This is a genomic window from Martelella limonii (genome assembly GCF_013344475.1).
GTDB classification, from domain to species: domain Bacteria; phylum Pseudomonadota; class Alphaproteobacteria; order Rhizobiales; family Rhizobiaceae; genus Martelella; species Martelella limonii.
This window is the reverse complement of the sequence record NZ_JABUOU010000008.1, coordinates 115344-173014: the sequence shown is the minus strand read 5'-3', so window position 1 is coordinate 173014 and position 57671 is coordinate 115344. Positions and strand designations below refer to the sequence as shown.

Genomic DNA, 57671 nt, shown 5'->3' with positions numbered 1-57671 from the left:
TCGAGGAGGCCGCGCGTGCCCATCTGGGACTTTCGAAACGGGAGGCCCGCGCCCGCGCGATCGAACTCCTGGGCGTGGTCGGCATCGCCGATCCGGAGGATTGCTACGGCTATTTTCCGCATCATTTCTCCGGCGGCATGAAGCAGCGCATCATGATCGCCGCAGCCCTTGCCTGCAAACCCGACCTCCTGATCGCCGACGAGGCGACGACGGCACTGGACGTGACGGTGCAGAAGGAAGTCCTCGATCTTCTCCAGGCGCTGCAGCGCGAGCGTCAGATGTCGATGATCATCGTGTCCCACAATCTGGCGATCGTGGCCGGCCGAACCGACGAACTCCTGGTGCTCTATGGCGGCCATATCGTCGAATATGGCAGGACCGACGCTGTGTTCCGCAATCCGCGCCACCATTACACGGCGGCGCTGCTTTCGGCGATGCCGCGAATGGACCAGCCGGCCCACACGAAACTTGCCACCATTCCGGGCGCCCCGCCATCGCTCTCGGCCGAGCGGAAGGGCTGTCCATTCGCCCCGCGCTGCGGCGCCGCTGAGACGGTTTGCCATGAAGACATGCCGGCCATGACGGAGGGCGAGGAGAGCGGGCATCGGTTCGCCTGCCACTTCCCCGTCGGAGCTGAGGATGGCCTGGCGGTGTCGCATGCCAGAGCAGAAAGGGCCGAGTAGATGAGCAATCAACCCGTGGCCGATACGCTGCGCGACGATGCGCTTTTGAAGGTCAGCAACCTCGCGGTCCGCTTTACCCGTTCGGGCAAGACGATGGTCGCTGTCGATGATGTCTCCATCGATGTCGCCGCCGGGGAGACATTGGGGCTGGTCGGCGAATCCGGGTCCGGCAAGACGACGATCGGGCGCGCCGTGCTGCGGCTCCTCGGCGCCTCCAACACCAGCACCGAAGGCGCGGTCACCTTCGCGGGCCAGGATATAAACGGCTTGTCCGCCGGCGACATGCGTCGCATGCGCCGCCACCTGCAGATGATCTTTCAGGACCCGGTCTCCTCCTTCAACCCGCGCCGCAAGGTCGAGGATATCGTTGCCGAGGGGCTCGAGATCCAGGGCGTGCCGCGGGCCGAGCGCGACCGGCGCGTCGACGCCGCGCTTGCCGCCGTCGGCTTCACCCGCAACGAGGTGGCCGGGCGCAAGCCGCATCAGTTTTCCGGCGGCCAGTGCCAGCGCCTTGCGATCGCCCGCGCGCTCGCCGTCGAGCCGCAGCTGATCGTCTGCGACGAGCCGGTCGCATCGCTCGATGTCTCGGTACAGGCCCATATCATCAATCTGTTGCAGGACATCCGCGAACAGCGTCAGCTCGCGCTGATCTTCATCTCTCACGATCTCGCGGTGGTGAAGAATGTCTCGGACCGCGTCTGCGTGCTCTATATGGGCCGCATCGTCGAGCTGGGCGACGCGGAAGCGATTTACGACCGTCCGGCCCATCCCTATACGCGCACGCTGCTGGACGCCGTGCCGGTGATCGATCTTGACCAGAAGGTCACGCCCGGCGAAGCCCGTGCCGCTGTTCCCTCGCGCATCCGCCCGCCGGAAGGCTGTGCCTTCAGGCTGAGATGCCCGCGCGCTGAGGCGATCTGCGCAAGCGTGACGCCGAGGCTCGAGCGGGCTCCGGGCGGGCAGCGCGCGGCCTGCCATTTTCCCCATGACGAGCCGGCCCCGGGCCTAAAGACGGCCTGAGCGGAAGCAGGATCAGAAAAGGATCAGATGATGAGTGATTTCGATACCGTGATAACGGGCACGCTGGTGACGGAAGAGGGCGTCAGCGAAGGCGGCCATGTCGCCATCCGCGACGGCAGGATCGCCCGTATCGGTACGGGCGTGCCGCCTGCCGCGCGCGAAACCCACGATTTCGGGGCGGCGCTCGTTCTTCCCGGCGCGATCGACCCGCAGGTGCATTCGCGCTCGCAGAAGGACCAGGAGGATTTCATCTGGTCGACGCGCTCTGCCGCAGCCGGCGGCGTCACCACCATTGTCGACATGCCCTATGATGCCGGCAAGCTGATTTCGACCGGCGCGATGATCGCCGAAAAGGCCGAGAGCGCCGGCGCGCAGGCCCGCGTCGACTTCGCGCTCTACGGCACGATCAACCCACAGCATGGCGCCGCCCATATCGCCGAAATGGCGGAAGCGGGGGCGGCGGCCTTCAAGTTCTCGACCTTCGACACCGACCCGAACCGGTTTCCGCGCATCACCACGCCGATGCTGCATGATGCCTTCGCCGAAGTGGCGAAAACCGGCCTTGCCGCCGGCGTCCACAACGAGAACGACGAATGCGTGAAGACCTGGCTCAAGGCCATGAAGGACGCCGGGCGGACCGATTACGCCGCCCATTCCGCATCCCGCCCGATCGTGGCCGAAATGCTTGCGACGGCGGAGGTCTACGAGCTTGGCGCCGCGACCGGGTGTCCGGCGCATATCGTCCATTGCTCGGCGAGCCGCGGCTACGACATGGCCGCAGCCTATCGCGCGCAGGGCTTCGAGGCGACCATCGAGGCCTGCATCCACTATCTGGTGCTCTCGGAGGAGGAGGACGTCTCCCGCCTTCTGGGGCGCGCCAAATGCAACCCGCCGATCCGCACCATGAAGGAGCGCGAGGCGCTCTGGAAACAGGTGGCGGCCGGCAATGTCACGGTGATCTCGACCGACCACGTTGCCTGGAGCCTTCAGGCGAAATCCTCCGACAACATGCTGGAAAACGCCTCCGGCATGCCCGGCCTCGAGGTCATGGCAAGCCTTTTCCTCGACGGGCTCACCGCCCGCGGCCTGCCGCTCCCGATTGCCGCGAGGCTGATGGCAGGCAATCCGGCGCGGCTCTTCAGGATCGCCGATCAAAAGGGCGGCCTGAAGGTCGGTCTTGACGCCGATATCGCAGTCTTCGCCGAGCGCCCGCGCATCTACGATGCCGGCGCAAGCGGACACAATGTCGTCGGCTGGAGCCCCTATGAGGGCATGCGGATACGGCATGCACCGGTCGCGACCTTCCAGCGTGGCGCGGCGATCTTCGACGGCACCAATGTGCTGGCGGCGCTTGGGGCAGGGCGCTTCGTGCGGCCGTCCCGCCCGCTTCCGGGACAGGCGCGATGAGCGGGCGGATCAACCTCGCCGCCGTCGAGGCGGCGCCGCTGCAGGCCGATTTCGACAATCTTGCGGCGATCACGGAGCCTGACAGGCCGTGGACGCGGCGGTCGTTCACGCCGACGTTTCTCAAGGGGCGTGACTACCTGAAGGCACGCTTCGAAGAGGAAGGCCTGTCCGTTCGGCTGGATCCTGCGGGCAATCTGATAGGACGGCTGGAGGGGTCGGAGCCCGGCGTGATCATGACCGGTTCCCACTCCGACACGGTTCCGTCCGGCGGACGGTTCGACGGCATTGCCGGCATCGTCTGCGGCCTTGCCGCCATCCGGGCGCTGAAGACGAGCGGGTACAAGCCGCGGCATACGATCGAGCTGGTGGATTTCCTCGCCGAGGAGCCGAGCGAATGGGGTCTTTCCTGCGTCGGCAGTCGCGGGATGGCGGGCGCGCTCGGCCCGACCGAGCTTGCCCTTCCGGGGCCGGATCAGGAGCGGCTTGATGCAGCGATCGACCGCATCGGCGGTGACACGTCAGCGCTCGGCAGGCCCTTGCGTGACGATATCCGTGCCTTCGTCGAAATCCATATCGAACAGGGTCCGGTGCTGGAGGCGGAAGATGTGCCCATCGGCATCGTCACCGGCATTGCCGGCATCGGCCGGCTCAAGGTGCGGTTCCAAGGCATCGCCGCTCATGCAGGCACGGCGCCCATGCCCATGCGCCAGGATGCGGGCCTCTCGGCCGCACGGTTCATGCTTGCCATCCGCGATGGCGCGCAAACGCTCGCCAATGCCGGTCGCGGCCATTTCACCGCGACCACCGGCGTGGTCCATGTCGAACCGAACGGCGCCAACGTCGTGCCGGGTAGCGCGGAGGTTATTGTCGATATCCGCGCCGAGGACGATGGCGCCATGGACACGTTCATGGCGGACGCCGAGGACATGGCACGCGCGGCGGCGGATGCCGAAGGCTGCACCGTTTCGGTGACGCAGCTCAGCCGGACCTTCGCCGTACCCTGCGACCCGCGTCTTCAGGCAACGATCGCCGATGCCGCAGATCATCTTGGCCTGACCTCCCGCCCGCTCGCTTCGGGCGCCGGTCACGATGCGGCATTCGTCGCCCGGCTCGCGCCAGCCGCGATGATCTTCGTCCCGTCGAAGGACGGGCGCAGCCATTGTCCGGAGGAATGGACCGATACGGCCGACTTCGTCTCAGCCGCAAATCTTCTCGCCGAGACGCTGATGCGTCTCGACCAATCGTGACAAGCCGGCGTGACCGGCCCGGATCAAATCTTTCAAAGGAAGAAACATGAGCACTATCATTCTGGACGGCGACAGCCTGACCATCGAGCAGGTCGTCGCGGTTGCCCGCGAGGGCGCGAAGGTTGAAATTTCCGAAGCCGCGCGTGCGGAGATCATCAAGAAGCGCGCCTATATCGAAGAAAACTGGCTGACGGAAAACGCGCCTGCCACCTATGGCTTCAACACCGGCGTCGGCAAGCTGAAGGATTACCCGATCAGCCAGGCCGACAACGAGACGTTCCAGAGGAATATCGTGCTGTCGCATTCGTCCGGCGTTGGCGAACCTGTGTCGGAGGAAATGGTCCGCGCCATGATGACCGTGCGCATCAATGCCTTCTGCGTCGGCGTCTCGGGCCTGCGTATCGAGGTTGTCGATCGCCTGCTCGACATGCTGAACCGCGGCGTTCATCCGGTCGTGCCGATCCAGGGGTCGGTCGGCGCCTGTGGCGACCTGGCGCCGCTTGCCCACATGGTCTCGGTGATGATCGGCTACGAGGAGGCCGAGGCCTATTTCGAAGGCGTTCGCATGAGCGCGCCGGAAGCGTTGGAAAAGGCCGGCATCACGCCGATCGAATTCGTGCTGCAGGCCAAGGACTGCCTGGCGCTGATCAACGGCAACAGTCTCTGCGCCGGCATGGCCGCGCTGACGCTTTACGATGCCGAGAAGATGATGAAGATGGCCGATGCCATCGCGGCCCTCAGCCTCGAGGCGATCCGCGGCGAGCAGGCGGCCTTCGATGCGCGCATCCATGCCGTGCGCAAGCAGGTTGGCCAGATCAACGCCGCGGAAAACGTCCGCCGCCTGATCGAGGGCTCGCGCCGCACCTCGGAGGCATCGCGCGCCGTTCATCTCGATGACGACATCCTGCATCCGGTCCATCACGCCCGCGTCCAGGACCAGTATTCTTTCCGCTGCATGCCGCAGGTGCATGGCTCCTGCCGCGACCAGCTCGATCATGCCCGCAATCTTGTCACCCGCGACCTGAATGCCGCCACCGACAACCCGCTGGTCTTCTGGAACGAAGCAGGTGCGCTGGAATTCCTCTCCGGCGGCAACTTTCACTGCGAGCCGATTGCCTTCGCCATGGATATCCTGTCGATCGCGCTGGTCGAGATCGGCAATATCTCCGAGCGGCGGCTCTTCGCGCTCTGCGACACCACGCTGAATTACGGTCTGCCGCCGAACCTTGCCGGCCGGCCGATCGGTCTGAACTACGGCTACGGCATCATCGCCACCGCGGCCACCGCCGTGGCGTCGGAAAACAAGACGCTCGCCTTTCCCTCGGTCGCCGATTCGATCTCGACCAAGAGCAGCCAGGAAGACCATGTTTCGATGGCGCCCTGGTCGTGCCGCAAGGCCCAGCAGATCCTCGACAACATGCACAAGATCATCGGCGTCGAGACCCTGCTCGCCACCCGCGCGATCTTCCTGACGCAGGACAAGCTCGGCGGGTTTGCGCTCGGCAAGGGCACATCCGCCCTCTACAAGGCGCTGACCGATGTCATTCCGCTGGTCGAGGAAGACAGCTACATGCAGCGGCAGATCCGCCCGGCCTTCGAGATGGTCACGTCGGCGAAGATCCTCACCGTTGCCGAGGGTGCCGTCGGCGCGCTCAATTGAGCTTTCACGCATCGCGCCGCCTCCCGTCAAAGGAGGCGGCCCTTCCGGTGGGACGATATTGAAAAGCCGCAACGCCGCAAGTACACTTGCCGGAATGGAAAGCGTCACCAAGTTCAGATTGCTGGCGAAGTTTGTTCTGGCTTGCCAGAACCTCAAGATTTCCGAAGCGGCGGCTGGACACGGTCTTGGAACCTCCACATTCAGCACAGCGCTGAAGACGCTCGAAACGCGCATCGGAATGCGCCTGTTCTCGCGTCAGGGCGGACATCTGCGGATGATGCCCTCTGCTTTCTGGCTTTACAGGGATGCCTGCCGTATCCTTCAGCTGGAACATCAGGCCCGGCACTATGCCGGTCAGGTCGAGGCCGGGCCGCTGGAAAGGCTTGTCGTCGATATCGATCTTTCCTTTGCGATCGGCCGGCTGTCGAAAGCCGTCGACAGGGCGATCCATCGCATGGGCACCCTTGCGCCGCAGACGCTGATCGAATGCCGTTTTGCCGATTTCCGGACGCCTGAGGCCGCGCAGGAAGGCGGTCTTGGCGCGCGCATACCGCGCGAATTGAGTGCGCGGATCGATATCTTTTCCTTTCCCGAGATAGAGCTGAGCGGCCCCATCGTTTCCGATGAACTCTACCAGGACCCCTGGGTTTCGGTCAGTGCCAGCGCCGGCGAGGCACCGCTCAATATCGTGACCGACAAGCTTGCCGTGACCCGGATGCGTCCCGCGCTTGCCAATGCGATCGCCCGCTATGTGGAGGTGAACGGCCTCGGCAACCCGCTTCTTCACATCGATGCGGACCCCTATGATCTCGGGGATCTCGTGCTCAAGAAGCCGCATCTGCGGTTTCTGATGCCCGCCTCCATGCTCTCTGCGCGCATGGGCTTGCATCATGTGGAGGCGACGCCGCTCAGTCCGCCGCTCACATCGACGATCGGAGCGCGGATCAGCGGCGCACTTGCCGGGCGTGGCGAAACCTTTCTTGCGCTCGTGAAGGAGAACCTCGCCGCGCCGGAAGACAATATCGTCTTCGAGCCCGAAGCAACGATGCGGCAGATACAGCTCTTCAATCTCGCCTGCCGCAGCGGCGGGATTTCGGCTGCGGCACGGGTTGCAAACCTCTCCCAGCCCTCCGTTTCGGTCCAGTTGAACAAACTGGAGAAAAGCATCGGAAGCGCGCTTTTCAACCGGCGCAGCGATGGCAGCGCGATCGCGCAGACAGGCGACCGGCTGCTGCCCTTCACGCTGGAAATCGAGGCGCGGGAAGCGGCGATGCTCAGGCTGTCGCACGATATCGCGGCCCATACTCAGGCAATCGTATCCATCGGGACGCTGCCAAGCTCCGGTCACGACAGTGCGCTGACCGCCCGCGTGGCCGCGATGGCGACGCGGGTGCACGCCAGCAATCCCGACTGGCGCCTTGAAATCACAGAGGCGTCCAACGCCGTGCTCAACGATCTGGTCCACTCGGGAGCGCTCAATCTCGCCATCGTCGGCGTTGCAGGCACCAAGGTTGGCAAGATCGCCCTGGGGCCGGGCGAGCCGCTTTCAGTCGTCGCCAATCCGGCGATCGTTCTCGGCGACAAGGAGGCGTTGACGCTTGAGGATGTCTGCCAGTTGCCGCTCGTCATGGGCAGCCGGCACCTGAGTATCCACCAGAGCATCATGGCGGCCGCAAGAGCGCGAAATCTCAGGCTTCAGCCGGTGGTCGAGGCCGGTTCATTGCCGCTGGCGATTGCCATGGCAAGACGCGCGCCGCTCTGCACCATCCTGCCCGCCTCCTCGGTACGCCGCGATGTGGCCGAGGGGCGGCTTAAAACCGTGCCGATTGCAGCGGAAGACATTTCCGGTCAGCTTTCGGTCATCTTTTCCATGGACCGGGCGCTCTCGGCGGCGGAGCGCGCGATCATTCAGGTGCTCGTTGCCGCCTTTGCCCATTCCCCCAAAGAACTGGATGTGCCCGCGGATGACGATCGCCTTTTCACGAACGATTGATGCTTTTCTCCTCGACCACCACGTCATGTCGGTCGCGACGTCAGATGCGGATGGACTGTGGGCTGCAAGCGTCTTCTATGTGGCAGATCGCGCGGCGCGCCGGCTGCTGTTCTTCACATCGGCTTCGACGCGTCATGGTGCCGCCTTGTTGCTGCACGGTGCTGCGGCGGTAACCATCGCCGGCCAGGACCGCGATATCAGCCGGCTCTGCGGCCTGCAGGCAAGCGGCAGGACGGCCATGCTGGACGGTGAGGAGGCAAGGAAAGGCGAAGCGATTTTCAAGGCCGCCTTTCCGGAAGCATCCGGCGCAAGCGCGCAGCTCTGGTCGTTCTCTCCTGCCATGATCAAGCTCACGGACAATGGCAGGGGCTTCGGTCACAAGGAGCGCTGGAGCGCCGGCGATTGAGTGTCGCGAGCGCACGCATTCCCGTCCCGCAGGGTCTCAGCCTGACGCTCCTGCGGCCGCTGCCGGCTTTTGTTCTTGACGCTGCGCCTGTCTTCACAACACCGGTGTCGGCAGCGGCTTGCCGGAGAAATGGGCATCGAGATTGTCGAAGACCAGTTTTCCCATCGCCTTGCGCGTTTCGTAGGTCCCCGAAGCATGGTGCGGCTGCAGGAGGACGTTATCAAGCGCGAGGAAGCGCGGGTTGAGGTTCGGTTCCCCTTCGAAGACATCCAATGCCGCCGAACCCAGCTTGCCGCTTTCAAGGGCGTCAAGCAGTGCGTCTTCATCGATATTGGACGCGCGCGAAATATTGATCAGCATGCCTTCCGGACCCAAGGCCTCGATCACCTGCTTGCCGACGATATGGCGGGTCGCGGCCGATGCCGCGAGCGTCACGAACAGGAAGTCGCAGCTCTCTGCAAGCTTTTCTGCGCCCTCGACGAAGGTCCAGTCGGGTGCATAGTCCTTAGCCGCGACATCGCTGTAAAGGATATCCATGTCGAAGCCTGAAAGCCGTCGACCCACCTCGTAGCCGATGCGGCCAAGGCCCAGAATGCCGGCACGCTTGCCATGGACGCGATGCTTGAGGGGATAGAGCCCTTTCGATGCCCAGTTGCCGCTCTTCACCCAGGCTTCCGCACCGATCATGCCGCGCGAAAGACACATCATCATTGCGACGCCGAGGTCCGCAACGTCCTTGGTCAGCACATCGGGCGTATTGGTGACGCGTATGTTGCGCGCGCGGGCGGCATCGAGATCGACTGCGTCATAGCCGACGCCATAAACGCTGATGATCTCGAGCGCCGGCAGCGCCTCGATCATGGCCCGGCTCGCTCCCAGTTCGCCGCGGGTGGCGATGCCGCGGATCTTCTGCGCATGCTCCTTCAGGAAAGCCTGCTTGTCCTCCGCCTCGAAATAGCGGTGCATGGTGAAGCGTGCATTGAGGCGTTCATCATCCCAGATCGGATATGGACCGACCTGCAGGATCTCGACTTTCGACATGGGTGTTCTCCAATTTTGTTATCGATATCATATTGTTCTAAGAAAAGAGCCGCCTGCGTGTGCGCCGGCGGCCCGAAAGTTCAGCTCAGGTGATTTCGGTCGAGCAGTTCCAGAAACAATGCGGAATGATCGAGGTCGCCGCCGTCGAGACGGCTCACCAGGTCGGCAAACCGGTCACGCTGCAACGTCGTCAACGGAAGGGAAAGGCCCATGTTCCGGCACTCTGCAAGCACATTGTCGAGATCCTTCAGCTGAAAGGCCGAGCGGCCGCCGGGCGTGAAATCGGAAGATTGCATGCGTTCGCCATGCTGCTGAAGAATGACCGAGTCTGCAAAGCCGCCCTTGAGCACGGCCCGAAAGCGCGCCGGGTCGATGCCGCCTTCACGCACCAGCAGCGTTGCCTCGGCGACTGCGCCGATGGTGATGGCAACGATTGCCTGATTGGCGAGTTTCGCAAGCTGGCCGCTGCCGGAGGGGCCGAGAAGGATCGCCCTGCCCATCGGTTCGAAAACCTTCGCTGCACGCGCGAAAGCCTGTTCCTCGCCACCGGCCATGATGGCAAGCGTGCCATTCTGCGCGCCACGGGTGCCGCCGCTGACGGGGGCATCGAGATGGCTCACGCCCAGATCGGCCAGCCGGCGGGCATGCGCGCGCGCCTCTTCAGGCTTGATCGAGCTCATGTCGATGACGATCGCGCCTTCGAGGATCCGCTCTGCGGCGCCGCTGCCGAACAGCAGATCTTCGACCGCCGAACCATCGGACACCATGGTGATCACGATATCCGCCCCGGAGACGGCATCTGCCGGCGTGTCCGCAACCAGAGCGCCTGCCTCTCGAACCGTGCCGGTCTTACCGTTGCTCCGGTTCCACACGGTGATCGGGAAGCCTGCCTTGAGAAGGTTGAGGGCCATTGGCGCCCCCATCAGTCCAATGCCCAGAAAGGCGATTTTCATCGTCATCTCACCCCAGTTTGCAGCCATTGGCGGTGACATAAACCGCATAAAGCGAGCTGGACGCGGTGATGAACAGACGGTTCCGCTTTTCACCCCCGAATGTCAGGTTGGAAACCAGCTCCGGCAGATGGATCTTGCCGATCAGGGTTCCGTCGGGATCGTAGCAGTGAACGCCATCTGCCGCGCTGGTCCAGATGCGGCCGCAGCGATCAACCCGGAAGCCGTCAAACAATCCGTTTGTGCAGGTGGCAAAGACGCCGCGGTCTTCCAGCGCATTGTCCGCGCCGACCCAGAATTTTCTGATATGGCGCGGTCCGCCATCCTTGTGCGTCGCGCCGGTATCGGCGATGTAGAGCAGGCTTTCGTCGGGCGAAAAGGCGAGGCCATTCGGTTTTTCGAAATCGTCAGCGACGCGGGCGATCCTGCCAGTTTCGGGGTCGATGCAATAGACATGGCAGCCCGCGATCTCCTGTTCGGCGTAGTCGCCCTCGTAATCATGCATGATCCCGTAGGAGGGGTCGGTGAACCACACCGTACCATCGGATTTCACCACAACATCATTGGGCGAATTCAGCCTTTTGCCCTCGAAACGGTCAGCCAGCACCCGGGTCTGACCGTTAAAGTCGGTGCGCGTAACACGTCTGGCACCATGTTCGCAGGTGACCAGGCGCCCCTGATTGTCGACGGTATTGCCGTTGCTGTTGTTCGAAGGCTGACGGAAAACGCAGGTCTGGCCGCTCGCCTCGTCGTAGCGCATCATGCGGTTGTTTGGGATGTCGGAGAACAGCACAAACCGGCCCGGCGCAAACCATGCAGGCCCTTCCAGCCAGCGCCCTCCGGTCCAGAGGCGCTCGACCCGCGCATGCCCCACAAAGCACGCTTCAAACCTGGGATCGAGCACTTCAAACCCGGTTCCTTCCAAGATGCCGTACATCACTCCCCCCTTGTCACCTGTGCTGGCCGGCCAAGCCCAAGAAATCTCTATGATATCGATAACAGATATGCTATCTGCGTCAAGTGAAAGCCCGGAACAAGTTGGATTTCGGCCGTGCCATTTGCGCCAACTCCGGCGGTTGCGTCCGTGCAACATTGACACCTGTCCGGTACTCGGACCAGAAGAAATCGTATCGAAGAGGGCCGTGGATCTTACGCTCCACGGCGAGGTTGGGTTCTACGGGGACTTAGATTGGCAGCAGGTAGCAGGAATAGTGGCCAACGAGGCGGGCAGCGACCGCAGGCTGCGCCGACAATGGCTGACGTCGCGCAACGGGCGGGCGTATCGACGATGACGGTGTCGCGGGCCTTGAAGAAGGACAGCCACGTCTCCGACGAAACGCGGAAGCGGATTCTGTCTGCTGTCGACGAGCTTGGCTATGTGCTCGACCAGTCTGCCGGCTCGCTTTCCTCGCGCAAGACGGGCTTCGTGGCGGCGCTCGTGCCGTCCATCAACAACTCCAATTTCTCCGAAACGGCACGCGGCATCACCGAGGCGCTCGAAGGGTCGGGCCTCCAACTGCTTCTTGGCTATACCGACTATTCCAGGGAGAAGGAGGAGCAGCTCATCCAGTCGATGCTGCAGCGGCGGCCGGAAGGGATCATTCTGACCGGCAGCGCGCATACCCCGAGCGCGCGGCGGATGCTCGTCAATTCCGGCATTCCCGTTATCGAGACCTGGGAGATCCCCGAGGATCCGATCGATAGCGTGGTCGGGTTCTCCAACAGTGCCGTGACGCGCGACATGGTCAAGGCACTGGCCGCGAAGGGCTACAGGAAATTCGGCTATATCGGCGGCACCACGACGCGGGACACCCGCGGCAACATGCGCCGGACCGGCTTTCTCGATGCGATCAGGGAACTGGATCTGGAGCCCGGCAGGCTCATCTCCTTCGGCGTTCCGCCGATCTCGATAGAGCAGGGCGCGCAGGCCATCGTTTCGATGCTCGAGCGCTGGCCGGACACGGAAGCGGTGATTTGCGTATCCGACCTCTCGGCCTTCGGCGCCATCATGGAGTGCCACAGGCGCGGCATCAAGGTGCCGGATGACATCGCGATTGCGGGTTTCGGAGACTACGAAATTTCGGCCTTCTGCCATCCCCGCATTTCCACGGTGAATGTCGGCTGTCTTGAAATCGGCCGTCTTGCCGCCGAAAAGCTGCTGCGGGTGCTGGCAGGTGAGGAGGCCGGCGGCGACGAACTGATACTGACGCCTTACAAGGTCATTCTGCGCGAAAGCACCTGACCATCTGCCCTTGCCGCAGGCTGTGACGGCAGGACACAAGATGCGGCAGGCTCTGCCGGTTTTGCCGGTTTTGTCGGGTCTGCCATTGAACATATTCGAAGAGGAAAACGATTTGTCCCACACCCGCCCCGCCACCGCCCTCAGCCACAACGGCGTCATGACGGCTCTTGCCGCCGCTGTCGCCAAGGCCGAGGAAATCAACGTGCCGCAGAACGTCGTGATCGTCGATCAAAGCGGCGTGACGCTGGCGATCTTCCGCATGGACGGCGCCAAGTTCACGTCGATGAAGACTGCTCGGGCGAAAGCCATCACGGCGGCATCCCTGAATACAGCGACGGGACAGATGGCGCCTGAATTCGCTGTTGCGGCCGCGATCGCAACCGATGGCGAGGTCATTAACCTCAAAGGCGGCCTTCCGATCCGCTTCGGCGGGCTGCTCGCCGGCGCGATCGGTATCGGTTCCGGCACGGGCGATCAGGATGTCGTCGTTGCGACGGCGGCACTTGAGGCGATCGGCGCCGATACGGTCTGATCCTGCTCACAAGCGAAAGTGGTCGCGCAGCCGGTCTGCGCATTTTCAACTTGACACTCTGAAATGTTATCGATAACATAAAATCATATTCGAGAATTCGGGAGGAGTGCTCGATGGTTGACGCAAATCTCGTGGAGTTTCGCGCGATCACCAAGATATTCGGTGGAACGCGCGCGCTGTCGGAGGTCACGCTTGCTTTGCGGCCAGGGGAAATCCTCGCCCTTCTCGGGGAAAACGGCGCCGGCAAATCGACACTCATCAAGACCCTGGCGGGCATCCACAAGCCGGACAGCGGCGAAATCCACTTTCGCGGCGAGCCCTATGTGCATCGCCCGCCCAGGCCGCTTCAGCGTCAACCGGTCGCCTTCATCCATCAGGACATGGGGCTCATCGAATGGATGACCGTCGGCGAAAATGTCGGCCTCGCCCAGGGGTTTTCGCTCCGTTCCGGACTGATCGACTGGTCCTCGACCGATGACCGCGCTGCTGAGGCCCTGAAGCTCGTCGGCTGCGATTTCGATCCCCAGACCCGGATCTCGAGCCTCACCAGAACAGAAAAGGCGCTCGTGGCAATTGCACGGGCGCTTGCGACGGACGCCGATGTTCTGGTTCTCGATGAGCCGACCGCCAGCCTTCCCGCAGACGAGGTGGAGCGGCTCTTCGATGCCATTCGTCCGCTCAAGGAGCGCGGCGTCGGGATGATTTATGTTTCTCACCGCCTTGATGAGATCTTCCGCATCGCCGACCGCGTCGCGGTCCTGCGCGACGGCAAGCTTGTCGGCGAGAAGCCCGTGGCGGATACCACGCCGGGCGAGCTCGTCGAACTGATCGTCGGGCGCAAGACGGAAGAGCTTTTCTTCCGGGCAAAGCTGAAGCAGGGCGGGGTTGTCGCGCGTGTCAATGATCTCACCTCCGACGGAGTCGGCCCGGTCAGCTTTGACATTCACAGAGGCGAGCTTCTCGGCCTCGTCGGCCTGCGCGGCGCGGGCCAAGAGGCTGTCGGCAGGGCGCTTTTCGGAGCGGTCGAATTCGGTGGCGAGATAACGCTCAACGGAGAGGTGCCGGACCTGTCCTCGCCCCGCAGCGCAATGAAGGCCGGGATCGGCCTGATTGCCCGTGACCGTGCCGAGGAATCGGTCGCGATGCCGCTTTCGGTGCGGGAAAACATGTTCATGAACCCGGGCGCTGTCGGGCGAAGCCTGTTCAAGTTCCTCAGCCATGGCAGCGAGGCCGCCCTGACCGCCACCATTGGCGAAAGCGTCGGCCTGCGCCCGAATGATCCGGAGATCGCGGTCGAAGCGCTTTCGGGCGGCAACCAGCAGAAGGTTGTCGTCGGTCGCTGGCTTGCCACCGGCCGCAAGCTTCTGATTGCAGAAGATCCGACAGCCGGCGTCGATGTCGGCGCCAAGGCGGAAATCTACAGGCTGATTGCGCGCGCGGTGGAGGCCGGGCTCGCCGTCGTCGTCGTGTCCACGGATTTTGAAGAGGTCGCCAATATCTGCAACCGCGCGCTTGTGTTTTCGCGCGGCCAAATCGTGCGCGCCCTGGAGGGCGATGAATTGACGACACAGGCGCTGATCACAGCGGCCTCCGCTTCCGAAGCGGCCTGAACGGGAGGATAAAATGCAATCACTGGAATCAACCGCCCTGGAACCCACCAGAGCGGAACTCAAGGGTCTTTCGGCGGCACAGCGGATCGGGCGTTTTCTGCCTGTCTATGGTCTGGTCATTCTCACGGCGCTGTTGATCATCCTGTTCTCGATCATGCTGCCGAATACCTTTCCGACGCTGCTGAATGTCCGCTCCATCATCTCGGACAAGGCCATCATCGCGATCCTGTCGCTGGCGGCGATGATCCCGATGGCGGCAGGGCGGATCGACCTGACGGTCGGCTACGGTATCGTTCTCTGGCACATTCTGGCCATCAGCCTGCAGACCGTCTTTGGGATTCCCTGGCCGGCTGCCGTCCTCATCGTGCTCGCGCTCGGCAGCCTGACCGGCCTCATCAACGGCTTTCTCGTTGAAGTCGCAAAGATCGATTCCTTCATCGCCACGCTCGGCACCGGCACGGTGCTCTATGCGATCGCGCTGTGGCACACCGGTGGACGGCAGGTCGTGGGCGTCCTTCCGCAGGGGTTCTACGACCTCAACGGCACCATGATATTCGGTCTGCCGATCACCGGCTTCTATGTGCTCGGCATAGCGCTGCTGATGTGGATCGCGCTCGAATATCTGCCGATCGGCCGTTACCTCTATGCCATCGGGGCCAATCCCAAGGCCGCCGCCCTGAACGGTATTCCGGTCCGCAAATTCGTCATCGGCGCATTCATCAGCTCGGGCTTCCTGTCAGCGCTGGCAGGGGTCCTCCTGGCCTCCAAGCTCCGGATCGGACAGGCGAGCGTCGGGCTTGAATATCTCTTGCCGGCTCTCGTGGGCGCGTTTCTCGGGTCCACAACCATCAAGCCCGGCCGCGTCAACGTCTGGGGCACGGTGGTTGGCGTGATCATCCTGGCCGTGGGTATCTCCGGCATCCAGCAATTCGGTGGTTCTTTCTTCGTCGAGCCGCTGTTCAACGGTGTGACGCTTCTGGTCGCCATCGGCATCGCGGGTTACGCCCAGCGTAAACGCGGCGCCAGCACCAAACGCGCCGCGCCAAAATAGGCTTCACGGGAGCGGAAGTCCTTTTTCAAACGGGAGGAATACATGAAACGCAGAACTTTTATTCAGATGATGGCGGGAACGGCTGCCATGCTCGCGCTGGCAGGGCCGGCCCTGGCGGATGCGATGTCGGATGCCAAGAGCTTCGTCGACAGCTATGCCACCCAGGTCACGACCTGGGACGGCCCGACCAGCGGCCCGAAGGCCGAAAGCGGCAAGACCATCGTGGTGCTGGCCGCAGACATGAAAAATGGCGGCATCCTGAAAGTGGTAGATGGTATTGGTGAAGCAGCCGACTCTGTCGGCTGGAAGGTGACGACGCTCGACGGCGCCGGCTCGATTGCCGGCCGAACCGCCGCCTTCGGGCAGGCCATGGCGCTGAAGCCCGATGGCATCATCATCAATGGTTTTGATGCCGTCGAACAAGGCCCCGCCATGGAGCAGGCCAAGGCTGCCGGCATTCCGATGGTCGCATGGCATGCAGCGCCTGCCGCTGGCCCCGATGCCGATCTCGGCATCTTCACCAATGTCACCACCGATCCGATGAATGTTTCCAAGGCGGCTGCCGACTGGGCCTTCGTTGATGCCGACGGCAAGCCGGGCGTGATCATCTTTACCGACTCGACCTATGCCATCGCCATCGCCAAAGCCGATGAGATGAAAAAGCAGATCGAGGATCTCGGCGGCACGGTGCTCGAATATGTCGATACGCCAATTGCTGAGACGTCCCAGCGCATGCCGCAGCTTACCACCTCGCTCCTGCAGAAATACGGAGACAAGTGGACGCATTCGCTGGCGATCAACGACCTATATTTCGACTTCATGGGGCCGTCGCTTGCAGCAGCAGGCCTGCCGGGCGATGGCGCTCCGGTCAATGTCGCTGCCGGCGACGGTTCGGAAAGCGCCTATCAGCGCATCCGCGCCGGGCAGTATCAGGCCGTCACCGTGGCGGAACCGCTTTACCTGCAGGGCTGGCAGCTCGTCGATGAGTTGAACCGGGCCTTCGCGGGCCAGGACTGGTCCGGCTATATTGCGCCATTCCACGTGGTGACCAAGGACAATGTCGAATATGACGGCGGACCGGAAAACACATTCGATCCGGGCAATGGCTATCGCGACGAATACAAGAAAATCTGGGGCGTCCAGTAAGCCTCAGGCGGGTCCTCCCCCGCAGATGAAACGCCCCGGTCTTGCGGCCGGGGCGTTTTCAATGGGATGCACTTCAGCAGGTGGCCGGCGCCAGGCCGGCGTTATTCGAAAGCCAGCTGCACCTTCATTGATCGCGCGCGGTCGCTGGCGGTCTCGAAGGCATTGACGGCATCGGAGAGCGGATAGGTTTCGGAAATGAGCGGCTTGACGTCGACCAGCCCCTGATTGAGGAGATCGACCGCGAGGCCATATTCCTCATGGAAGCGGAATGATCCTCGGATATCGATCTCCTTCGACACCACCATGTTTTGCGGCAGGCCGACTTCACCGCCAAGGCCGAGTTGCACCAGCACGCTGCGCGGGGCAAGCGCCTGCAGGCCGCTGGCAAGCGCGCGGGCGTTGCCGGAGGCCTCGAACATGACATCGAAATAGCCCTTGCCCGCCGCATAGGCCGCGAGATCCTCAGGCTTGTTCGCAACATTGATGACGCGGTTGGCGCCGACAGCCTGGGCATAGGGCAGAACCTCATCCAGAACATCGGTCACGACAATCTCCCGCGCGCCATGGGCGCGGGCGGAGACGATGCACAGCGCGCCGATGGGCCCGCAGCCGGACACCAGAACGCGCTTGCCCAGAAGCGAACCCGCACGCGAAACGGCATGCAGCGTCACCGCCAGCGGCTCTGCCATCGCGGCCTCGCCAAGGGAAACATGGTCGGCGACCTTGTGGCATTGCCAGGCTTCGGCCACCAGAGTTTCACGGAACGCGCCCTGGATGTGCGGCATCGGCATGGCGCTGCCATAAAAACGCATGTTCATGCAGTGGTTCTGCAACCCCTTCAGGCAATATTTGCAGGCATTGCAGGGACGGGAAGGGGAGATCGCGACACGATCGCCGACAGCGAACTGGCTCACGCCCCGGCCAAGGGCGGTAATCGTGCCGGCGACCTCATGGCCGAGGATCATGGGGTGGCGGATGCGCACATCGCCGAAACCGCCGTGATTGTAATAGTGCAGATCCGAGCCGCATATGCCGCCCGCGCCGATGCGGATTTCCACCTGACCGGGACCGGCGGCCTCCGGTTCCATGTCTTCAATGCGCAAGTCCTTTGCAGCATGAATAATCGCAGCTTTCATCACGACCTCCCATTGTGAGCATTGCCCGGCCTCACGGCGATGACCGGCTTTCCTGAGCCCTGAGGTCATCGTCCGATTGCGAGGGCGGACGCTTCCGCGCTGATTTTAGCCTTGATTATGTTATCGATAACAGTTAAGTCAAGATCAATCGGAAAAGGCGCTGATACTGCCGTTCATCCGGACAAAAAATGCCCGATCGCGCCGGCCAAAGGGAAGAGGAAACCATGTCCGACATCTTCAGACTCGATGGAAAGCTTGCCCTTGTAACGGGTTCAAGCCAGGGCATCGGCCACGCGCTGTTGTCGGGGCTTGCAGCCCAGGGGGCGATCCCGGTCGTCAACAACAGAAATGCCGAGCGCACGGCAGCGGCCGTCAAGGCTTTCGAGGAACAGGGCATCAAGGCCTATGCCGCCCCTTTCGATGTTACCGATAAGCACGCGGTTGAAGATGGCATCAACGCCATCGAGGAGACGGTCGGCCCGATCGAGATCCTGATCAACAATGCCGGCATCCAGTATCGCTCGCCTCTCGAAGATTTCCCGGAAGAGCAATGGCACCGGCTGCTGGATACCAATATCACCGGCGTTTTCCTCACCGCTCAGGCTGTCGCACGCCACATGATCAAGCGCGGCAGCGGCAAGATCATCAATATCTGCTCGGTCCAGAGCGAGCTGGCGCGTCCCGGCATCGCGCCCTACACGGCCACCAAGGGCGCTGTACGCAACCTGACCCGCGGCATGTGCACGGACTGGGCCAAATACGGACTGCAGATCAATGGCATTGCGCCCGGATACTTCAAGACGCCGCTCAACCAGGCGCTGGTCGACAATCCCGAATTTTCGGCCTGGCTCGAAAACCGCACCCCCGCGCGCCGCTGGGGCAATGTCGAAGAACTTGTCGGCGCGGCCGTCTTCCTCGCATCGCCGGCCTCTTCATTCGTGAACGGTCATGTGCTCGCCGTCGATGGCGGCATCACGGTGAGCGTCTGACATGAAAAGCGTCGTCGTCGTCATGGGCGTGAGCGGCTGCGGAAAGTCATCCGCCGGCAGCCTGCTTGCGCAGCGCCTCGGCGTCCGTTTCGTCGAAGGCGACAGCCTCCACCCGCAAGCCAATGTGGACAAGATGCGCGCCGGGAGCCCGCTCGATGATGATGACCGCAAACCCTGGCTGGAAAAGATTGGCAAGGCGCTTGCGGACGCGGGCGAAGACGGTGGCGTCGTCATTGCCTGTTCCGCGCTGAAAAAGCGCTACCGCGACCTGTTGCGCGATCGCGCCGGGCCGGAACTCCGCTTCATCCACCTGACCGGGGATCGTGCGGTGCTTGCCGCGCGCATGGTCAACCGGCCGGGACATTGCATGCCGGTCTCGCTGCTTGACAGCCAGCTTGCGACACTCGAAGCCACCTATGGCGAGCAAGACGTTCTAGAGGTTGATTGCGCCATGGAACAAGGTCTCATCATCGAGACGTCGCTTGCATTCTTGAATGCAACGGAGGGAGCAGACAATGAGTGAGAAAATCGCCGTCATCGGCGCAGGCATCATGGGCACGGCGATTGCCACGCGTCTTCTCGAGAAGGCGCACACGGTCTTCATCTCCGATCTGGATGCTGCCAAGGTCGAGAGGCTTGTCGCGCTCGGCGCCCGCGCCGCCGCAAATCCGAAAGAGGCCGCGAGCGCTGCCGACTTCATCATCATGAGCCTGAACCATGCCGATATCGTCAAGGCCGTGGTCTTCGGCGCAAATGGCGTTGCCGAAGCGGCAAGTTCCGGCAAGCTCCTGATCGACATGTCATCGATCGATCCGAAGGTGACAGCCGAAATGTCGGAAAAGCTCCTTGCTGAAACCGGCATGGGATGGGTCGATTGCCCGCTTTCCGGCGGCGCGCCGGGCGCGCTTTCCGGCCGGTTGACGGTGATGGCAGGCGGCACGCGCGATGATTTCGAGAAGGCCCGCGCGGTGATGGCGGACCTTTGCGCCAATTACACGCTGATGGGCCCGAGCGGGGCAGGGCAGACGACAAAGCTGATCAACCAGCTGTTCTGCGCTGTCCAGTTTCAGGCCGTCGCCGAAGCCGTCAAGCTTGCCGAAGCCGGCGGCGTCGATGCTGCCGCAATCCCGCAGGCACTCGCCGGCGGCCGTGCCGACAGCAGCATCATGCAGGAGTTCATGGCCAAGTTTGCGGCGCGCGATTACACCCCGACGGGCCGGATCGACAACATGCTGAAGGACCTCGACAGCCTGCAGGCCTTCGCGCTGAAGACCCGTACGCCGCTGCCGATGACCGGTCAGGTTACGGAGATTCACCGGCTGCTCGTTGCCGCCGGGCTCGGGTCGAAGGATTCGGCCGAAATGATGCGGCTGCTCGACGGCGACACCGCGCCGGGCTGATCCGGCAGATCGCACCGGGGGCAGGGTAAAGCCTCGATCTTCAACAGGGTTCCTTCCGTTCATGGAAGGTCCAGGAAGGACACGCACATGATCATCCGTTATGCCCTTTTCGAAGGCACGATCCATGAGGGCCGTGAGGCCGAGTTCAAGGCTTATGTCCACGACAATCTCATTCCGATATGGCGGCAATTTCCCGGCGCGCAGGACCTCCAGGTCTATTTCGGCGTAGAGCGCGATGAGGGCGCTCCCGAATATGCCCTCGTCATGGGCGTTCGCTACGACAATCTCGATGCTGTGGCGAAGGCGCTGGAATCCGACGTCCGCTCAAGAGGTCGCGAAGTCACCAAGGGCCTTCTGGAAATGTTCACCGGCCGTGTCCACCATCATGTCCTCGACGGCGACCAGTACGCCCCGGCCTGAGAGGCTCAGGCGGATTTGCTGGAAGACGACGAAGGTCTGTCTGGTTCTGCGGAGAGGCGGTGAAACGAACGCCAGGGCGATCTCCTCAGCTTGCCTGTTTTCGCCTCACGGCAACCGTTGACCAGCCTCCTCCCGCCGCGCTGTGCCGAAAGGTGCAGAGAAATGCCATCTTCTTCAGGTACCAAGATCGCGCGGGAAGCGATTTTCGCGCGGGTTCCGTGCATGAATTCCGATGCCGGTCGCGGCGAAAGCAATTCGAAAATCGGGTTCCTGCCGTGGTGCTGATTGATCTGAATGCTTTCGGGCAGGTTCGCCCTCCGGTATGAGGTGGGATGCACTGTTCAGCGCCGCCGCTGCCAACCGAAGGTCCGAAGATGAAATCCCGCACAATCGCAACCACCGCTTTTGCTCTTATTGTTCTGGGCGGGGCGGGGTATTGGTTGTGGAGCCGTTACGAAAAACCGAAGGGAGATCTGCCGGCGACGGCGGTTGTCACACGCGGCGATATCGAGGAAACCGTGCTCGCCACCGGCATCGTGAAGCCTGTCGGTCTTGTTGCCGTCGGGGCCCAGGCTTCCGGCCGCATCACCTCCGTCGCCGTGAAGCTCGGCGACAAGGTCAGGCAGGGCGATCTGATCGCCGAGATCGATTCCGGCACCCAGGAAAACGCACTTCGTACCGCCAATGCAGCGCTCGACAACGCCAAGGCGCAGCTTCAGGAGAAACAGGCGACGCTGACGCTCAACAGGCAGAAGCTTGAGCGCTACACCGAACTGCTCAGGAAGAACACGGGAAGCCGCGCCGATTATGAGAGCGCGCTTGCCGAGGTCGGCGTCACCACCGCCCAGATCGCGGCGATCCAGGCGGCGATCGTCGAGGCAGAGGTCGCGGTCGACACGGCCAAGGTCAATCTCGGCTATACCAGGATCACCGCGCCCAGCGACGGCACCGTGCTTGCCATCGTCAGCCAGGAAGGGCAGACGGTGAATGCGCTGCAGTCGGCCCCGACCATCGTCGTTCTGGGCCAGCTCGACCGCATGACGGTGCGCACCGAAATTTCCGAGGCGGATATCACCAAGGTGTCCCCCGGCATGCCCGTTTCCTTCACCGTGTTCGGCGATCCCGATACGGTCTATCGCGCAACGCTCGAAACCATCGAGCCGGCGCCTGAATCGGTCAAGAACGACTCGAGCTTCTCGTCATCATCGTCAACCAGTTCGTCCTCGTCGGAGGCCGTCTACTATAATGGCGTGTTCACCGTTCCAAACGATGACGGCAAGCTCAGGACCTACATGACGGCGGAGGTCGAGATCGTCCTCGGCACGGCGAGCAATGTGCTCACCATACCGTCCTCGGTTCTCACGACGCCCGATGGCGAAGGCCGTTACACGGTTCAAGTGCTGGATGGCGCCGGTGAAATCAGGCCTACCGAGATCGAGGTCGGCCTCGACAACCGCGTCAGGGCCGAGGTGACGTCCGGCCTCAGCGAGGGCCAGCGCGTGGTCACCGGCGATATCCCCGGCAACGCGAATGCGGCCGGCGAGGGCATGCGCGGCCCGCCACGGATGGGGTTTTGAGCCATGAACACCCCTCTCATCAGTCTCTCCGGCATCCGCCGCGCCTACAGGACCGGCGACGAGGAGATCGAGGCGCTGAAGGGCGTCACCCTCGATATCGCCGAGGGCGAGATGGTGGCCATCATCGGCTCGTCGGGTTCCGGCAAGTCGACCCTGATGAATATCCTCGGCTGTCTCGATCAGGCGACCTCCGGCGAATACCGGATCGCCGGGCGCGCGGCTTCGAGCCTGGACGGCGATGAACTGGCCGCGCTCAGACGCGAACACTTCGGCTTCATCTTCCAGCGCTACCACCTTCTGCCCGAGCTGAATGCGATCGGCAATGTCGAAATTCCCGCGATCTACGCCGGGATCGCAGCGTCGTCGCGGCGCACGCGCGCTGCGGCATTGCTCGCACGGCTCGGGATGGCAGACCGCACCGGTCACCGCCCGGGGCAGTTGTCCGGCGGCCAGCAGCAGCGCGTTTCGATCGCTCGCGCCCTGATGAACGGCGCCAATGTCATCCTTGCCGACGAGCCGACCGGCGCGCTCGATTCGCGCAGCGGCGATGATGTCCTCGAAATCCTCGAGGAGCTGAATGCCGAAGGTCACACCGTCATCATCGTGACCCATGATCCGAAGGTGGCAAGCCGCGCCGCCCGGATCATCGAGATCGCCGATGGCGAGATCACCGCGGACACGCTCACGCGCGAGGGTGGCCGGGCTGCCGGGCGCGAGACGCAAGGGCCGCATCAGAAGCGATCGCCCTTCCGGTTCGGTGCGGCGCTGGGAGAGGCTTTCCAGATGGCGCTTGTGTCCATGTGGGCGCACAAGCTGAGAAGCTTTCTCACCATGCTCGGCATCATCATCGGCATTGCTTCGGTGGTGAGCGTCGTTGCCATCGGGCAGGGCGCGCAATCGAAGGTGCTCGAAAACATATCGAGCCTCGGCACGAATACGCTGGAGATCTTCGCCGGCAAGACCTTCGGCGATGTGCGCGCCGGAAAGATCACCACGCTGGTCGTCAACGATGCCGTCGCGCTGTCCCAGCAGCCCTATGCCGCAGCCGTCACGCCCACCGTCTCGCGCGCCGCGACGGTGCGCTACGGTTCAGTGGAGTCCAATGCGCTCGTCAATGGCGTCGGCGCGGCGTATTTCACGGCGAAGGCGCTTGAACTCGAGCAAGGCAGCCTCTTCAACGAGGCGGATGTCCGGACCCGCTCGCAGGATGCCGTCATCGACGCCAACACCCGCGACACGCTTTTTGCAGCGGGCGAGGATCCGATCGGCAAGGTGATCCTGGCCGGCAATGTCCCGGTCAGGGTCATCGGCGTGGTCAAGACCAGCCAGACCGGGTTCGGGTCGAGTGGCAACCTTTCGCTCTACATGCCCTATACCGCCGTCCAGACGCGCGCCCTCGGTAAGACGACTTTGCGCAGCGTGATCCTGCGGGTCGATGACGGCTATGACATGCGTGACGCCGAGAATGCGGTGACGGCGCTCTTGACGCAAAGGCATGGCACCCAGGATTTCTACATCCTCAACACGGACGATATTCGCGAAACGATCACCAGCACCGCGATGACGCTGGCACTGCTGATCACGGCGATCGCGGTGATTTCCCTTGTGGTTGGCGGCATCGGGGTGATGAACATCATGCTGGTCTCCGTGTCCGAACGGGTCTCGGAGATCGGCGTGCGGATGGCCGTCGGCGCGCGGCGCAGCGATATCCTGCTCCAGTTCCTGATCGAGGCCATCATCGTCTGCCTGATCGGCGGCTGCCTCGGGATTGCGGCGGCGCTCGGTTTTGGCAGCCTGCTGACGGCGCTGAGCTCCGGCTTTACCGTGCTCTATTCGCCGGGTTCGATTGTCGCCGCGGTGATCTGCTCGACCCTGATCGGCGTCACATTCGGCTATCTCCCGGCCCGCAGCGCCTCGAAGCTTGATCCGGTGGCAGCCCTTTCGGGCGAGTGAGGCGGCGCGGCCTGCGCAATCCGGAAACCGGGCGTTTGTACAAGGGAGTGGTCGTCGAGGCTCTGCCTTCGGCAGGCATCGGAGCTTTCGATTTTCTCCATGAAAGCCAAGGGAAATGCGCATCATTGGGGCGGGCGGCTGGGAGTTGGTGGCGGCGGTCACGATCACGTCCTGTTCGGGCGAGTAGATGAAGGCGGCGCGGTAGCCGAGCGTCATTCCGAGATAGTAATACATCGGGTCCATGCCAGGCGCGGTCACGCGCGTCAGGCCGAGGGTAAAGCCCCGCGGGTCCTCGTCCGATACATCATCGATGATCTCGCCGGTTGCCAGCGACACGGGCGTTACAAACTCCGCCAGCTGCTTTTCCGGCAGCACCTTTCCGGAAAAGACGGCGCGGATCCATTTCGCAAGATCCTCCGGCGTGCTGACGATGCCGCCCGCAGGGCCCGCCCAGCTGACGGAGTCCGTCTTCACGTCGCGGCCCATCAGCGGGGCCAGCTGGCTGACTTCGCAATCCGCGTCATAAAGTGTGCATTCCGGATTGTTGAAGTAACCGGAAGGCATGCGCGACAACACGTCCTCGCCATAGGAAAAAGGCTCGTAGAACGTCTCGGTCAGGCCTGCGGGCTTGAACAGCTTCTCCTCGAGCGCATCCTTGTAGGACATGCCCGATGCCTTTTCGGCGATCATGCCAGCGAGAATGTAATTGGTATTCGAGTAGAAATAGCCTTCCGTGGTCGGCAGGTCCACGGTTTCGCTCGGATAGGCCATGGCGATCAGTTCGGGCATCGTGAAATCCCGATCGGGGGTGTTCACGAAGGCTTCGTTCAATTCCGCCGTCTCCGAATAGGTCGGCAAGCCGCTGGTCATGTGCAGCAATTGCTGGATCGTCACGTCCGACCATGCCTCATATTCCGGCAGCCAGTCGCCTACGGTGTCGTGGATATCGACCTTGCCCTCGGCTTCCAGCGCCAGGATCAGCGCTCCGGTAAAGCCCTTGGTGTTGCTGCCGATCTGGTAGAGCGTGTCCGGGCCGACGGGCTCCTTGCTATCCTTGCCCATCGTCCCGGCATAGGCGCTATAGTCCGGTCCGTCCGCACCCAGGCTGACATAGGCGGATATGCCGGTGACGCTTTCGGGTGCGCTGCGCGCCGCAATGAAATTGTCCAGCCTGGCTTGCAGGTCCTCCTGCATGCCCGCCATCGCAACCGAAGCCCACAGGGCGCTGGCGATCGCAGCCATAGACGCCAAACCGCCTCGCGAAATGAAGATCTTCTTCATAGGGTTTCTCCCAGCTAGATCCAAATGTGAATTGTCCTGATCGCCGCGATCAGAGCGCGTTGCATCCAGCGGCTTCACCGGAGCATTTCGTGTCATGTGACTGCGTGGCCCCTCAGAGCGGCAGTCCAAGTCTGAAGAAAACCCGGAGGCCTTCATCCTCGCCATTGTCGGGACTGTACCACGGTACGGCCGCGATCAGCTGAAAGGTCATCTTTTCCGCAAGCATGCCGCTGACGCCGACGCCGACCGAGCCGAGGGCATCGCGCGCATAGTCGGCGCTCGCCTCTTCGTTCCACACCACGCCATAATCCGCGAAGGTCGTCAGCGTGAGGCCGGGAAGGGCGGACCAGCCGGTTTCGATATCATGGCTGAGTTCCAGGGCGGCGGCCGCGCCGCTGGCACCTGAAAGGGTGCTGCCGTCGAACGCCCAGCCATAGGGATCGCCCCCGAGCGAAAACTGCGCTGCCGAAGGCAGGGGCGTTGCGGAATACTGCCCGGCGCTGCGCAGGCGAATGGCGGTGTCGGCGGTAAGTTCATGCGCGATGTCGAAGCTCAGCCGCGCGAACCGGTAGTCCTCCGGTACCTCCGGTGATGCGGCTTCCTGGCCGAGGCCCTGGCCGAATTCGCTTGTCGTCAGAAATGCGGTCGATCCGATCTGGCGGTCATAGGTCAGCGACATGGCGGCCCAGCGCGTCTGCTCGCGCGCTGCCCGCGCGCCCATGACATCGACCCGGTCGTTGCGCAGATTGACCTCGATCCGTCCGAACAGGCTTTGGTCGATCGTGCGCACGAAGGGATAATCGAGACGCATCGTGCCGATCACGGACTCAATATGGATGTCGTCGGATTTCAGGTCGCCGCCCGGCTTCTGGGTGATGTATGAAAGGTCGTAGCCGGCTGACAGACCGTTGAAGCCGATCGGAATATCCTGTGAGGCCTGCAGAAAGATCATTTCCTGCGGCATGTTGGGAACCGTCACGCCCACAAGGCTTGCCGTGTCGAAAAGCCCGAGCAGGTCGTTGACGGTGACATTGCCGGACAATTCCAGCGGCCCGACCTCATCGGTGCCGAGATTGTCGAGCCCGACGCCCCCCGAGGACCGGTCGAAGCCGATGTTGAGACGCAATGTGCCGCCGCCCTGAGGATTTTCCGGCCGTATCAGCGTGCCTTCGATATCGAGGCCGCCAAGATCGCTCATCAGCAGCAGGATGCGCTCGGCCTCCTTGATCCGGATCGGCCGCATGGCGATGATCCGATCGATATAAGGCGCGAGCCGATCCCGAATGCCGGGAATGTCGCTGTTGATCTCCAGCGTCTCGACGTAGCTTTCATAGACGCGCAGCGTGATCTTGCCGGATGAAAAGTCCTGAACGGGCACGACGGTCATCGAAAGATAGCCGGCGTTCAGGTATCGGGCGTCGACCTCGCCTGCGAGCCGGTAGAGATCGGCTAGGGTGATCACCTTACCCACCATGCCCTGCCAGAGACCGGAAAATGCCGTTGCCGGAAGTGTGTCGGCGCCCTCGATCGTCACGGAATTCAGCGTGAAACGGATCGCCTCCGCGTCCTTTTCGGGAGTGCGCGTGCGCTGATCCTGAACCTGGATATCCACCGTGCCGACACGCGGCGGCGGCGTGAACCGTTCAAGGATCGTGTTCTGGCCGGCGACCGTCTGTTCGATCCGGCCTGCGGTTTGCGCAAGTGCGGCGTTTGCGAAAAGGCAACCCATTGCAAGCGAACCGAGGGCTACGCACACCTGCCTGAACGAAACGGACCGAACCTCCGCCCCGTTCTTGATCTGGGTCTCTGCAGACTTACATTCAGCCGTCTGCGGATCGACGACGGCAGGTGGCTGCGGAACCGCGTCTGCGACGAAGCCTGATATCTTTGACAAAGCCTGCTGCTGCATGGTTCCCCCACATGGAGCGTTGCTTGAGGAACCCAGCTCTGCCTTCTCTAAAGGTAAGGCTTGGCGCACCGTTTCTGGCGAGTCCCATTCAGAAAATGCTTATCGATCAGGCGTCCTGCGTTTGGAATCCCCTATTTAGGGGGGTGGGCTTTCCAAGCCACAGCGCCATCAGGGCCGCGCGGCTGGTAACGCCGTATTTCCGGTAGATCCGCTTGACGTGATCATGCACGGTATGGTGGCTCTGGCCGTTGTCCTCTGCGATCTTGCGCTCCGATAGCCCCTGGAGCAAGTCGTGCAGAACCCGGTTTTCCATCGGGGTCAGCGGCTCCGAGGCGACGCCGATCCCTTCCGAGAGCATCTGCAGGCGGTAAAACCACCGGATGCCGCGCAGGGCATGGGCCACGATTTGACGCTCATGTTCGCTGAATTTTTCCTGCGAGAGCGAGCGGTGAAAGCCGATCTGGATTTCGGCATCCGCATTGATGGGAATCCCGACCCAGATGGAATCAAGCCGGTCCAGGCCGCGGTAAAACGTCTTGTATGAATTGCTTTCAAACCATTCCGGCGTCGCAAGCTCATCCAGCATGAACACACGGAATTTGCCGGCAAGCTGTGCGTTGCGGATCGTGGTGATGTCCGGCTCACCCTTCTCCATCAGGGCAAAGGCTTGCTGGATGGTCTTTTCCGTTTCCTCATCGGGGTAAAGCGCCGAAAGGCTGCGGGGACGCCAGCCGAAAAGCGGATCGCGCTGAACGTTGTCGTCAAGCCGCACGGCCCCGATCCAGTCGGCCTGCGGAGCATCGATCATGTCACAGACGACAGAAAGCAGGTGATGACGCGCCGCCGGCATGCGGGACGCCTCAAAGTCCGCCAGTTCATCCCAGAGGGCATAAATCCGTTCGGTATCGATGGTTTCGTCCAACATCAGCTTGTGTGATTGTTAACAATGGTAGTCGCACGCTGATGGTATTTAAGCAATTGGCAATATTGTGAGCAACCCGCCGATCCGGATTTGCGGTGGGAAACGTGGATTTACCGTTCTTACAGGATGGAACAGATCACGGCGTCCGTCGGCAGGGAAACGCAACCGAAGGGAAAGGAAAAAGGCGCTTTTGCAGCGTGTGTCACAGGAACGTCACATGATTGACCAATCCAAGGATTCTGATATGAAAGTTTTTTGGCAAGAACAGTCGAACAAAAACAGCCATGTCGCGAAACTTTCTCGTTGTGGATCCCGAAAAGGATTTCCAGGTCATCAAGGGGCTTTCAGCGCCGGCGCGCATTGCCGTGCTGAAGCTCTTGCGCAAGAGGGGCGCGCTGAACGTCAAGGAGATTGGCGAAATCCTGGGCGTGCCGCAGTCGACGGTCTCCTTGAGCGTGCAATTGCTGGAAGAGGCCGGGCTGATCCGCACCGAGATCATCAGGGCGCGCAAGGGTAACCAGAAACTCTGCACCAATCTTTATGATGAAATCGCGATCGTCTTTTCCGACAAGATCGATGATGCCCGCAGCGGCGGCATCGAGGTCGCCATGCCGGTCGGACTCTATACCGCCTTCGAGGTCACGGCGCCCTGCGGTCTTTGCACCAGCGAGGGCATTATCGGTCTGCTCGATGTGCCGGATGCCTTTCTCGATCCGATGCGCATGAAGGCGGGGCTTTTGTGGTTCACGCGCGGCAAGGTGGAATATCAGTTCCCCAACAATGCCAGGCTCGACAACCGGGAGGTGACCGAGCTCGAGTTCTCGATGGAGCTCTCCTCGGAAATGCCGGGCACCAATCCGGACTGGCCTTCCGATATCACCATTACCGTCAACGGCATCGATATCGGCCAGTGGACCTCGCCGGGCGATTTCGGGGATCGCCGTGGAGTATTCACGCCGGACTGGTGGAAGCTCAACGGCTCTCAATATGGGATGCTCAAGCGTTTCCGTGTGTGCGAGACGGGCTCTTACGTCGACGGCATCAAGATGTCGGATGTCTGTCTGGCCGATCTGGAGCTTGGCGCGCGGCATTCGATCCGTCTGTGCATCAGCGTGCGCGAAGATGCGCGCCACCCCGGCGGCGTCAATATTTTCGGCAAGGGTTTCGGCAATTACGATCAGGATATCGTGCTGAGGCTGACCACCAAATAGACGGTGCTGCGACGCTGAAGCGAGCGCAACAATCAGAAATGACGCTTGACGAACGGATGAATCACGGCATTATTATCCATAAATTTTGGTTTATACCAAAAAATGGATTTGGGAGGATCATCTATGAAGGCCCGCGTCACAGCGCACAAGAATTTCACGATTTCCACGATCGATCCGAGGCTTTACGGCTCGTTTCTCGAGCATCTCGGGCGGGCAGTCTATACCGGCATCTATGAGCCGGGCCATCCGACCGCGGACGAAAACGGCATGCGCCGCGACGTCATCGACCTCGTGCGCGAACTCGATACGCCGATCTGCCGGTATCCGGGCGGGAATTTCGTCTCCGCCTATAACTGGGAAGACGGCATCGGCCCGCAGAGCGAGCGTCCGACCCGGCTCGATCTTGCCTGGCGCACCAAGGAAACCAATCAGGTCGGCATTCATGAATTCGCCCGCTGGGCAGAAGCTGCCAATACGGAAATGATGCTGGCCGTGAACCTCGGCTCGCGCGGTCTCGATCATGCCCGCAACTTTGTCGAATACGTCAACCATCCGGGCGGCACCTACTGGTCGGACCTGCGCCGCAAGAACGGTCAGGCCGATCCCTGGAATGTGAAGCTCTGGTGCCTTGGCAACGAGATGGACGGTCCCTGGCAGGTCGGCCACAAGAGCGCTTCCGAATACGGCCACCTCGCCAACGAGACAGCGAAAGCCATCCGCGCCTTCGACAAGGATCTGGAACTGGTCGTGTGCGGCTCGTCCCATTCCGACATGCCGACCTTCCCGCAATGGGAAGCAACGGTGCTCGACGAAACCTATGATCAGATCGATTTCATCTCGCTGCACATGTATTTCATGAACTACGAGAAAAACACGCGCGAATATCTGGCGCTGCCGGAAAAGCTCGACCGCTATATCGGTTCGGTCAGCGGCGTGATAGACTATATCAAGGCGAAGAAGCGCTCCAAGAAGGATGTGAAGATCTCCTTCGACGAGTGGAACGTCTGGTATCATGAGCGCGAAGCAGACGAAAAGCGCATGAAGGAATGGGACTGGCCGGAAGCGCCGGCGCTTCTGGAGGATATCTACAATTTCGAGGACGTGCTGCAGGTCGGCTGCATCCTCAACACCTTCATCCGGCGCTCCAACGTCGTGCGTATCGCCTGCATCGCCCAGCTTGTGAATGTCATTGCGCCGATCATGACGGCGCCGGGCGGGGCAGCCTGGAAGCAGACGATCTATTATCCCTTCCAGTTCGCCTCGCGCTACGGTCGCGGCACGGCGCTTGATCTCGATGTCGATTGCGAGACCTACAATGCCGATATCGCGGCCAATGTGTCCTATCTCGATATCGCCGGCGTCCATGACGGCGACGAGGGGACGGTCACCTTCTTTGCGGTCAATCGTCACGGTGAGGAGCCCATGACGATCGATCTCTCGCTCGAGCGTTTCGGTACGCCGAAATCGGTCGAGCATACTCTGATCAAGCATGACGATCTTGAGGCGAAGAACACGAAGGAGAACCCGGACAATGTCGGGCCGGTCCGCCACGATGGCGCGGAACTGTCTGGCGACAAGGTATCGGTGACGGTGCCGCCCTATTCATACTCGATGATCCGTGTAACCCTTTAGAGAATGCAACCTTGCGGCGGGAGGCCGCATTGAAAAAAGCGAGGAGGAGAAGATGAGAAAATTTTTTGGTGTAGCTACAGGCGCCATCATCGCTGCGGCGGTGTTTGGCAGCGCGGCCCAGGCCCAGGAAACGGTCACCTGGTGGGACTTTCTGAGCGGCGGCGACGGCGTGCGCATGAAGCAGCTGATTTCCGATTTCAACGCGGAGCACGAAGGCAAGATCGCCATTGATGCCACCACGCTGGAATGGGGAACGCCGTTCTATTCGAAGGTTCGCACCTCGGTGGCGATCGGCGAGGGTCCCGATATCATGACCTATCACGCAAGCCGCATTCCGCTTGCTGTCAGCCAGGACCTTCTTCAGGAAATCACGCCTGAAGACTGGCAGACAATGGGCCTGTCGGAGGCTGATTATGCTGCCTCCACCTGGGATGCCGTGACCGTCGATGGCAAGCAGTATGCCGTGCCCTTCGATACCCACCCGATCATTCTCTACTACAACAAGGATACGCTGGAAGCGGCGGGCCTTCTGACCGAAGATGGCAAGCCGAAGGGCCTCGATTCCCGCGAAGGCTTCGAATCCACGCTGAAGGCGCTCAAGGAATCCGGTACCGAATTCCCGCTCGCCTCGACCACGGCGGACGGCACCTTCATGTTCCGCACCATCTATTCGCTGATGGCGCAGCAGGACGGCGAACTGATGACCGACGGGGAGTTCCTCGCCGGCGACAATGCCGAGAAGCTCGAGAACGCTCTTTCGGTGCTCCAGGGCTGGACCAATGATGGCCTGCAGACGACCTATACCGACTATCCGGCAACGGTCGCGCTGTTCACCTCGGGTGAATCGCCGATGATGATCAACGGCGTCTGGGAAGTGCCGACGATGATCGACCTCAACGAGCAGGGCAAGCTGTTCGAATGGGGCGCTGTGGAGCTTCCGGTGATCTTCGACCATGCCGGCACCTACGCAGACAGCCATACGTTCGCGATCCCCGCCAATGCGGGCAATGAGATGACCGCGGAGAAGAAGGCTGCCGTGCTGGAAGTCATCTCCTGGCTGACCAAGCACTCGCTGGTCTGGGCGACCGCCGGTCACATCCCGGCCTATGGTCCGGTAACGCAATCTGCCGAGTACCAGCAGATGGAGCCGAACGCGACCTATTCGAGCGTGACCGAGAACATGATCTTCGACCCCAAATCGACGCTCGCGGGCGTTGCCGGGCCTATCTATGATGTCATGTCCACCTACTTCGTTCCGACCCTCAACGGCGAAATGGAGCCGGCCGAGGCGGTGGAGGAAATCAAGTACGAGCTGAATGATCTGCAGTGATCTGAGCGGCCCGCCGGCGTCCCGCCGGCGGGCCCTTCGCCAACTGAGTGTGATTTGAGGCTCCACCATGATGCTCCGCAACAAACGCAATGAAGCGCTGATTGCTCTTCTGCTGATCGCGCCGTTCGTCGCCATTTACGGGCTGATCTTCATCTATCCGACCATCCGGATGCTGATCATTTCCTTTCAGGACGCACCGCTGATCGGCAGCGGCGCGTTTGTCGGCCTCGACAACTATACAAGGCTGTGGAGCGACCGCCGTTTCGATACGGCGTTCTGGAACACCGCCTATTTCGTGGCGATTACCGTCATTCCCGGCACGCTCGTCGCCTTCGCCATTGCCCTTGGCATCTCGCGGCTCAAGGGGCGGATCCAGGCGCTGGTTCTGGCGCTGTTTTTCCTTCCGTATATCCTGCCTGTTTCGGTGGTCTATCTGATCTGGGACTGGACGCTGAACTTCCAGTTCGGCATTGCCATGTATCTGTTCGACATGCTCGGCATTGATCGCGTTCCCGTGTTCAAGTCCACAGTCTGGTTCATGCCCGCCGTCGGCCTGATCACGATCTGGTGGACTGCCGGGTTCTCGATCCTGTTGTTTCTGGCAGGGCTTCGGGCCATCCCGGCCGAGATCTACGAGGCCGCAGCGCTTGACAATGCGTCGAGGCTCACGACCTTCCGCAAGCTCACCTGGCCGCTGATGTGGCCGGTAACGGCGCTGGTGCTGACGATCCAGCTGATCTCTCAGCTGAAGATCTTCGATCAGGTCTACCTGTTCTCGACCGGCGGGCGCCCGAACGACAATCTCGTTCTCGTCTATTACGTCTTCCAGCGCGCCTTCCAGTATGACCAGGGCGGACGGGCGGCAGCCGCTGCCGTGGTGCTGTTCATTCTCGTGATCGTGGTGTCGGTGTTGAACTTCCAGCTGACCAGGCTTTCGAAGGGGAGGGCATGATGAACGCGACAACGGCAAAGCGGCTGAACATTGCCGGCCTTCTCATCACCCTGATCACGGTGGTCGCCGCCATTATCTGGGCGTTTCCGCTCTATTGGGGCGTGGTGTCATCGCTCAAGCCCGAAGACGAGGTGGTCCGGAGCTATATCGAGCTCTGGCCCGAGACGTTGACCTTTTCGCATTACTACGCCGCGCTGACCGAGACCCAGATCGGCATCTGGTATGTGAACTCGATCGTCACCGCGCTCTCGATCACGGTGCTGACGGTCGGCTCGTCTATGTTATGCGGTTATGCGATCTCGCAGCTCGAATTCCCGTTCCGGCGGGTGCTGTGGTGGCTGATCCTGGCCAGTTTCATGGTGCCGATGCAGGTGCTGATCGTGAACCATTTCGAGCTCATGGCCCGGTTCGGTTTCATCAACACCTGGGCCGGCATCGTGCTGCCGCAGCTTATCCACCCGGTGGTGATCATCGTCTACAAGCAGTTCTTCGACAATGTGCCGAAGGATTTCCGCGAGGCTGCGGCGATGGACAATGCCTCCGAATGGCGGATCCTGACCCGGGTCTACATGCCGATGAACTGGGGTGTGACGACGGCGCTGGCGATCGTGACCTTCATCTGGTCGTGGAATGCGTTCCTGTGGCCGTTCCTCGCCGTCACCAAGACGGAAATGATGACGATCACCGTCGGCATTACCCAGGTCAACGATGCCTTCGGCGTCTATTACGCGCGCGAACTGTCCGCTGCCGTGCTCGCCGGCCTCCCGGTGGCGCTCGCCTATCTCATCTTCCAGCGCAAGGTGACCCAGGCGATCACGCTGTCGGCCGGGATCAAGGGTTAGTCTTTCGGAACGGAAACGAAAAAGGCCGCGGTGTCATCCACCGCGGCCTTCTCATGTCTTTCCGCAATCAGTGGGCGTGATAGGCGCGGCCTGCTTCGTCGAACAGGTGCAGCGCGGTGGTGTCGAAGACGAGGCCGACCTTGTCGCCGGGCCGGATATCGGAGCGCCCGCTGTCGGTCGCGATCAGCTCCGAGCCGTCTTCCAGCGCGCAGTAGAGCAGCGTCCGCTCGCCCAGCCGTTCGACAACGCTGACGGTCGCCGTGGTGGTGGCTTGCTGCCCTTCGGTCGCAACCGCGACAGATTCGGGACGAATGCCGAGCTCGTAGGCGCCGGGCGCAACATTCTCGATCGCAACGTCGATCGTCGCGCCGTCGCTGAGGCGTGCTTCCAGCCGTTCGGAGCCGGTAATGTCGGCCTTGAGGAAGTTCATGCCGGGCGAACCGACAAAGCCCGCCACGAAGCGCGAAGCGGGCCTCAGATAGACTTCCATCGGCGTGCCGATCTGCTCGATCTGGCAATTGTTCAGCACCACGATCCGGTCGGCAAGCGTCATGGCCTCGGTCTGGTCGTGGGTGACGTAGATCATCGTTGCCTTCATGCGATTGTGGAGCTGGGCGAGCTCGACACGGGTCCTGACGCGCAGCGCTGCATCGAGATTGGAGAGCGGCTCGTCGAACAGGAACGCTTTCGGCTCCTTCACGATCGCCCGGCCGATCGCCACGCGCTGGCGCTGCCCGCCGGAAAGCTGGGCCGGGCGACGGTCGAGAAGCTGAACCATTTCCAGCATCCGCGCCGCTTCCTGCACCTTTTCTTCAGCCGCCTCGGCGCTCATGCCGATATTGCGGAGACCAAAGGCCATGTTGTCGCGGACGGTCATGTGAGGATAGAGTGCGTAGTTCTGGAAGACCATGGCGACATTGCGCTGCCCCGGCGCCAGGTTTTCGCTGCGCACGCCGTCAATCATCAGCGCGCCGTCATCGATGGTTTCGAGGCCTGCGATCATTCTGAGCAGCGTCGATTTGCCGGATCCCGACGGACCCAGGAAAACCATCAGTTCGCCGCTTTCCACAGCAAGCGAAATATCATTGATGACATTGACGTTTCCGAAGCTCTTGGAAACATGCTCAAGCTTGATTGGAGCCATTTCTTCCTCCCAGAAGTCTTTCAAACCATTGTTTCCGGTCTGGATCAGAAGTCAAGATATTGTCGGCCCAGCTTCGCACAAAGATTGCCTCTGTTTCCGGCGCCGGCGCGGTCCCGCGCAGCCCATTGTTGCTCTGAGGAAGATCCGGTGTTGCGGGTGCGGGACGCAGGCCCGCCTGCCACCGCCCATCCACGCCCGCCGGCAACCCTTACCATCCGCTCGGTTGACATTCTGTCCCTGAATTGCCTTCTGATCGTGTGATGGCCCTCTCTCTCGGCGAATGAGAGGCAGGGCCGGGCAATGCATCGGCCATGGGGGAGGGGATGGATAGCTGGCTTACCGGAGCAGCGCTCAGACGCCGCTTCTTCAGGCTGCGCGCAGGCGTCGCCCTTTTTCTTGTCGTCCTTGCGCTCGCCTCGACCTATGCCGCCTGGAAGGTGGTCACCGTCCGCACCCGTGAATATGTCCAGGATCAGGCCGCTGAAACGCTTGCGGTGCAGGCGGAGGTGCTGAATGGCGTGCTCGAGAAATACCGGCTCATTCCGCCGCTTCTTGCCCGTCAGGACGAGGTCGCGCTGGTCTTTGCAAACCTCGCCTCGCGGGATTATGTGCGCAAGATCGCGGGGAACCTTGCGGAAGAGATCGCCGGGCTTTCAGGCGCGCGCGACGTCGCGTTCTTTTCTGCAGACGGCGAATTGCTTGCCGCCGCGCGCGATATTTTCGGCGATGAGCCGGCCGGCCGCGCCGAGCTCATGAGGGCGGCGCAGGAAAACCGCCTTGGCCGCACCATTGCGCTTCTCAAGGGCAAGAGCCGCGTCTATGCCTTCGGCTCCGGCATCCGCCGCAATGGAAGGCTGATGGGCGTTGTCGCCGTTTATGTCGGCTTCGATGCGGTCGAACGGACCTGGGCGCTGTCGGACAATCCGATATTCGTCACCGATGGCGGCGGCACGATCTTCCTGTCCAACCGGGAAAACTGGCTGTTGAAGCCGGTGTCGGAGATCGACGCCCGTTTCAGTGCCGAAAGAGGCCGTGCGCAAACCCATATCGACGTCATGCGCGACCTGCCGCTGATGGGGTGGCAACTGCATGTCCTGGGGGACCGCAGCCGGATCGTGTCCGCGCAGTCGGCGGCCATCGGCATTTCGCTGCTGATCTTCCTGCTGGTTGCCGTCATCGCCTTTTTCCTGATCGGTCGGATCGAGGACCGTCTGCGCCTGAGACGGCGCGAGCGGGCGCAGGCGCTGCGTCTCGAACGCGCGGTCAGGGATCGCACCCGCGCGCTCAGCCTTGCAAACCGCAACCTGTCGCACGAGGTCGAGGAGCGCAAGGAGGCGGAGCGCGAGTTGAAGCGGGTGCAGCGCGAGCTGATCCAGGCCGCCAAGCTTGCCGGCGTCGGGCAGATGGCGGCAGCGCTCAGCCACGAAATCAACCAGCCGCTGGCGGCAATCGAAACCTATGCCGCCAACACCAGGAAAGCGCTGACGCTTGGCAAGGGCGAAATTGCCGAGGGCAATCTGGACCGGATCACGGCCATGGTCGCCCGGATTTCGGAACTGTCGGGAACGCTGCTGGCATTTTCGCGCAAGCCCGCGACCAAGAGCCAGCCCGTGGCGGTTCAGGCGGCGTTGCGTGAGGCGCTGATCCTGATCCGGCCAAAAGCGGACAGGGCGGGGGTTTCGATCGAGGTCGATCCGGCGCTTGGCGGCGTGATGGTCGACGCAGGCCGCATCAGGCTGTCGCAGGTCTTCGTCAACCTGTTCAGCAATGCGATCGACGCGCTCGATGGGCGGACGGACGGACTGATCCGCGTTCAGCTCAAAGGTATCGGCGAGTGGGTTCATATTGAAGTTAGCGACAATGGTCCGGGGATTTCGCCGGACGTCGCGGGCGAGGTATTCGAGCCGTTCTTCACCACGCGCACCGGGCAGGGCAGCGGTCTTGGACTATCCATCGTATACAACATCATGCAGGATTTCGGCGGCGGCGTCCGTCTGTTGCCGAATGCGGACGGCGCGGTCTTCGAACTGTGGCTGAAGCCGGCGGAATAGGAGAGGCGGATCATGGAAATGCAGGCGGCGATACCGCTCGTCCATCTGGTCGATGATGATGACGATCTGCGCCATGCGCTGGCCCAGGGGCTGGAGCTTGAAGGCGTCAATGTTGCCGTGCATGACAATGCGGCAAGCGCGCTGGAGCGGATCACCCACGAAGCCTATGCGGTGCTGGTCTCCGATATCCGGATGCCGGGCATGGATGGCATGGCGCTCCTGAAATCGGCGCTGTCGATCGATCCGACCTTTCCGGTGATCCTGATCACGGGGCACGGCGACGTGCAGATGGCGGTCGATGCGATGCGCGCCGGCGCCTATGATTTCATCGAGAAGCCGTTTCAGGCCTCCCGTCTCTATACCGTGATCGATCGCGCGCTGGAAAAGCGCCGCCTCGTGCTCGAAAACCGCACCCTCCGCTCGGAACTCGACGGTCACGACGCGCTGTCGCTGCGCCTTGTCGGCCGCACCAGGGGCATCGTCCGGCTCCGAGAACAGATCGCGATGCTCGCCGATACCGATGTGGATGTGCTTGTGCGCGGGGAAACCGGCTCCGGCAAGGAAGTGGTGGCGCGCGCGCTGCACGACACCGGCAGGCGGGCGAGCGGCAATTTCGTTGCCATCAACTGCGCGGCAATCCCGGCCGACATGATGGAAGCGGAGCTCTTCGGCCACGAGGCCGGCGCCTTTACCGGAGCGAGCAAGCAGCGCATCGGCAAGCTGGAGCACGCCGATGGCGGCACGGTGTTTCTCGACGAGATCGAATCGATGCCGCTCGACCTTCAGGCCAAGATCCTGCGGGCGATCGAGACCCGCACCATCGAGCGGCTGGGCTCCAACAAGCAGATCGCGCTCGATATCCGCATCGTGGCTGCGTCCAAGTCCGATCTGAAGCTTGAGAGCGATGCAGGGCGGTTCCGGGCGGACCTTTACTACCGGCTGAACGTCGTGACGCTTGATATTCCCCCGCTCCGGGAACGACGCGACGATATTCCGCTGCTGTTCTTCTTTCTGGCGCGCGATGCGCGTGCGCGCTTCCGCCGGGAGATCCCTGAAATATCACCGCTCCTGCAGGCCGATCTGATGGCGCAGGACTGGCCGGGCAATGTGCGCGAACTCAGAAACTATGCCGACCGTTTCGTCCTCGGTCTCTGGCAGGGCTTCGATGACAGAGCCCAGATCGCGCCTTCTGCCGGCGTGCCGCTTGCCGACCAGTTGCAGGCCTTCGAGCGCCAGGTCATCGCCGGCGAACTGGCACGCCATGACGGCGCGCTGAAGCCCACCTATGAGGCGCTGCAGATTTCGCGCAAGGGTCTCTACGACAAGATGAAGCGCCTGCGGATCGACTATGTCGATGACGGCGAATAGCAGGCGCAATGTGTCGTCTGCTACCCATTCGGGGATGGCGCGACGTGTCGTCGGCGACACATCGGCTGCAGGGTCGCGTCAGTGCTCACGGAGAGATTCAGCTAAGTTGCTGAATATAATAAATAATTAAAAAAAACTTCAAACTGGCACGCCGTTTGCTGGATAACGGGAGGCAGCGGCGGAGGGGTGACGTCGCGGGAGGGGTTTCACGCGACCGCGAGCGGGCGTCCGGAATTGCCGCTGTCATGTAGATCGATGCGGGGCTGCCGTGTGCACGCTTCGCCGGGACGATGGTCCCATTGTGACATGATGAGGGTTTAACGGGAGGACGTAAACCATGAAGAAATTTCTGACAGCCGCCGTATCCGCAGCCGCGCTCTTTGCCGCTGCTTCCGCCGTTTCCGCAGCGGACGATGCCTGCAGCGGCGACGAGATGGTCATCAAGTTCAGCCACGTCGTGGCCGATCAGGGCCATCCGAAGGGCGATGCCGCGCGCATGCTGGCCGACCGCGTCAACAAGGAACTCGATGGCGAGGCCTGCATGGAGGTCTTCCCCAATTCCACGCTGTTCGACGACGACAAGGTGCTGGAAGCGCTGCTGCTCGGCGATGTCCAGCTTGCTGCTCCCTCGCTCGCCAAGTTCGAGGCCTACACGCTGAAATACCGGCTCTATGACCTGCCGTTCCTGTTCTCGAGCCTCGACGCGGTTGAAAGCTTCACCACCAGCGATGCCGGCAAGGGCATGCTGACCGCGATGGAAGACAAGGGCTATATGGGCCTTGGCTACTGGTCTTCCGGCCTGAAGCAGTTTTCGGCCAACAAGCCGCTGATCATGCCGAGCGACGCGGCCGGTCTCAAGTTCCGGGTGCAGACCTCCGATGTGGCTGTTGCCATGATCAATGCGCTTGATGCCTCCGCCCAGAAGCTCGCCTTCAAGGAAGTCTACGGCGCGCTGCAGACCGGCGTCGTCGACGGGCAGGAAAACAGCTGGTCGAACATCTACACCCAGAAGTTCTTCGAGGTGCAGGACGGCATAACCCAGACCAACCACCAGCTTCTGGCCTATCTGCTGGTGACCTCGACCGACTGGCTCGATGGCCTGGATCCCGATTTCCGCGACCGCTTCCTGGCGATCGTCGAGGAAGTGACGGCTGAAGCCAACGCGTCAGTGGCCGCCAAGGAAGAAGAGAACCGCGCCAACATCATCAATGCCGGCTCGGAAGTGCGGGTGCTGACGCCTGAACAGCGCCAGGCCTGGATTGACGCCATGAAGCCGGTCTGGACCGAGTTCGAGGGCGATATCGGTGCCGACCTGATTCAGGCCGCCGTCGAATCCAACAACTAGAACCCGCTTTTGCGAAGCAAGGCCGGCCCGCCGTCGGGCAGGGGATGTGAGCCCCGGCGGCGGGCCTGGCGCATCGGCGCGGAAATCGGCTTCGATTTTCGCAAAGCGCGATGCGCGGAATGAACACGCTGGTGCGTCCTTGCTGCGTCCATTCGCACGCAAGGCGCCTGATGGGGCGGTGCGGCGCACCGCTCTTTGCCTGACGCATGGGAAGGGGACCCGCCATGGCCGCTTACTGGCCTTATTTCGTGCTGTTACTGATACTCGTCCTGCTCTACCTCGTGGAGCGCCGCCATCGCGATCTCGTGACGCGGCTTGAGGAAAACGTGCTGGCGATCCTGCTCGCCGCCATCACCGTGATCTCGTTTGCGCAGGTCGTCATGCGCTACGGGTTCAACAGCGGTTGGGGCGGTGCGCTGGAGCTGACGCGCATCCTGTTTGCCTGGATGATCCTGTTCGGCATGAGCTACGGGCTGAAGACCGGCCTGCATCTGGGCGTCGATGCCCTGATCCGGACGTTGCCGCATCGGGCATTCCGCGTATTTGCTCTGTTCGGCGCCCTGACGGGGCTGCTTTACGCCGTGATCCTGCTCTCCTCCGACTGGCTGCAGATCTTCGGCGCCAACTCCAAGGGCGGTGCCGTGTTCTACTGGCACCGTTTCTTCACGGCAGGCATCGGCCTTGATGATCTGCGCTATCCGGTTTTCATCCAGGAGTGGTTCGGGGTGCAGGAGCGCGTCCAGCGCTGGATCGCCTACATCATCCTGCCGGTCGGCCTTGCGCTTCTCGCCTACCGCTCCCTCGAAGCCTTCATCCAGATATGGACGGGCAAACGCGAGCTCGTCATCGCAGGCCATGAAGCCGAAGAGCTGGTGGCCGAGAACAAAGACGTGCTGAAGGACTAGGACCATGGAAATTGCTGTTCTCTTCATTCTGGTCTTCGGTCTGCTGTTTGCCGGCGCACCGGTCGCCATTTCACTCGGCCTGTCTTCGGTCGTGGCGATCGCCTTCTTCTCGCGCGATTCCATGTCTTCGGTTGCGCTGCAGCTGTTCACGGCCTCTCAGAACTATACGCTGCTTGCGATCCCGTTCTTCGTGCTTGCCTCGGCCTTCATGTCCACGGGCGGCGTGGCGCAGCGGCTGGTGCGGTTCGCGATTGCAGCCGTCGGCCATTTCCGCGGCGGGCTTGCCATGGCCTCGGTCCTTTCCTGCATGCTGTTTGCGGCGCTTTCCGGTTCCTCGCCGGCAACCGTCGTCGCCATCGGCACGATCGCGATCGCCGGCATGCGCCAGGTCGGCTATTCGAAGGAGTTCGCAGCCGGCATCATCGCCAATGCCGGCACGCTCGGCATCCTCATTCCGCCATCGATCGTGATGGTGGTCTATGCGGCGGCCACCGATGTTTCGGTCGGGCGGATGTTCCTCGCGGGCATCATTCCGGGCCTGATCGCTGGTTTCATGCTGATGGCGGCCATCTATGTGATGGCGCGGGTCAAGAACCTGCCTTCCGAACCCTGGAAGGGCTTTATAGAAATCCTCGAGGCCGGCAGGGATGCGGGGTGGGGCCTGTTCCTGATCGTCATCATCCTCGGCGGCATCTATGGCGGCGTGTTCACGCCGACGGAAGCGGCAGCGGTCGCGGCCGTCTACGCCTTCCTGGTATCGATCTATATCTACCGTGACATGGGCCCGCTCAAGGGCATGCGCTGGGTGGAGGAAACCGACAGCCGGCGCGCGAAGACCGGCTTCAAGGCCTCGGTCTACGGCATCTCCTTCCTTCTGGTGTTCCTGATCCTCGCCTTCTTCGCCACCGATGGCGTGGAGGCGCAATGGGCAAGCCTGACATCCAGGCTCGTTGCCGGGATCGTGCTTTCGCTCGGGGTCATCGTTGCCTACACGCTCTGGCGCGGTGAGCGGGCCGGCATCGCCGAGGTGCCGGGCTATCTCGCCGCCGGTGTTCCGATCTGGTATCGCAATCTGAAGGCCAATATCCTGAAGACGCCCTTCTGCCTGTCGCATGGCGATACCCGCCAGACCACCGTGAGCGCCGCCAAGACCACCGTGATGCTGATGTTCATCATCGTCAACGCGCTGCTTTTTGCCCATGTTCTGACCGCGGAGCGCATTCCGCAGGCGATCACCTCCGTCATGATCGATGCCGGTTTCAACTGGTTCACCTTCCTGATTGCGGTCAATGTGCTGCTTCTGATCGGCGGTCAGTTCATGGAGCCGTCAGGCCTTCTCTTGATCGTTGCGCCGGTGGTGTTTCCGATCGCGATGGAACTCGGCGTCGATCCGATCCATCTCGGCATCATCATGGTGGTGAACATGGAGATCGGCATGATCACGCCGCCGATCGGGCTCAACCTGTTCGTCACGTCGGGGATAACCGGCATGAGCCTGATTAAGGTGGTCAAGGCAGCCCTTCCCTTCGTGGCGGTCCTGTTCGTGTTCCTGATCCTGGTAACCTATGTTCCCGTAATCTCCACGGCGCTGCCTTACTGGTTGATGGGACCGGAAATCGTGACCCGCTAGCGCCGGTTGCATGACGAACGTGAAGCCTCCCGGCCCGGGACTTTCCAGATGTCCGGGGCCGGGGAGCCCTTTCCTCTAAAGGAACGCTTGCGCCTCATCGCCACCGGCCCGACCGGGGTGGCCTCTCCAGCCACTTTGTTTGAACTTGCCGCGCGCCGCAGAACCCTCGCTTGTCCCGAAACCGGCCGGCCTCAGTTGCGGCCGAGACCGAAGAAGCGAAAGCGTCTCGAGCGGGCGGGCGAGGTGGAGGGGCTTGCGGGGCGAAACTGCTGGTCTTCCGGTGGCGCTCCTTCGGGAGGGAAATCAAGCGTGTCCTGAAGCGTGCGCACTTCGGCATCGGTCAGGTTCGGGAAGGGAAGCTCGCCCGTCTCCCGCCATCCCGCGACCTTTTCCGCAGCCTCGGTGCCCTTGTCTGCGTCCATTCCGCGATCGCGTGCCATGTAAAGGGTCCGCGCCGGAGAGGCGAAGTCCGTACCCGCCTTTTCGATCACGTCCATCATCCGGAAGATGATGTCTTCCTGAATGGCGAGAAACTCCGAATAATCGACGGTCTTGATATAGGCGAAGATCTCGTATTCCACCCGGTTATCGGCAACGCCCAAAAGCCGCACACGGGCTGGATCCTTGAGCACCTTCGGGTGGCCGATCAGAAGCCTGCGGATTTCCGTCAGCACGAAGCGCAACTGGTCGAGACTGGTTTCCGGCCTGAGTGCAAAGGTGCGCCGCATCAGCACGCTGTCGCGGCGGGTGAAATTCTCGATGTCGGAGCTCATGAAATCGGAATTGGGAATGGTGATCAGCGTGCGTTCAAGGGTGCGGACGACAGTTGCGCGCAGGCCGATATGCTCGATCGAGCCGATCCGTCCATTGTAGCGGCCGAAATCATTCACATCGACCGGCCGGTCGATGAACAGGATGACGGCTGAAATCACATTCTCCAGCGTCGACCGTGCCGCAAAGGCGATCGCGATACCGCTGATGCCGAGGCCGGCAACGGCCGCGCCATAGGGGATCCTGAGCGCTTCGGCAAACATCAGCACGCTTGCGCAGATGATCAGAACCTTGGTCATTCCGACAAGCAGGGTGGCCAGAAATTCGCCGCGCGGGGTGATGAGGCCGGCATTGGAAACGATCTTCCGAAACCGGTCCACGAGCCAGAACGAGAACGGGATGGAGCCGACGATCATCAGAAGCACGGCGAAAGACTTGATGGTCGAGCCGAAGCCGGACGGCAGGCCGAGCACGGCAAAGCCGATATAGTTGATGATGCCGAACACCAGAAGGCGAATGCCCCAGATGGCGAAATAGGCGCTGTTGGAGATCTCGTTGCCGCGCCTCAACAGGCGTTGGCCCAGCATCAGGACGATGCCCGTCAGGACGCTCGCGATCACGCCAACCGCAATCAGGCAAAGCAGGCTTGCCCATTGCCACGCTTCGAGCGGGCCGATGGGCTGGAGCCATGTCGTGCTGAGCCCTGCGATCCATGCGCGGATGCGAAAATAAGGGGCCTGTGACTGGGTGTCATACGGCAGGACCCGTGTTGCCTGCGGCAGGTTTTCGGTCTCGCCGTAAAGCGAGCGGATGGATCGGACCGTCTCCGGCGTGAATTTCCACATCACCCCGTCTTCGGTCTCCGTCGGCGCCAGCACGATATCGCCTGCCGGATGCACGAAATAGATGAAGGGCTCGCGCGAGCTTGGATCGTTCGGAATTTCCTGGAAAACAACTTCGCCGATCCGCGCGATGACTTCGTTCAGGTATTCGGCCACCAGCACCGCCTGCCGGTCGCGGACCACCGGGGGCAGCTCGGAAAGGTCGAGCGCGGCAATGGCAGTATCCTGCATGGCGGGCCCGGCGCGCATCGCATCGATGAAGCTCTCCATGGCCGCGCGTGGCGTCGACCCATCGAACTGGGTGCTGCCGCTATGGACGATCGCCGGCGTCTGGGCCGAGATTTCGGCAAGCAGAGCCTTCACATCTTCAACCGGCGGGGCAACCATGAACCAGTCATCATTGGGCTTGCGAAATTGCAGTGTCAGCGTCTTCCCGTCATATCGGGTGAGCGTGATCTCCGCTTCGCTGCCTTCAGGCGGCGCGGTTTCGAAGATCGCCGGATCGACGGTGAACTGGTCGAGAAGAAGGGCAAGCGGAGCCAGTTCCCGGCCATGGTTCTCGCGCCCGCCGCCTGGAAAGATCAGCAGAGATAGCAGGTCGTCCTGATATTCCAGCCGCCCGCTCTGCACGGCCTCTGCGGCGATCAGGAACGTGCGCAGCGTTTCCGCGGGCGAAGACTGAAAGGCGCGCAGCGCCTGGTCATGATTGGGACGGATCCGCGAACCCGTCCACCATTGCTTGTTGCCAAGCCTGCCGATGAAGCTCTTGCCATCGTCGGAGAGCACGAATTCAAAGGAGCCGCTGGCTTTCGGCGTGCTCCATGTTCCCGTCAGCCGATTGCCGTCGACCTCGCCCTCCAACTTGCCCTTGTAGGCGGGATAGCGGCCGGTCACCTGGTTGTCGGTCTGCTGCATGTAGACCCGCGCGCCGCCATCGAACCAGCGGGAATCCCAGGCACCCGTCCAGTCCGGCGAGGCCGCAGCAGCCTGCAGGGCGCATGCCAGAACGAGAGCGATGCCCAGAAGGAGGGTGCGCAGGTTTGAAAGCGATCCGCGCATCACGCCGTCCATCTCATAGCTTCATGCAGCAGCGACAGGGCCCCCTTTTTCTCCACCCTTCATCACCCGGTTCTGGGCTTCGGGCTCCCGATTAAGGGGGAAGGGAGGGCCGTGGTCAAGGCCGGTGAGCCGAAGTGCGCCTTGCGCTGAGCGCTACCCTTGCCCATTGAAGGTCCGTCAGAATATGCCACGGCAAGATTGAAAGGTGCTGTCTTGGGTATGGAACATAGCGGTCGCGTCTGCCGTTAATGCGTGCGGGCAGTGTTCTTCCCGACGGACTTTGCGGTGAGGCGCCTGCTGGTTTCGGCGTTTTGTTGAGGTGTGCTGTTGACGGTATGTCGTCGCCATTTCGGTCAGGATGGCTTTGATAATGTCAGTATCGGCTGGTGAAAGAATGCCAATCGGTTGTCAAAAGATACCGTAAAATAAACAGGTCTTTGTTGATTAAAAAAAGCGTATGATACAGAAGCGTTATTTCTCCGGAATATTATAGAATGCTGTTATGAGTTGTATCTTGGCATCCCGCTCTCCAGTGGTAGTCAGCTGATCGGAAGCGCATTGAACACGAAATATATACGTTTGCTCGAGAAGATATTCTCTTCCAATCCGCGCCCGCTTTTCGATCTGGTCACTGCCTCGCCGTTGGCCATATGCATCACCGATGCCGAGGGCAGGTTCACCTTTGCAAATCGCGCCTATTGCCATCTTTACGGCTATCCGCTGGAAGATCTGATCGGCCAGGAGTTCACGCTCGTGGTCCAGGATCATTTCAAGGAGGTCGCGTGGAAAATGCATCACAATTTCATCGAGACCGGAAGCGACAATCTCGGCGCGGGTGAGGAGGACATGATCGGCGAGTGGATCGTGATCGATCGCGGCGGCAACCGAAAGGTCATCCAGGCAGAAGCGCTGCGCATCACCGATGATCTTGGAAACCCCTACAAGGTGACCTTCGTCGTGGATGTCACCGGGCATAAGGAGACCGAGCGCGGTCTCCTGAAAACCAATGCCAAGCTCGCCTTCATGGCCGATCATGACATGCTGATGTCAATCTTCAACCGCAGGGCAGGCCTCGAGATCATGGAACGGGAGATGCTCGCCGCCAGGAGAACGGGACGGCAGCTCTGCATCGCGCTGATCGATATAGACCACTTCAAGGCGGTCAACGATACCTATGGGCACCGCGTGGGCGATCAGGTCTTGAGTGTGGTGGCAGCGCGTTTGTCCGACAACATGCGCAAGGCCGACACGCTTGTGCGGTACGGCGGTGAGGAATTGCTGATCATCATGCCGGCAAGTACCTGCCCCGAGGCCAAGCGAGCGGTTGAACGCTTGCTGTCGCTGGTGACCGGCACGCCTGTCAGCGAGCGCGCCATATCCGTTACCTTTTCGGGAGGGATCGCCGAATATAATCCGGGATTGACTGCCGATCGGCTGCTTGAGCGCGCGGATATGGCTCTCTACAAGGCAAAGGAGCAGCGCAACCGGATTGCAGTCTGGTCCGAAAGCTGTACCACGCTCGACAGATAGGACGCGCGCGTCTTATCCACGCCTCTCTGCATCAACGAAAATCGCTTCCTTGCCGCAGCGAGTGGCGCTGTCAGGGCCGTCTTAGGCCATGCGTGGAAAAGAAACGGCTTCCGCGCCTGCAGTTCAGGCTCTAGAACGGTTGCTGTCTGTTGAAAGAGGTCTGCTCGGTATGGGTCCATTGCTGGATGTTGTTGTTGTTCTGCTGCTGATTATGCTGGCGCTTTCGAATTCCAGGCTGAAAGTGCGGTTGAAGCGGCTTGAAGACGAGCAGAAGTCCAGCAGCGACCGGCTGGACAGGCTTGAGGGCCAGCCCGATGCCGGGATGTTGCCCGCCGCGCGCAAGCCGCAGCCGGAGAGCACCGCGCCAGCGTTGGCCGGCGCCCCATCGGCTGCATCGGCTGCACCATCAGCACCGGTGGCAGAGGCTGTTTCCGCCGTACCGGGAGAAGGCGAGGGCGCGCCCAACGAGCCGCCGCGCGCCTTTGTCTTCAGCGCGACGCTGCTGCCGCGCTTTTGGGCCTGGATCAGGCAGAACTGGACAATTGCCCTTGCTGCGCTTTCGCTTGCGCTTGGCGGGGTTTTCATGGTGCAATATGGCGTCGAAAACGGCCTGCTGACCCCTTTCTGGCGGGTGGCGGGCGCGCTGATCCTTGGCATCGCTCTCATCGCTGCGGGCGAGGTGATCCGCAGGCGTTATGGAGACGATACAGAAGGCGCAACCGGCTCGCTTCCTTCCGTCTTTGCCGGCGCCGGTCTGATCACGCTGTTTTCCGCAGTGCTTGCAGCACGCCACCTTTATGGCCTGATATCGCCGGAGGCAACGCTTGCGGGGCTGGTGGTGGTCAGCTTTCTCGCTGTAGGGCTCGGCTGGCTCTACGGGGCGATGCTGACGGCGGTCGGCATTATCGGCGCCACGGCAGCACCCCTGATCGTCGGCGGCAGTTCGGACAATGGCTGGCTTATCTATTACTATTTTGCATTCATCGCGATTGCGGGGCTTGCCGTCGACAGCGTCAAGCGCTGGGCGTGGGTCTCGGCCATCGTGCTGATTACCACCTGCTCGGCCGCGAGCATCCTTTATGCAGCAATCGACGGACCGCTGCACTATATCGCGTTTCTCGCCATTGCATGGGCCGCCTCCATCATCGTTCCGGTACAGAGCCTGGTCCCGCACCACGGCGGCCAGACCACGCTTGCCACACTGATGCGCATCCGGCCGCGTGCGGATTTTCCGACCCGCGTCGCAGCCGCGATGACGTTCTTTGTCAGCAGCGCCGCACTGTTTCTGACAGTTGAAGGCCTCTCCGCCATCGACGCGACGGTTGTCTTCGGGTTCATCGCCGCACTTCTCGCCGCTTCGCTGGTCTGGATGTGCCGTGCCGAGGCGCTTAAGGATATTGCCCTCCTGCCGGCAGCCGCCTTCCTTGCCGTGCCCGTGTTGCAGGCGGCAGACTACGGCCCGCTTTACGCCCAGATCCTTGCGATAAACGGGGCCGGATCGGATGTGAGCACCTCGGCATTCTTCATCACGCTTGGGGTGATCCTGGCAACACTTGCCTCCGTGCTTGCCTTCTGGCGGATGACGCGGGAGCATGAGGATCCGAAAGCGGCGATCGGCTTTGCGCTTGCCGCAGCGGTGCTCGCGCCGGCCATGGCCTTCATCTTCCAGTTCCTGTGGTCGCCAGAACTGGCCGTTGGAACCTACCGCTGGAGTATCCATCTTCTCGCGGTGTCCCTGGTCATGGCCTTTCTCACGGACCGCACGATGCGCGGCGAGGATCGCGCCTCCCGCCAGCTGCGTGCAGGGCTGTTTGCGATCGCCGCCCTTTCGATGCTGGCGCTTGCGCTGTTCGTGGTGCTCACCCAGACTGCGTTGACGCTGGCGCTGGGCGTTGTCGTGATCCTCACCGTCTGGCTCGACCGGCGCTTCGATCTCGCGCTCATCGGCGTGTTCACCAAGGTGGCGCTTGCGATCATCGCATTCCGGCTTGTGGCGAGCCCCGGCTTCTTCTGGGCGGTGCAAAGTGACACCTCCTGGCTTTCCGTGATCGAGGCCTATGCGGGAACCCTGGCGCTGCTTTATGCCGGCTGGCACCTCTCCACGCATCGCGCCCGCCTTGCGTTGCAGCTTGCGATCGAAACGACGATCTGGACGATTGCCGCCGTGTTTGCCTGCGCGGTGATCCAGCGGCTGGTGCCGGAGGAACCGGGCCTTCTGGCCGCGGTGATGGCGATCGCCATGCTCGCGCAGATCAGCCGCATCCGAACTTCGGGCGCATGGATGAAGCGTCTGCGCGGTGCGCTTGCGGTCATTTTCGGGCTCATTTCCGCGGTGCTGATCGCCGTGCCGCTGACATTTTCCAATCCGCTCGCCTCCGGCAGCGGGCCGGTCTCGGGTCCGCTCCTCTTCGACAGCATCGCGCTCAGCTATCTTCCGCTGGCGATGGTGCTTGCCGTGGGCGCCTGGAAGATCGGCGATCCGGGGCGTTTTCTCCGGATCGGCTTCATCGGAATATCCTCCGCGCTGTTCTGCTTCTACGTTGCCCTGGAGATCCGCCGGTTCTGGCGCGGGCCCGCGCTTTCGGTGCCGGGCGTGACCCAGCCCGAACTCTACACATACACGCTGGCGCTGGTCATCGCGTGTGCGGCGCTGCTGTTGGTAAGCTTCTCCCGCCGATCGCATGTGCTGCGCAAGGTCGCCATGGCCATGATCGCTCTGACGATCGCCAAGGTCTTCCTGATCGATATTTCCGGTCTTGAGGGACTGCTGCGCGTCGTCTCGCTGATCGGCCTCGGCCTTGCGCTCGCGGGTCTCGGCTGGCTGGAGCGCACCATGAGCCTTAGGTGGAATCGGAACGGGACTTGAAGCAGCATGCCGGTAAGCGTGTTGCCAGCTACTTCTTGTCCTGCCCGAACATCTTTTTCAGCATGTCGGCCATCGGCCCTGTTTCGGGAAGCTTGGGCTTGCCGGGCTGGCGGGCCTTGTGGATGTGCGACTGACCCTTGCGGACGGGAGCGGCAGGTGCCGGCTCCGCCTTCCGGGGTTCGCCGCCTGAAGAAAGCGCAAGCTTGTTCATCAGCTGCGAATCCTCGCCTCGCGCCAGCAGATCGGCATTGCGGGCAAGGGCTTCCAGCATAGGCTCAAGCCATTCCGCATCGGACTTGGCGAAATCGCCCAGAACATGGCCATGCACCCGCTCCTTGGCGCCCGGATGGCCGATACCCAGCCGCAGCCGCCGGTATTGCGTGCCGCAATGCGCATCGATCGACTTGATGCCGTTGTGGCCGCCGGAACCGCCGCCGGTCTTGATGCGCGCCTTTCCGGGCAGCAGATCGAGCTCGTCATAGATCACAACGAGATCGTCTGGCGTCAGCTTGTAGAAGCGCATGGCTTCGCCAACGCTCTCGCCCGAGAGGTTCATGAAGGTTTGCGGCTTGACGAGCAGAACCTTTTCGCCGCCGAGGCTTCCCTCCGCGATCAGGCCCTTGAACTTCTTCGACCAGGGCGAAAAGCCATTGGCGTCGGCGATCGCGTCAGCGGCCATGAAGCCGATATTGTGGCGATTGCCGGCATATTGGCTGCCCGGATTGCCGAGGCCCGCGATGATGAGCATGGGTACGTCCCGTGTTGAAAACCGCTTTCAAGAACCGGTTTTCGGTGCCGGTGTCAACTGGAACGGATCCAGGCAACGGTTTGGGCGAGCGTCATCGGCCGTGCATAAAGGTAGCCCTGGCCCAGTTGAACGCCAATCGCCTGCACCTGGCGCGCCTGCTCGTTGTTCTCGACGCCTTCGGCCACCAACACGCAACCCATGCTGATGGAAATGGCTGCGATGCCTTCAATCAGACGGCGGGCGCGGCTGGCAACCGCCTGATCGGGATCGGTGAGATTGCGGGTGAACGACTGATCGATCTTGATGATGTCGGCCTGGAGGCGCGACAGATAGGACAGTGACGAATAGCCGGTGCCGAAATCATCCAGCGCCAGCCGACAGCCCAGCGCCCTGAGCTTGAGAAGGCTTTCGCGGATGCGATCGCTGTCGTCGATGAAAACGGCTTCCGTGATTTCGATTGTCAGCCGGGATGGCGAGATGCCGAAGGCTTCGAGCTTGTCGCCCACGAAATCGATCATGGCCGGGTTGAGCTGGTTCGGCGAGAGGTTCACGCTCATGTTGAGCTGTTCGTTCTCGCAATGCCTGCTGATCTGGCGCAGCCCCGCCAGCGCCTTGGCGAGGAATTGCCTCCCGGCCGGGCCGATCTGTTCTGTTTCTTCGGCAATGGCGATGAATTCGTTCGGCATGATCACCCCTTTCTGGGGGTGACTGAGGCGCATCAGCGATTCGAAGCCCACCAGTCGTCCGCTTGCCAGGCTGATGATCGGCTGGAAGCGCGGCTCGAACAGATTGTCTTCAATGCCGCGCTGGATATCGGCCTGGATTTCAGCGCGCTTCCTGGTGTCGGCGAGCATGGCGGGCTGAAACCATGTCGTGCCCTGGCGACCGGTCGCCTTCTGTGCGGAAACCGCGATGGTCGCGTTGCGCATCAAGGTTTCGCTGGTATTGGCATGCAGCGGCGCAATGGCAATGCCCACCCTGATATTGACCGTGACGGAGTGGGTGCGCACCAGAACCGGACGATAGGTCGCATAGTGAATGGCGGCCGCGAAATTCTCCGCAAGGGTCCTGGCATTCGGACCCTTGATTACAAAGGCGAACTCGTCACCCCCCAGCCTTGCCGAGAGTGAAACAGGGTCGAGCGCCGCGCTCAGGCGGCTGACGAAGGCGCGCAACACCTCTTCGCTTGTCTCATAGCCATGGTGGTCGATGACGAGCTTGAAACGGTCGAAATCGGCGAGGATGCAGATGATTTCATCACCGCCTGCAGCAAGGAGCCGGGTCAGCGCGCGTTCGAAGCCCATCCGGTTCAACAGTCCGGTCAGCTGATCGGTAAGGACCGGCGGCAAAGGGTGCCCCGCCTCGCTGATTTCCGGCAGTTGGCGGATGATGGCGAGCGTGAAGTGCTGGCCGTCCGGCGTGGAGACCGGGCTTGCCGCAAACCAGATGTCGATGGTTTCGCCCTTCCTGGCAAGGAATTTCAGCGTTCCGACCTGAGAAACGCCGGACGATGTCAACCGCTCCAGCCGGTCTGTCACCATCTTGCGGTCTGCGTCGGAAATGAAATGATGAAGCGGGCGTCCGATGACATTTTCCCGGCGATAGCCGCCGGCCTTCAGCCAGCCGGGGCTGACATCGACGACCTTGCCATGGACCGAAAGCAGCATCGCCATGTCCGTTTCACTTTCAAGCAGGCCACCCAGCGTGCCCACCTGCGGCAGGGCCGCATCCTCCGTCGGTGATAGAATGCGCGCGAGCCGTCGATGCCGCGGTCTGCTCACGGATGATGAAGACCGGGTGGCCTGCAAATGGCGGCGAAGCACAAGGTTCTGCAGCAGTTCGGGCGCGCGCCAGATCAGCAAGACCTTGAAGGCGAATGCCAGCAAGCAAAGTCCGATGAGGATGGTGCAGATCCAGCGATCGGGACGCACGAAATAGAGCGAAAGCTCGGTCATCTGGTTGGCGCCGGCGGCGGGCGTGATCGGGCGGGTTAGCGCCATCAGGGCCTTTTCGCCGCCCCGCGTCAGGTCATCATCCTTCAGCACGATGTCCGGCAAGCCTCGGGCGCGCCTGATCTCGATCTTCCTGACCTCAGGCGTGGCGACCAGACCTTGCGCGATGACGCTGGCTGTTTCCAAATCTGCCGTTGCCAGAACCAGCACCGTTTCATCGGCAAGTGTGGAGATATAGCCGGTCGCGTCTGTGATGCGTTCCTCTATTACCCAGAGGCCACAAAGGGAAGCCAGCACGATCGCGGTTGCCAGGGAAAGTCCGCATGTTAGCGCAATCTTTCCCGGAGTACCTATTCTTCGGAGCCGCAATCAATACCCCTGACTTGCGCAATGCATTCAACGCCCGGCTTGGCCCCATCGTCTGGCCGTCAAGCCGAAATGCTCCGGCACCGGTTACGCGGCTGGCGCGTTTGAAAATTGAAGTTTCAAATCTTTAATATCGTCACTTGGCCGTATTCGCCATAAAAAAACACGTCTGCTTGAAACTGAAAAGCGCGGACAAATGCCCGCGCCTTTCGATGCTTCTGAAACCGGTCCGAAGAAGATCAGTCTTCTTCCGAACCTTCTTCTTCGACTTCATCGGCTTCCTCGTCGCCATCCTCGGCATCGGACTTGAGGCCGGCAGGCGTTGCGATGGTTGCAATGGTGAAGTCGCGGTCGGTGATGACGGGCGTCACGTTTTCCGGCAGTTCGACCGCCGAAATGTGGATGCTGTCGCCGAGTTCGGCCGAAGCGAGGTCAACCGTGATGCTGTCCGGGATCGCATTGGCCGGGCAGTGGAATTCAACTTCGTGGCGGACGATGTTGAGCACGCCGCCCTTGCGGATACCGGGGCACTTTTCATCATTGATGAAGTGAACCGGAACAGCGACGGTCACGACGCTCTTTTCCGAAATCCGCAGGAAGTCGACATGCATCACGAAATCGCGAACCGGGTCGAGCTGGTAGTCCTTCGGCAGGACCATGTACTTCTTCTTGCCGACTTCGACAGTGAAGGTGGTCGTCATGAAACCACCGCCGAAGATGCGCTTCGAGATCTCGTTGCGGGAGATCGCGATCGAAACAGGGGCTTGTTTGTCGCCGTAAATGACAGCGGGTACCATGCCGTTGCGACGCAGTTCCCGGGCGGACCCCTTACCGACCCGTTCGCGTGCTTCGGCCGTGAGCATTGCATTGGTCTTGCTCATGGCAATTCCTTTCGGTTGTGTTAGGAGCGCCCTGCAGGCCATACATTGATCGTCTGCAAGACGGAGCGCCGTCTCCGTCGCTCATTCGCGCTGCCTCCAAGGGTGTCTGCGCGAACGGGCTGCCTATATAGGAGGTAGCCCCAAAAGGCAAGCAAACCTATCCAAAAGAGAGATTGACGGTGTATCGTCGCGGATAAATAACGTTGGGCCTGACGGGGTCACCCGATCCGGACTGATTGCGTCCTCGTATCAGGACAGGTTCACGGAGGTTTATTTGGACGCGATGTCTGGTTTCATGGCGGATGGGCACATGTATCGTGCCTTCGCGGCTGCGTTTTTCGTGGCGCTTGTCGGCGGCTATCTGACGATGAGCCTGATCGTGCGCGTGCGTTCCACGCCGATAGAACAAGCCTGGATCTGGCTGCTGCTTTCCGGGGCCGTCGGCGGCATGACGATCTGGTGCACCCATTTCTCCGCCATGCTCGGCTATGATGACAATCTGCCGCACGTCTATGATCCAGCGCTCACATTTCTGTCGCTCGCGATCGCCGTCATCATGACGACGGCAGGCGTCTTCGTCTTCTATCGGGGCGGGCGGAAGCTTCCCGTGGAATTGGGAGGGGCGATCGTCGGAGCAGGCATTGCGCTGATGCATTTCGTCGGCATGGCGGGCTATGACGGTCCGGGGCGCTATGAATGGTCCTGGGGCTTTGTCGCAGCGAGCATCGTCCTTGGAATCCTGTTCTCAACGCTCGCCTTTTCCGCGCCCGTGCGCATGCGCGCCCTTTGCTGCCAGATGGTCGCCACGTCGTTCTTCATCCTGGCGATCTTCAGCGTGCACTTCATCAGCATGATTGGAATGGAGGTCGTCAACGACGGCTCCATACCCATTCCCGGTGAGGGGCTGTCGTCGCAGACCATGACCTTCTTTACCGCGCAGGGCATCAGCGTGGTGGTGATCGTGGGACTGGCGCTTCTGATCATCGAAGCCAAGAACCGCGAACAGGTCGACAGACAGGTCACGATCGCCGGAGCGCATGACGGTCTGACCGGCCTGCCCAATCGCCGCTCCTTCTCGACTGTGCTCGAACGCCTGATCGACGAGGGCAGCCATGGCAATAGCAGGTTCGCCGTGGGCTTTCTGGACATCATCGGGTTCAAGGAGATCAACGACGTCCATGGACACAGCGCGGGCGACCATATCCTGCGCCATGTCGCACGAGGGCTGGTGGAGCAACTGCCTTCCGATTGCTTCGTAGCGCGCGTGGGCGATGACGAATTCGCAGTCATCCTGAAAACGTCTGCCGGCCGGGTCGAGGTGGCGCGGACCTTTCGCCGCGCGCTCGATGAAATCGCCCGGCCGATCGTCTGGGAGGGAACCTCCTTCGAAGTGAAGCTCCATTGCGGCTTCACCGGGTTTCCCACCGACGGCAATTCCACATATGAGCTGATTGCCCGCATCGATGTTGCGCTTCAGCGCGCCAAGCGGGGCGGCGCCAACAGCATCGTCTTCTACGACGTCAGACGCGATCATGGCGAACGGCGGCTGAACGCCCTGGCGCTGGACATGCGCCGGGCTCTTGAGGAAGGGGAGTTCCGCCTGTTCTATCAGCAGCAGCGTCTGACCGAGACCCGCGAAATATTCGGCTTCGAGGTGTTGCTCCGCTGGTTCCACAAGGATCTCGGTCTCATCAGTCCCGACGAGTTCATACCGCTTGCCGAGCGCACCGGCTTTATCGGCGCGCTCGGCGAATGGGTGCTGCGCCAGGCCTGTCTGGATGGCGCGACCTGGCGCAACCCTTTCCAGATCGGCGTCAATGTCTCGGCCAGCCAGCTTGCCGATGCGCGCTTCCCGCGAAAGGTCGAGGCTATCCTGCGGGAAACCGGTTTTCCGCCCGAGCGGCTTGAACTGGAATTCACCGAAAGCGGCCTCGTCGAGGATGGCCAGCGCGCCCATGATTCGATCTCGGCGCTGAAGCGGCTCGGAGTGAAGATCGCGATGGATGATTTCGGAACCGGCTACTCGTCGCTCGCGACGCTGCAGCAGTTTCCCTTCGACAAGATCAAGATCGACCGGTCGTTCGTGGCAGGCCTGCCGGGGGACGAGTTGTCGGCTGCAATCGTGCGCGCCACGGTCATCATCAGCCGGAGCCTCGGGATAAGGGTGCTAGCAGAAGGCGTCGAAACCGAGGAGCAGCTCGAATTCCTGCATCGTGAACACTGCCTGCGCGCGCAGGGCTATTATTTCGGCAAGCCTGAGCCCCGCAGCGCGATCGAGGCCGTCGTCAACGGCAACGACATCGCCGTGCCTGTGCAGCCGCCGGTCAGGAGCATGGCCGTCTGACGCTTTGTGCCGCAAACGGGAATGAGGGTTCAGGCGCCGGCGCGCCTCAAGGCGAAGGCAATCCGGTGCGGCAGCGTCAAAACGGCGGACTGAACCGCAGCGGCCCCGACTTGACGAAGCCGTCCTGAGGAAACCGCGGGTGGATCGTCTCAGTCGAACAGGCTTGAAACGGAGGATTCGTGGCTGGTGCGGTTGATGGCCTCGCCGATCAGCCCTGCCGTGGAAACCACCCGCACCTTGGACGAGGCCACCATGTCGCTGCGCGGCTGGATCGAATCGGTGATCACCAGTTCTTCGAGCTTGGAATTGGAAATCCGCTCGACGGCGGCGCCGGAAAGGACGCCGTGGGTGATGTAGGCGGTGACTGACAGCGCGCCATTGTTCAAAAGCGCCTCTGCGGCGTTCACCAGAGTGCCGCCGGAATCAACGATATCGTCGATCAGGATGCAGTCCTTGCCCTCGACATCGCCGATAATGTTCATCACTTCGCTTTCGCCCGGCCGTTCACGGCGCTTGTCGACGATCGCGAGAAGACAGTCGAGCCGCTTGGCAAGTGCACGGGCGCGCACCACACCGCCGATATCGGGCGAAACCACCATGACATTATCCAGATTGCGCCGCGCCTTGATGTCGCGGGTGAGAATCGGAAGGGCATAGAGATTGTCTGTGGGGATATCGAAGAAGCCCTGGATCTGGCCTGCGTGAAGGTCGAGCGTGAGGACGCGGTTGGCGCCGGCCTGGGTGATGAGGTTTGCCACGAGCTTGGCAGAGATCGGCGTGCGCGGACCGGGCTTGCGGTCCTGGCGGGCATAGCCGAAATAGGGCAGAACCGCTGTGATCCGGCGCGCGGAAGAACGCCGGAACGCATCGATCATGATCAGCAGTTCCATCAGGTGGTCATTGGTCGGAAACGAGGTCGACTGGACGACGAAGACGTCCTCGCCGCGCACATTTTCCTGAATTTCAACGAAGATTTCCTGATCGGCGAAGCGGCGAACCGTAGCCTTGCCGAGCGGTACATTGAGATAGTTACAGATCGCTTCGGCAAGCTGTCGGTTGGAATTGCCCGCGAAAACTTTCATATCATACCGCCCGTTCAGTCTGACTGTCGCTTTTTAACGTGGATCAACGTTAAAGCAAGTCCGCAGTCAAGCCGCGAAGCGGGTTTTTCCGGATTTTTTACATTTCCATGACGCGACTTACGTGCCTCAACCCTGCGTGTCGAGCCAGCCCAGAAGCGCGCCGATCGATTTCTGTCCGATCGCCGACATCATCTCCGGCGTGACGCCTGTCCACGGATCGGAGCCGGTAAATCCGCCGCTGGTCG

Annotated in this window: 44 protein-coding genes and 1 pseudogene (2 of these 45 cut by a window edge); 31 read left to right on the top strand and 14 right to left on the bottom strand. The window is 61.8% G+C overall.

The window, feature by feature from the left end; genetic code table 11:
* The 7 genes in view from HPQ62_RS16185 to HPQ62_RS16155 are tightly spaced (at most 58 nt apart) and all read left to right on the top strand, a layout consistent with a single transcriptional unit that may run on beyond the window.
* Positions 1-683, top strand: partial view of an ABC transporter ATP-binding protein gene (locus HPQ62_RS16185; RefSeq protein WP_174803610.1) — the 3' portion only. It extends 352 nt beyond the left edge of the window; 683 of the gene's 1035 nt are visible here — the last part of the coding sequence; its start codon lies off the left edge, out of view; the stop codon is at positions 681-683.
* Positions 684-1703, top strand: coding sequence for an ABC transporter ATP-binding protein (locus HPQ62_RS16180; protein ID WP_174803609.1), 1020 nt, complete (start codon positions 684-686; stop codon positions 1701-1703). It begins immediately after the preceding gene.
* A gap of 30 nt (positions 1704-1733) precedes the next feature.
* Positions 1734-3110 carry a dihydroorotase gene (locus HPQ62_RS16175; RefSeq protein ID WP_174803608.1) on the top strand — a complete coding sequence of 459 codons (1377 nt, stop codon included), beginning with the start codon at positions 1734-1736 and terminating at the stop codon, positions 3108-3110.
* Complete coding sequence (locus tag HPQ62_RS16170; protein WP_174803607.1) at positions 3107-4357, top strand: Zn-dependent hydrolase; 1251 nt, start codon at positions 3107-3109, stop codon at positions 4355-4357. The genes HPQ62_RS16175 and HPQ62_RS16170 overlap by 4 nt, the downstream gene beginning before the upstream one ends.
* A 46-nt stretch (positions 4358-4403) precedes the next feature.
* Positions 4404-6017 carry an HAL/PAL/TAL family ammonia-lyase gene (locus tag HPQ62_RS16165; protein WP_174803606.1) on the top strand — a complete coding sequence of 538 codons (1614 nt, stop codon included), beginning with the start codon at positions 4404-4406 and terminating at the stop codon, positions 6015-6017.
* A 58-nt stretch (positions 6018-6075) separates the two neighbouring features.
* Complete coding sequence (locus tag HPQ62_RS16160; RefSeq protein WP_174803605.1) at positions 6076-8010, top strand: LysR substrate-binding domain-containing protein; 1935 nt, start codon at positions 6076-6078, stop codon at positions 8008-8010.
* Positions 7982-8416 carry a pyridoxamine 5'-phosphate oxidase family protein gene (locus tag HPQ62_RS16155; RefSeq protein WP_174803604.1) on the top strand — a complete coding sequence of 145 codons (435 nt, stop codon included), beginning with the start codon at positions 7982-7984 and terminating at the stop codon, positions 8414-8416. Before HPQ62_RS16160 ends, HPQ62_RS16155 begins: the two co-directional genes overlap by 29 nt.
* Before the next feature lie 93 nt (positions 8417-8509).
* Here the strand turns inward: HPQ62_RS16155 and HPQ62_RS16150 are convergent, their stop codons facing one another.
* From HPQ62_RS16150 to HPQ62_RS16140, 3 genes are all read right to left on the bottom strand, one after another.
* Positions 8510-9457 carry a 2-hydroxyacid dehydrogenase gene (locus HPQ62_RS16150; protein WP_174803603.1) on the bottom strand — a complete coding sequence of 316 codons (948 nt, stop codon included), beginning with the start codon at positions 9455-9457 and terminating at the stop codon, positions 8510-8512.
* A gap of 80 nt (positions 9458-9537) precedes the next feature.
* Positions 9538-10416, bottom strand: coding sequence for an NAD(P)-dependent oxidoreductase (locus HPQ62_RS16145; RefSeq protein WP_206678097.1), 879 nt, complete (start codon positions 10414-10416; stop codon positions 9538-9540).
* Between the two features lies 1 nt (position 10417).
* Positions 10418-11344, bottom strand: coding sequence for an SMP-30/gluconolactonase/LRE family protein (locus HPQ62_RS16140; RefSeq protein ID WP_174803660.1), 927 nt, complete (start codon positions 11342-11344; stop codon positions 10418-10420).
* Positions 11345-11659: 315 nt separating this feature from the next.
* On the opposite strand from HPQ62_RS16140, the gene HPQ62_RS16135 reads away from it, so the two are divergent.
* The 5 genes from HPQ62_RS16135 to HPQ62_RS16115 all read left to right on the top strand — a co-directional run bounded on the left by HPQ62_RS16135 (position 11660) and on the right by HPQ62_RS16115 (position 16988).
* A complete protein-coding gene (locus HPQ62_RS16135; RefSeq protein WP_174803601.1) occupies positions 11660-12649 on the top strand; it encodes a LacI family DNA-binding transcriptional regulator in 990 nt (329 codons plus the stop codon).
* A gap of 112 nt (positions 12650-12761) precedes the next feature.
* Positions 12762-13181: a GlcG/HbpS family heme-binding protein gene (locus HPQ62_RS16130; RefSeq protein ID WP_244629734.1), complete on the top strand. Its 420-nt coding sequence runs from the start codon at positions 12762-12764 to the stop codon at positions 13179-13181.
* 113 nt (positions 13182-13294) lie between these two features.
* Complete coding sequence (locus tag HPQ62_RS16125; RefSeq protein ID WP_174803599.1) at positions 13295-14791, top strand: sugar ABC transporter ATP-binding protein; 1497 nt, start codon at positions 13295-13297, stop codon at positions 14789-14791.
* A 13-nt stretch (positions 14792-14804) separates the two neighbouring features.
* Complete coding sequence (locus HPQ62_RS16120) at positions 14805-15842, top strand: ABC transporter permease (RefSeq protein WP_174803598.1); 1038 nt, start codon at positions 14805-14807, stop codon at positions 15840-15842.
* Positions 15843-15884: 42 nt separating this feature from the next.
* Complete coding sequence (locus HPQ62_RS16115; protein ID WP_174803597.1) at positions 15885-16988, top strand: ABC transporter substrate-binding protein; 1104 nt, start codon at positions 15885-15887, stop codon at positions 16986-16988.
* Positions 16989-17089: 101 nt separating this feature from the next.
* Here HPQ62_RS16115 and HPQ62_RS16110 read toward each other — a convergent pair whose 3' ends face one another.
* Positions 17090-18124 (bottom strand): L-idonate 5-dehydrogenase, encoded by a 1035-nt coding sequence (locus tag HPQ62_RS16110; protein ID WP_174803596.1) that lies wholly within the window; start codon positions 18122-18124, stop codon positions 17090-17092.
* 224 nt (positions 18125-18348) lie between these two features.
* On the opposite strand from HPQ62_RS16110, the gene HPQ62_RS16105 reads away from it, so the two are divergent.
* The 6 genes from HPQ62_RS16105 (at position 18349) to HPQ62_RS16080 (ending at position 24463) form a co-directional block, all read left to right on the top strand.
* Positions 18349-19113, top strand: a complete 765-nt coding sequence (locus HPQ62_RS16105) for an SDR family oxidoreductase (protein WP_174803595.1) — start codon at positions 18349-18351, stop codon at positions 19111-19113.
* 1 nt (position 19114) lies between these two features.
* The gene (locus HPQ62_RS16100; protein ID WP_244629733.1) at positions 19115-19636 is read left to right on the top strand and encodes a gluconokinase; all 522 of its coding nucleotides are present in this window, start codon (positions 19115-19117) and stop codon (positions 19634-19636) included.
* Positions 19629-20513 (top strand): NAD(P)-dependent oxidoreductase, encoded by an 885-nt coding sequence (locus tag HPQ62_RS16095; RefSeq protein ID WP_174803594.1) that lies wholly within the window; start codon positions 19629-19631, stop codon positions 20511-20513. The genes HPQ62_RS16100 and HPQ62_RS16095 overlap by 8 nt, the downstream gene beginning before the upstream one ends.
* An 87-nt stretch (positions 20514-20600) precedes the next feature.
* Positions 20601-20933 (top strand): hypothetical protein, encoded by a 333-nt coding sequence (locus HPQ62_RS16090; protein WP_174803593.1) that lies wholly within the window; start codon positions 20601-20603, stop codon positions 20931-20933.
* Positions 20934-21307: 374 nt separating this feature from the next.
* Positions 21308-22510 carry an efflux RND transporter periplasmic adaptor subunit gene (locus tag HPQ62_RS16085; protein ID WP_174803592.1) on the top strand — a complete coding sequence of 401 codons (1203 nt, stop codon included), beginning with the start codon at positions 21308-21310 and terminating at the stop codon, positions 22508-22510.
* Between the two features lie 3 nt (positions 22511-22513).
* The gene (locus HPQ62_RS16080) at positions 22514-24463 is read left to right on the top strand and encodes a MacB family efflux pump subunit (protein WP_174803591.1); all 1950 of its coding nucleotides are present in this window, start codon (positions 22514-22516) and stop codon (positions 24461-24463) included.
* A gap of 135 nt (positions 24464-24598) precedes the next feature.
* Here the strand turns inward: HPQ62_RS16080 and HPQ62_RS21300 are convergent.
* From HPQ62_RS21300 to HPQ62_RS16065, 3 genes and pseudogenes are all read right to left on the bottom strand, one after another.
* Positions 24599-25657, bottom strand: a pseudogene (locus HPQ62_RS21300) (serine hydrolase domain-containing protein); the annotation flags it as partial.
* A gap of 199 nt (positions 25658-25856) precedes the next feature.
* Entirely contained in the window at positions 25857-27473 is a 1617-nt protein-coding gene (locus HPQ62_RS16070; RefSeq protein WP_174803590.1) for a ShlB/FhaC/HecB family hemolysin secretion/activation protein, read from the bottom strand.
* 286 nt (positions 27474-27759) lie between these two features.
* Positions 27760-28578 (bottom strand): response regulator transcription factor, encoded by an 819-nt coding sequence (locus HPQ62_RS16065; RefSeq protein ID WP_174803589.1) that lies wholly within the window; start codon positions 28576-28578, stop codon positions 27760-27762.
* Between the two features lie 281 nt (positions 28579-28859).
* Here HPQ62_RS16065 and HPQ62_RS16060 point away from each other — a divergent pair, with 281 nt between their 5' ends.
* The 5 genes from HPQ62_RS16060 (at position 28860) to HPQ62_RS16040 (ending at position 34542) form a co-directional block, all read left to right on the top strand.
* Positions 28860-29786 carry an ArsR/SmtB family transcription factor gene (locus HPQ62_RS16060; protein ID WP_174803588.1) on the top strand — a complete coding sequence of 309 codons (927 nt, stop codon included), beginning with the start codon at positions 28860-28862 and terminating at the stop codon, positions 29784-29786.
* A gap of 123 nt (positions 29787-29909) precedes the next feature.
* Positions 29910-31418 (top strand): arabinosylfuranosidase ArfA, encoded by a 1509-nt coding sequence (gene arfA, locus HPQ62_RS16055; protein WP_174803587.1) that lies wholly within the window; start codon positions 29910-29912, stop codon positions 31416-31418.
* A 52-nt stretch (positions 31419-31470) separates the two neighbouring features.
* Complete coding sequence (locus tag HPQ62_RS16050) at positions 31471-32748, top strand: extracellular solute-binding protein (protein ID WP_174803586.1); 1278 nt, start codon at positions 31471-31473, stop codon at positions 32746-32748.
* 67 nt (positions 32749-32815) lie between these two features.
* Positions 32816-33700: a carbohydrate ABC transporter permease gene (locus HPQ62_RS16045; protein WP_206678096.1), complete on the top strand. Its 885-nt coding sequence runs from the start codon at positions 32816-32818 to the stop codon at positions 33698-33700.
* Positions 33700-34542 carry a carbohydrate ABC transporter permease gene (locus HPQ62_RS16040; protein WP_174803585.1) on the top strand — a complete coding sequence of 281 codons (843 nt, stop codon included), beginning with the start codon at positions 33700-33702 and terminating at the stop codon, positions 34540-34542. Before HPQ62_RS16045 ends, HPQ62_RS16040 begins: the two co-directional genes overlap by 1 nt.
* A 67-nt stretch (positions 34543-34609) precedes the next feature.
* Here the strand turns inward: HPQ62_RS16040 and HPQ62_RS16035 are convergent, their stop codons facing one another.
* Positions 34610-35686: an ABC transporter ATP-binding protein gene (locus HPQ62_RS16035; protein ID WP_174803584.1), complete on the bottom strand. Its 1077-nt coding sequence runs from the start codon at positions 35684-35686 to the stop codon at positions 34610-34612.
* Between the two features lie 323 nt (positions 35687-36009).
* On the opposite strand from HPQ62_RS16035, the gene HPQ62_RS16030 reads away from it, so the two are divergent.
* The 5 genes from HPQ62_RS16030 to HPQ62_RS16010 all read left to right on the top strand — a co-directional run bounded on the left by HPQ62_RS16030 (position 36010) and on the right by HPQ62_RS16010 (position 42985).
* Positions 36010-37737, top strand: coding sequence for a sensor histidine kinase (locus HPQ62_RS16030; RefSeq protein WP_174803583.1), 1728 nt, complete (start codon positions 36010-36012; stop codon positions 37735-37737).
* 12 nt (positions 37738-37749) lie between these two features.
* Positions 37750-39105 (top strand): sigma-54-dependent transcriptional regulator, encoded by a 1356-nt coding sequence (locus tag HPQ62_RS16025; protein WP_174803582.1) that lies wholly within the window; start codon positions 37750-37752, stop codon positions 39103-39105.
* A 337-nt stretch (positions 39106-39442) separates the two neighbouring features.
* Positions 39443-40450: a DctP family TRAP transporter solute-binding subunit gene (locus tag HPQ62_RS16020; RefSeq protein WP_174803581.1), complete on the top strand. Its 1008-nt coding sequence runs from the start codon at positions 39443-39445 to the stop codon at positions 40448-40450.
* A gap of 224 nt (positions 40451-40674) precedes the next feature.
* Entirely contained in the window at positions 40675-41355 is a 681-nt protein-coding gene (locus HPQ62_RS16015; protein WP_174803580.1) for a TRAP transporter small permease, read from the top strand.
* 4 nt (positions 41356-41359) lie between these two features.
* Complete coding sequence (locus HPQ62_RS16010) at positions 41360-42985, top strand: TRAP transporter large permease (protein ID WP_174803579.1); 1626 nt, start codon at positions 41360-41362, stop codon at positions 42983-42985.
* A gap of 191 nt (positions 42986-43176) precedes the next feature.
* On the opposite strand, the gene HPQ62_RS16005 is transcribed toward HPQ62_RS16010, so the two are convergent.
* Positions 43177-45669 (bottom strand): mechanosensitive ion channel family protein, encoded by a 2493-nt coding sequence (locus tag HPQ62_RS16005; protein ID WP_174803578.1) that lies wholly within the window; start codon positions 45667-45669, stop codon positions 43177-43179.
* A 546-nt stretch (positions 45670-46215) separates the two neighbouring features.
* Here HPQ62_RS16005 and HPQ62_RS16000 point away from each other — a divergent pair.
* Positions 46216-47187, top strand: a complete 972-nt coding sequence (locus tag HPQ62_RS16000) for a sensor domain-containing diguanylate cyclase (protein ID WP_174803577.1) — start codon at positions 46216-46218, stop codon at positions 47185-47187.
* 178 nt (positions 47188-47365) lie between these two features.
* Positions 47366-50053 carry a DUF2339 domain-containing protein gene (locus HPQ62_RS15995; RefSeq protein ID WP_174803576.1) on the top strand — a complete coding sequence of 896 codons (2688 nt, stop codon included), beginning with the start codon at positions 47366-47368 and terminating at the stop codon, positions 50051-50053.
* Between the two features lie 28 nt (positions 50054-50081).
* Here HPQ62_RS15995 and pth read toward each other — a convergent pair whose 3' ends face one another.
* From pth to HPQ62_RS15980, 3 genes are all read right to left on the bottom strand, one after another.
* A complete protein-coding gene (pth, locus tag HPQ62_RS15990; protein ID WP_174803575.1) occupies positions 50082-50801 on the bottom strand; it encodes an aminoacyl-tRNA hydrolase in 720 nt (239 codons plus the stop codon).
* 53 nt (positions 50802-50854) lie between these two features.
* Complete coding sequence (locus HPQ62_RS15985; protein ID WP_174803574.1) at positions 50855-53050, bottom strand: EAL domain-containing protein; 2196 nt, start codon at positions 53048-53050, stop codon at positions 50855-50857.
* Positions 53051-53358: 308 nt separating this feature from the next.
* Positions 53359-54000 (bottom strand): 50S ribosomal protein L25/general stress protein Ctc, encoded by a 642-nt coding sequence (locus tag HPQ62_RS15980; RefSeq protein ID WP_174803573.1) that lies wholly within the window; start codon positions 53998-54000, stop codon positions 53359-53361.
* A gap of 310 nt (positions 54001-54310) precedes the next feature.
* Here HPQ62_RS15980 and HPQ62_RS15975 point away from each other — a divergent pair, with 310 nt between their 5' ends.
* Entirely contained in the window at positions 54311-56344 is a 2034-nt protein-coding gene (locus HPQ62_RS15975) for a putative bifunctional diguanylate cyclase/phosphodiesterase (protein ID WP_174803572.1), read from the top strand.
* Between the two features lie 149 nt (positions 56345-56493).
* Here the strand turns inward: HPQ62_RS15975 and HPQ62_RS15970 are convergent, their stop codons facing one another.
* Both HPQ62_RS15970 and HPQ62_RS15965 read right to left on the bottom strand, forming a co-directional pair.
* Complete coding sequence (locus tag HPQ62_RS15970) at positions 56494-57426, bottom strand: ribose-phosphate pyrophosphokinase (RefSeq protein WP_174803571.1); 933 nt, start codon at positions 57424-57426, stop codon at positions 56494-56496.
* Positions 57427-57552: 126 nt separating this feature from the next.
* Positions 57553-57671: the 3' end of a hypothetical protein gene (locus HPQ62_RS15965; protein ID WP_174803570.1), read on the bottom strand. The gene runs 760 nt beyond the window's last position; the window shows 119 of its 879 coding nt (coding positions 761-879); the start codon falls outside the window, past its right edge — the gene reads right to left on this strand; its stop codon occupies positions 57553-57555.

Coding starts and splice junctions, on each gene's coding strand:
- HPQ62_RS15970 (WP_174803571.1), bottom strand. CDS start 57,426: ATGAAAGTTTTCGCGGGCAATTCCAACCGACAGCTTGCCGAAGCGATC.
- HPQ62_RS16115 (WP_174803597.1), top strand. CDS start 15,885: ATGAAACGCAGAACTTTTATTCAGATGATGGCGGGAACGGCTGCCATG.
- HPQ62_RS16070 (WP_174803590.1), bottom strand. CDS start 27,473: ATGGGTTGCCTTTTCGCAAACGCCGCACTTGCGCAAACCGCAGGCCGG.
- HPQ62_RS15980 (WP_174803573.1), bottom strand. CDS start 54,000: ATGAGCAAGACCAATGCAATGCTCACGGCCGAAGCACGCGAACGGGTC.
- HPQ62_RS16005 (WP_174803578.1), bottom strand. CDS start 45,669: ATGGACGGCGTGATGCGCGGATCGCTTTCAAACCTGCGCACCCTCCTT.
- HPQ62_RS16080 (WP_174803591.1), top strand. CDS start 22,514: ATGAACACCCCTCTCATCAGTCTCTCCGGCATCCGCCGCGCCTACAGG.
- HPQ62_RS16030 (WP_174803583.1), top strand. CDS start 36,010: ATGGATAGCTGGCTTACCGGAGCAGCGCTCAGACGCCGCTTCTTCAGG.
- HPQ62_RS16085 (WP_174803592.1), top strand. CDS start 21,308: ATGAAATCCCGCACAATCGCAACCACCGCTTTTGCTCTTATTGTTCTG.
- HPQ62_RS16025 (WP_174803582.1), top strand. CDS start 37,750: ATGGAAATGCAGGCGGCGATACCGCTCGTCCATCTGGTCGATGATGAT.
- HPQ62_RS16040 (WP_174803585.1), top strand. CDS start 33,700: ATGAACGCGACAACGGCAAAGCGGCTGAACATTGCCGGCCTTCTCATC.
- HPQ62_RS15975 (WP_174803572.1), top strand. CDS start 54,311: ATGTATCGTGCCTTCGCGGCTGCGTTTTTCGTGGCGCTTGTCGGCGGC.
- HPQ62_RS16170 (WP_174803607.1), top strand. CDS start 3,107: ATGAGCGGGCGGATCAACCTCGCCGCCGTCGAGGCGGCGCCGCTGCAG.
- HPQ62_RS16100 (WP_244629733.1), top strand. CDS start 19,115: ATGAAAAGCGTCGTCGTCGTCATGGGCGTGAGCGGCTGCGGAAAGTCA.
- pth (WP_174803575.1), bottom strand. CDS start 50,801: ATGCTCATCATCGCGGGCCTCGGCAATCCGGGCAGCCAATATGCCGGC.
- HPQ62_RS16105 (WP_174803595.1), top strand. CDS start 18,349: ATGTCCGACATCTTCAGACTCGATGGAAAGCTTGCCCTTGTAACGGGT.
- HPQ62_RS16095 (WP_174803594.1), top strand. CDS start 19,629: ATGAGTGAGAAAATCGCCGTCATCGGCGCAGGCATCATGGGCACGGCG.
- HPQ62_RS16010 (WP_174803579.1), top strand. CDS start 41,360: ATGGAAATTGCTGTTCTCTTCATTCTGGTCTTCGGTCTGCTGTTTGCC.
- HPQ62_RS16060 (WP_174803588.1), top strand. CDS start 28,860: ATGTCGCGAAACTTTCTCGTTGTGGATCCCGAAAAGGATTTCCAGGTC.
- HPQ62_RS16140 (WP_174803660.1), bottom strand. CDS start 11,344: ATGTACGGCATCTTGGAAGGAACCGGGTTTGAAGTGCTCGATCCCAGG.
- arfA (WP_174803587.1), top strand. CDS start 29,910: ATGAAGGCCCGCGTCACAGCGCACAAGAATTTCACGATTTCCACGATC.
- HPQ62_RS16110 (WP_174803596.1), bottom strand. CDS start 18,124: ATGAAAGCTGCGATTATTCATGCTGCAAAGGACTTGCGCATTGAAGAC.
- HPQ62_RS16035 (WP_174803584.1), bottom strand. CDS start 35,686: ATGGCTCCAATCAAGCTTGAGCATGTTTCCAAGAGCTTCGGAAACGTC.
- HPQ62_RS16065 (WP_174803589.1), bottom strand. CDS start 28,578: ATGTTGGACGAAACCATCGATACCGAACGGATTTATGCCCTCTGGGAT.
- HPQ62_RS16175 (WP_174803608.1), top strand. CDS start 1,734: ATGAGTGATTTCGATACCGTGATAACGGGCACGCTGGTGACGGAAGAG.
- HPQ62_RS16150 (WP_174803603.1), bottom strand. CDS start 9,457: ATGTCGAAAGTCGAGATCCTGCAGGTCGGTCCATATCCGATCTGGGAT.
- HPQ62_RS16090 (WP_174803593.1), top strand. CDS start 20,601: ATGATCATCCGTTATGCCCTTTTCGAAGGCACGATCCATGAGGGCCGT.
- HPQ62_RS16165 (WP_174803606.1), top strand. CDS start 4,404: ATGAGCACTATCATTCTGGACGGCGACAGCCTGACCATCGAGCAGGTC.
- HPQ62_RS16120 (WP_174803598.1), top strand. CDS start 14,805: ATGCAATCACTGGAATCAACCGCCCTGGAACCCACCAGAGCGGAACTC.
- HPQ62_RS16155 (WP_174803604.1), top strand. CDS start 7,982: ATGACGATCGCCTTTTCACGAACGATTGATGCTTTTCTCCTCGACCAC.
- HPQ62_RS16180 (WP_174803609.1), top strand. CDS start 684: ATGAGCAATCAACCCGTGGCCGATACGCTGCGCGACGATGCGCTTTTG.
- HPQ62_RS16015 (WP_174803580.1), top strand. CDS start 40,675: ATGGCCGCTTACTGGCCTTATTTCGTGCTGTTACTGATACTCGTCCTG.
- HPQ62_RS16125 (WP_174803599.1), top strand. CDS start 13,295: ATGGTTGACGCAAATCTCGTGGAGTTTCGCGCGATCACCAAGATATTC.
- HPQ62_RS16145 (WP_206678097.1), bottom strand. CDS start 10,416: ATGACGATGAAAATCGCCTTTCTGGGCATTGGACTGATGGGGGCGCCA.
- HPQ62_RS16135 (WP_174803601.1), top strand. CDS start 11,660: ATGGCTGACGTCGCGCAACGGGCGGGCGTATCGACGATGACGGTGTCG.
- HPQ62_RS16045 (WP_206678096.1), top strand. CDS start 32,816: ATGATGCTCCGCAACAAACGCAATGAAGCGCTGATTGCTCTTCTGCTG.
- HPQ62_RS16020 (WP_174803581.1), top strand. CDS start 39,443: ATGAAGAAATTTCTGACAGCCGCCGTATCCGCAGCCGCGCTCTTTGCC.
- HPQ62_RS16050 (WP_174803586.1), top strand. CDS start 31,471: ATGAGAAAATTTTTTGGTGTAGCTACAGGCGCCATCATCGCTGCGGCG.